The 57671-nt window shown below is 49.4% G+C and carries 52 protein-coding genes (1 of these 52 running past the window's edge); 40 read left to right on the forward strand and 12 right to left on the reverse strand.

All coding sequences use genetic code 11. From position 1 onward, the window contains the following. Positions 1-799 precede the first annotated feature (799 nt). Both cysC and ACRJJO_RS13575 read right to left on the reverse strand, forming a co-directional pair. Entirely contained in the window at positions 800-1411 is a 612-nt protein-coding gene (gene cysC, locus ACRJJO_RS13570; protein WP_341328279.1) for an adenylyl-sulfate kinase, read from the reverse strand. A 20-nt stretch (positions 1412-1431) separates the two neighbouring features. Continuing rightward, positions 1432-2397: a DHH family phosphoesterase gene (locus ACRJJO_RS13575; RefSeq protein WP_431066238.1), complete on the reverse strand. Its 966-nt coding sequence runs from the start codon at positions 2395-2397 to the stop codon at positions 1432-1434. A gap of 381 nt (positions 2398-2778) precedes the next feature. On the opposite strand from ACRJJO_RS13575, the gene ACRJJO_RS13580 reads away from it, so the two are divergent. Further along, positions 2779-4176 carry a mannose-1-phosphate guanylyltransferase/mannose-6-phosphate isomerase gene (locus ACRJJO_RS13580; RefSeq protein WP_431066239.1) on the forward strand — a complete coding sequence of 466 codons (1398 nt, stop codon included), beginning with the start codon at positions 2779-2781 and terminating at the stop codon, positions 4174-4176. 419 nt (positions 4177-4595) lie between these two features. Beyond that, positions 4596-5477 carry a UTP--glucose-1-phosphate uridylyltransferase GalU gene (galU, locus tag ACRJJO_RS13585; protein WP_431066240.1) on the forward strand — a complete coding sequence of 294 codons (882 nt, stop codon included), beginning with the start codon at positions 4596-4598 and terminating at the stop codon, positions 5475-5477. 533 nt (positions 5478-6010) lie between these two features. On the opposite strand, the gene ACRJJO_RS13590 is transcribed toward galU, so the two are convergent. Beyond that, positions 6011-6727, reverse strand: coding sequence for a DUF6901 family protein (locus ACRJJO_RS13590; RefSeq protein WP_431066241.1), 717 nt, complete (start codon positions 6725-6727; stop codon positions 6011-6013). Positions 6728-6923: 196 nt separating this feature from the next. Here ACRJJO_RS13590 and ACRJJO_RS13595 point away from each other — a divergent pair, with 196 nt between their 5' ends. Further along, positions 6924-7463: a response regulator gene (locus ACRJJO_RS13595; protein ID WP_431066242.1), complete on the forward strand. Its 540-nt coding sequence runs from the start codon at positions 6924-6926 to the stop codon at positions 7461-7463. A gap of 490 nt (positions 7464-7953) precedes the next feature. On the opposite strand, the gene ACRJJO_RS13600 is transcribed toward ACRJJO_RS13595, so the two are convergent. Continuing rightward, complete coding sequence (locus ACRJJO_RS13600; protein ID WP_431066243.1) at positions 7954-9258, reverse strand: HD domain-containing phosphohydrolase; 1305 nt, start codon at positions 9256-9258, stop codon at positions 7954-7956. Positions 9259-9663: 405 nt separating this feature from the next. Here ACRJJO_RS13600 and ACRJJO_RS13605 point away from each other — a divergent pair, with 405 nt between their 5' ends. Together ACRJJO_RS13605 and ACRJJO_RS13610 are read left to right on the forward strand one after the other, a co-directional pair. Further along, complete coding sequence (locus ACRJJO_RS13605; RefSeq protein ID WP_431066244.1) at positions 9664-10809, forward strand: exonuclease SbcCD subunit D; 1146 nt, start codon at positions 9664-9666, stop codon at positions 10807-10809. Further along, the gene (locus ACRJJO_RS13610) at positions 10806-13868 is read left to right on the forward strand and encodes an AAA family ATPase (RefSeq protein ID WP_431066245.1); all 3063 of its coding nucleotides are present in this window, start codon (positions 10806-10808) and stop codon (positions 13866-13868) included. Before ACRJJO_RS13605 ends, ACRJJO_RS13610 begins: the two co-directional genes overlap by 4 nt. Positions 13869-13925: 57 nt before the next feature. Here ACRJJO_RS13610 and ACRJJO_RS13615 read toward each other — a convergent pair whose 3' ends face one another. Continuing rightward, positions 13926-14429: a hydrogenase maturation protease gene (locus tag ACRJJO_RS13615; protein WP_431066246.1), complete on the reverse strand. Its 504-nt coding sequence runs from the start codon at positions 14427-14429 to the stop codon at positions 13926-13928. 400 nt (positions 14430-14829) lie between these two features. Between ACRJJO_RS13615 and cobO the strand changes: the two genes are divergently transcribed. Then, the gene (cobO, locus tag ACRJJO_RS13620) at positions 14830-15366 is read left to right on the forward strand and encodes a cob(I)yrinic acid a,c-diamide adenosyltransferase (RefSeq protein WP_404356090.1); all 537 of its coding nucleotides are present in this window, start codon (positions 14830-14832) and stop codon (positions 15364-15366) included. 116 nt (positions 15367-15482) lie between these two features. Then, positions 15483-15848, forward strand: coding sequence for a hypothetical protein (locus ACRJJO_RS13625; protein ID WP_431066247.1), 366 nt, complete (start codon positions 15483-15485; stop codon positions 15846-15848). Positions 15849-16175: 327 nt separating this feature from the next. Here ACRJJO_RS13625 and ACRJJO_RS13630 read toward each other — a convergent pair whose 3' ends face one another. Together ACRJJO_RS13630 and ACRJJO_RS13635 are read right to left on the reverse strand one after the other, a co-directional pair. Next, positions 16176-17399, reverse strand: coding sequence for an aminotransferase class I/II-fold pyridoxal phosphate-dependent enzyme (locus ACRJJO_RS13630; RefSeq protein WP_431066248.1), 1224 nt, complete (start codon positions 17397-17399; stop codon positions 16176-16178). Positions 17400-17515: 116 nt separating this feature from the next. Continuing rightward, positions 17516-18457, reverse strand: coding sequence for an NAD-dependent epimerase/dehydratase family protein (locus tag ACRJJO_RS13635; RefSeq protein ID WP_431066249.1), 942 nt, complete (start codon positions 18455-18457; stop codon positions 17516-17518). A 669-nt stretch (positions 18458-19126) separates the two neighbouring features. Between ACRJJO_RS13635 and ACRJJO_RS13640 the strand changes: the two genes are divergently transcribed. The 14 genes from ACRJJO_RS13640 (at position 19127) to ureG (ending at position 32838) form a co-directional block, all read left to right on the forward strand. Beyond that, positions 19127-20362, forward strand: a complete 1236-nt coding sequence (locus ACRJJO_RS13640; protein ID WP_431066250.1) for a hypothetical protein — start codon at positions 19127-19129, stop codon at positions 20360-20362. A gap of 24 nt (positions 20363-20386) precedes the next feature. Then, on the forward strand, positions 20387-21685 hold the full coding sequence (urtA, locus tag ACRJJO_RS13645) for an urea ABC transporter substrate-binding protein (protein ID WP_431066251.1): 1299 nt from the start codon (positions 20387-20389) through the stop codon (positions 21683-21685). A gap of 267 nt (positions 21686-21952) precedes the next feature. After that, entirely contained in the window at positions 21953-23647 is a 1695-nt protein-coding gene (gene urtB / locus ACRJJO_RS13650) for an urea ABC transporter permease subunit UrtB (RefSeq protein ID WP_431066252.1), read from the forward strand. A gap of 2 nt (positions 23648-23649) precedes the next feature. Then, positions 23650-24741, forward strand: a complete 1092-nt coding sequence (gene urtC / locus ACRJJO_RS13655) for an urea ABC transporter permease subunit UrtC (protein WP_431066253.1) — start codon at positions 23650-23652, stop codon at positions 24739-24741. Then, entirely contained in the window at positions 24738-25556 is an 819-nt protein-coding gene (gene urtD, locus ACRJJO_RS13660; RefSeq protein WP_431066254.1) for an urea ABC transporter ATP-binding protein UrtD, read from the forward strand. The genes urtC and urtD overlap by 4 nt, the downstream gene beginning before the upstream one ends. Continuing rightward, complete coding sequence (locus tag ACRJJO_RS13665; RefSeq protein WP_431066255.1) at positions 25556-26338, forward strand: ABC transporter ATP-binding protein; 783 nt, start codon at positions 25556-25558, stop codon at positions 26336-26338. Before urtD ends, ACRJJO_RS13665 begins: the two co-directional genes overlap by 1 nt. 367 nt (positions 26339-26705) lie before the next feature. Further along, entirely contained in the window at positions 26706-27290 is a 585-nt protein-coding gene (locus ACRJJO_RS13670; protein ID WP_431066256.1) for a HupE/UreJ family protein, read from the forward strand. A 4-nt stretch (positions 27291-27294) separates the two neighbouring features. Next, positions 27295-28143, forward strand: coding sequence for an urease accessory protein UreD (locus ACRJJO_RS13675; protein ID WP_431066257.1), 849 nt, complete (start codon positions 27295-27297; stop codon positions 28141-28143). A gap of 260 nt (positions 28144-28403) precedes the next feature. Next, positions 28404-28706: an urease subunit gamma gene (ureA, locus tag ACRJJO_RS13680; RefSeq protein ID WP_431066258.1), complete on the forward strand. Its 303-nt coding sequence runs from the start codon at positions 28404-28406 to the stop codon at positions 28704-28706. Positions 28707-28714: 8 nt separating this feature from the next. After that, positions 28715-29035: an urease subunit beta gene (locus tag ACRJJO_RS13685; RefSeq protein WP_341328537.1), complete on the forward strand. Its 321-nt coding sequence runs from the start codon at positions 28715-28717 to the stop codon at positions 29033-29035. Next, a complete protein-coding gene (gene ureC, locus ACRJJO_RS13690) occupies positions 29028-30731 on the forward strand; it encodes an urease subunit alpha (protein ID WP_431066259.1) in 1704 nt (567 codons plus the stop codon). The genes ACRJJO_RS13685 and ureC overlap by 8 nt, the downstream gene beginning before the upstream one ends. 4 nt (positions 30732-30735) lie before the next feature. Next, positions 30736-31167 (forward strand): urease accessory protein UreE, encoded by a 432-nt coding sequence (ureE, locus tag ACRJJO_RS13695; protein ID WP_431066260.1) that lies wholly within the window; start codon positions 30736-30738, stop codon positions 31165-31167. Further along, entirely contained in the window at positions 31157-31831 is a 675-nt protein-coding gene (locus tag ACRJJO_RS13700) for an urease accessory protein UreF (protein WP_431066261.1), read from the forward strand. The genes ureE and ACRJJO_RS13700 overlap by 11 nt, the downstream gene beginning before the upstream one ends. A gap of 386 nt (positions 31832-32217) precedes the next feature. Continuing rightward, positions 32218-32838, forward strand: coding sequence for an urease accessory protein UreG (ureG, locus tag ACRJJO_RS13705; protein WP_431066262.1), 621 nt, complete (start codon positions 32218-32220; stop codon positions 32836-32838). 530 nt (positions 32839-33368) lie between these two features. Here ureG and purB read toward each other — a convergent pair. The 3 genes from purB to ACRJJO_RS13720 form a co-directional block, all read right to left on the reverse strand. Further along, positions 33369-34733: an adenylosuccinate lyase gene (purB, locus tag ACRJJO_RS13710; protein ID WP_431066263.1), complete on the reverse strand. Its 1365-nt coding sequence runs from the start codon at positions 34731-34733 to the stop codon at positions 33369-33371. A 189-nt stretch (positions 34734-34922) separates the two neighbouring features. Continuing rightward, a complete protein-coding gene (gene mnmA / locus ACRJJO_RS13715) occupies positions 34923-36017 on the reverse strand; it encodes a tRNA 2-thiouridine(34) synthase MnmA (protein WP_431066264.1) in 1095 nt (364 codons plus the stop codon). Further along, the gene (locus tag ACRJJO_RS13720; RefSeq protein ID WP_431066265.1) at positions 36014-36472 is read right to left on the reverse strand and encodes an NUDIX hydrolase; all 459 of its coding nucleotides are present in this window, start codon (positions 36470-36472) and stop codon (positions 36014-36016) included. Before ACRJJO_RS13720 ends, mnmA begins: the two co-directional genes overlap by 4 nt. Before the next feature lie 134 nt (positions 36473-36606). Here ACRJJO_RS13720 and clpS point away from each other — a divergent pair, with 134 nt between their 5' ends. Then, a complete protein-coding gene (clpS, locus tag ACRJJO_RS13725) occupies positions 36607-36930 on the forward strand; it encodes an ATP-dependent Clp protease adapter ClpS (RefSeq protein ID WP_014149040.1) in 324 nt (107 codons plus the stop codon). Positions 36931-36942: 12 nt separating this feature from the next. Next, positions 36943-39213, forward strand: a complete 2271-nt coding sequence (clpA, locus tag ACRJJO_RS13730; RefSeq protein ID WP_431066266.1) for an ATP-dependent Clp protease ATP-binding subunit ClpA — start codon at positions 36943-36945, stop codon at positions 39211-39213. 35 nt (positions 39214-39248) lie between these two features. On the opposite strand, the gene infA is transcribed toward clpA, so the two are convergent. Then, positions 39249-39467, reverse strand: coding sequence for a translation initiation factor IF-1 (infA, locus tag ACRJJO_RS13735; protein WP_014149038.1), 219 nt, complete (start codon positions 39465-39467; stop codon positions 39249-39251). Positions 39468-40655: 1188 nt separating this feature from the next. Here infA and ccmA point away from each other — a divergent pair. From ccmA to hemN, 11 genes are all read left to right on the forward strand, one after another. After that, on the forward strand, positions 40656-41273 hold the full coding sequence (gene ccmA / locus ACRJJO_RS13740) for a cytochrome c biogenesis heme-transporting ATPase CcmA (protein ID WP_125219901.1): 618 nt from the start codon (positions 40656-40658) through the stop codon (positions 41271-41273). Beyond that, positions 41273-41950: a heme exporter protein CcmB gene (gene ccmB / locus ACRJJO_RS13745; RefSeq protein ID WP_341325573.1), complete on the forward strand. Its 678-nt coding sequence runs from the start codon at positions 41273-41275 to the stop codon at positions 41948-41950. Before ccmA ends, ccmB begins: the two co-directional genes overlap by 1 nt. A gap of 124 nt (positions 41951-42074) precedes the next feature. After that, on the forward strand, positions 42075-42827 hold the full coding sequence (locus ACRJJO_RS13750; RefSeq protein ID WP_014148964.1) for a heme ABC transporter permease: 753 nt from the start codon (positions 42075-42077) through the stop codon (positions 42825-42827). After that, positions 42824-42991: a heme exporter protein CcmD gene (ccmD, locus tag ACRJJO_RS13755; RefSeq protein ID WP_014148963.1), complete on the forward strand. Its 168-nt coding sequence runs from the start codon at positions 42824-42826 to the stop codon at positions 42989-42991. The genes ACRJJO_RS13750 and ccmD overlap by 4 nt, the downstream gene beginning before the upstream one ends. Beyond that, positions 42988-43437 carry a cytochrome c maturation protein CcmE gene (gene ccmE / locus ACRJJO_RS13760; protein ID WP_431066267.1) on the forward strand — a complete coding sequence of 150 codons (450 nt, stop codon included), beginning with the start codon at positions 42988-42990 and terminating at the stop codon, positions 43435-43437. Before ccmD ends, ccmE begins: the two co-directional genes overlap by 4 nt. Beyond that, positions 43434-45392 (forward strand): heme lyase CcmF/NrfE family subunit, encoded by a 1959-nt coding sequence (locus tag ACRJJO_RS13765; protein WP_431066268.1) that lies wholly within the window; start codon positions 43434-43436, stop codon positions 45390-45392. The genes ccmE and ACRJJO_RS13765 overlap by 4 nt, the downstream gene beginning before the upstream one ends. Continuing rightward, positions 45385-45912 (forward strand): DsbE family thiol:disulfide interchange protein, encoded by a 528-nt coding sequence (locus tag ACRJJO_RS13770; RefSeq protein ID WP_431066269.1) that lies wholly within the window; start codon positions 45385-45387, stop codon positions 45910-45912. The genes ACRJJO_RS13765 and ACRJJO_RS13770 overlap by 8 nt, the downstream gene beginning before the upstream one ends. Before the next feature lie 23 nt (positions 45913-45935). Beyond that, positions 45936-46772 (forward strand): hypothetical protein, encoded by an 837-nt coding sequence (locus ACRJJO_RS13775; protein WP_431066270.1) that lies wholly within the window; start codon positions 45936-45938, stop codon positions 46770-46772. A 98-nt stretch (positions 46773-46870) separates the two neighbouring features. Further along, positions 46871-47338, forward strand: coding sequence for a cytochrome c-type biogenesis protein (locus ACRJJO_RS13780; protein ID WP_431066271.1), 468 nt, complete (start codon positions 46871-46873; stop codon positions 47336-47338). Next, on the forward strand, positions 47335-48540 hold the full coding sequence (gene ccmI / locus ACRJJO_RS13785; RefSeq protein WP_431066272.1) for a c-type cytochrome biogenesis protein CcmI: 1206 nt from the start codon (positions 47335-47337) through the stop codon (positions 48538-48540). The genes ACRJJO_RS13780 and ccmI overlap by 4 nt, the downstream gene beginning before the upstream one ends. After that, positions 48540-49916, forward strand: a complete 1377-nt coding sequence (hemN, locus tag ACRJJO_RS13790) for an oxygen-independent coproporphyrinogen III oxidase (RefSeq protein ID WP_431066273.1) — start codon at positions 48540-48542, stop codon at positions 49914-49916. The genes ccmI and hemN overlap by 1 nt, the downstream gene beginning before the upstream one ends. A gap of 98 nt (positions 49917-50014) precedes the next feature. Here the strand turns inward: hemN and ACRJJO_RS13795 are convergent, their stop codons facing one another. Beyond that, on the reverse strand, positions 50015-50221 hold the full coding sequence (locus tag ACRJJO_RS13795; protein WP_341325566.1) for a hypothetical protein: 207 nt from the start codon (positions 50219-50221) through the stop codon (positions 50015-50017). A gap of 416 nt (positions 50222-50637) precedes the next feature. On the opposite strand from ACRJJO_RS13795, the gene gyrA reads away from it, so the two are divergent. From gyrA to aroA, 6 genes are all read left to right on the forward strand, one after another. Then, a complete protein-coding gene (gene gyrA / locus ACRJJO_RS13800) occupies positions 50638-53259 on the forward strand; it encodes a DNA gyrase subunit A (protein WP_431066274.1) in 2622 nt (873 codons plus the stop codon). Then, positions 53259-54341: a 3-phosphoserine/phosphohydroxythreonine transaminase gene (serC, locus tag ACRJJO_RS13805; protein ID WP_431066275.1), complete on the forward strand. Its 1083-nt coding sequence runs from the start codon at positions 53259-53261 to the stop codon at positions 54339-54341. The genes gyrA and serC overlap by 1 nt, the downstream gene beginning before the upstream one ends. Positions 54342-54351: 10 nt before the next feature. Beyond that, on the forward strand, positions 54352-55437 hold the full coding sequence (gene pheA / locus ACRJJO_RS13810) for a prephenate dehydratase (protein WP_431066276.1): 1086 nt from the start codon (positions 54352-54354) through the stop codon (positions 55435-55437). A 97-nt stretch (positions 55438-55534) separates the two neighbouring features. Further along, positions 55535-56647, forward strand: a complete 1113-nt coding sequence (gene hisC / locus ACRJJO_RS13815; protein ID WP_431066277.1) for a histidinol-phosphate transaminase — start codon at positions 55535-55537, stop codon at positions 56645-56647. Continuing rightward, complete coding sequence (locus ACRJJO_RS13820) at positions 56640-57515, forward strand: prephenate dehydrogenase (protein ID WP_431066278.1); 876 nt, start codon at positions 56640-56642, stop codon at positions 57513-57515. Before hisC ends, ACRJJO_RS13820 begins: the two co-directional genes overlap by 8 nt. A 1-nt stretch (position 57516) precedes the next feature. Further along, on the forward strand, positions 57517-57671 hold the 5' end (the start) of the coding sequence (gene aroA, locus ACRJJO_RS13825; protein ID WP_431066279.1) for a 3-phosphoshikimate 1-carboxyvinyltransferase. Its footprint extends 1165 nt past the window's final position; 155 of the gene's 1320 nt are visible here — the first part of the coding sequence; the start codon lies at positions 57517-57519; its stop codon lies beyond the right edge, outside the window.

Raw genomic sequence — 57671 nt, forward strand, 5'->3', positions numbered from 1 at the left:
GCCCTGAGCCCTTCGGCTGCGCTCAGGAGAGCCTTGTCGAAGGGGGAGCTTCCGGTGTGTCTTTCCCAAGCTGGAGCTTGGGAAAGAGCGTGATGTGGGTTGGCCGTTTTTAGCTTGACGCGCATGGCTTGCGAACCCCGTCCTGCTAAGGATATGCTGATCTTTGGGCTTTAGCTGAAGAAACTTGCTAATCAGGATTCGTTTTGTAAGGCCTTTTGAATTTACTTTCAACTATACCCTCCTGCGGGACGGGTTATTGAACCCGTCCCCAACGTTTCTGCTTGCTTCGGCCATGGTTGAAACGTTTCGGACTGGGTTGTAAACAAACCCAGTTCAGCCGTAACAATTCAGTCCCCCCGGCAATTATCGTTCCCATGCTCTGCGCTCATCGTTATACATAAGTCAAAAATTACCCTTTTGCAACCTTAACCAATGAGACCTCGATACCATTTATTGTCACTTAACATTAGCGGATCACCTAACGCTAAACGAACCGCGTAGGGTACGCTGTGCGTACCATGGTAACCCCGCAATGTTCATGTGCCAACCGAGCCGTCAGGGCACGGCTTTGGTACGCGCAGCGTACCCTACAATTTATGTATAACGATGAGTGCTCTGCGTGGGAATGCCTGAGTACCGCTCCAGCGGTACGAGACGCTAGAGCGTCTCGGGCTGCATTCCCACGCTGGAGCGTGGGAACGATAAGGGGGAGCTGAATAATTATGTCCTGCCAAAGAGTTGCCAAACCTTCAACAAAGCTCATAGATCCAGGATGTTATTTATCATGAAATCCTAAACGTTAGCCGGGCCTTACTATGCTGCGTTGCAACAACAGTTTCATCACGGCTTGAACGCTTTCGTCCAGCGAGAGTGCATGCGTATTGACTATTAGCTCGGGTTTTTCGGGTTCCTCGTAAGGCGAGTCGATACCGGTAAAAAAAGGAATCTTGCCGGCACGCGCTTTTTTATACAAGCCTTTCACGTCTCTTTGTTCGCAGGTTTCCAAGGGACATTGACAATAGATTTCGATGAAATCGCCGTGAGGGACCAATTTCCGCGCTGAACTTCGGTCTGCGCGGAATGGCGAAATAAAAGCCGTCAATGTAATCACACCGGCTTCAATCATTAACTTGGCGATTTCGCCGATTCTTCTGATGTTTTCTACTCTATCCTCATCGCTGAAGCCCAAGTCGCTGCAAAGGCCGTGTCTCACATTATCGCCGTCCAAAACGAAGGTCGAACAACCATAACGGTGCAAATAGTCTTCGACGGCATGGGCCAATGTCGACTTTCCCGAACCGGACAAGCCGGTAAACCACAGTATCACGCTTTTATGTTTATGTAGTTTTTCTCTGTCGTTACGGGTGATAGTGGCGTTATGCCAAACGGTATCAGTGCTTTTTTGAGTCATATTGATTTGATGTGAATGAATTAACGAAAGGATGAATAATGTGTTTCGAAGCGATCGATAAATTGCGGGAGAGATTCTATCGGCAGATGATTGATGCCGGCTGCGGCTTTGCGTCCGCCTCCGCTAGGAAACATCGCGCAAAGTTCGTCGGCGCCGGTTTTATTGGTATGCGGAGCTCTAACGCTGACCAAATAGCCGCCCGAGCGGTTATGGCTCAGTATCGCATGTGCCCGGTCGGGATGATCATTAGCTAGCTCGTTGGCGAAAACGCCGCTGATGCGTCTGGCCCAAGCTTCGTCCGGCAGGATATAAACTGCCACTGAGGCCGTGCTATATTCCGACGCAATACTTTTGGCGTGCGCCAGATCATTGTTATAACCATCTAAAAGACGATTGTAAATCACGGCTTTGTCATTGATAAAATCGAACGGAGACGAGTAACCGGCCATTTCTAAATACAGTTCGGCGGGCGGAAAATGTAGATCCTCAATGCAACTGCCGTAACCGTTGTAATTGATACACACGCCAAGTTGTTTGAGCTGTTCGGTTTGGGCTTCGGACAATGATAGTTCGTTGGCCAGTTGCATGGCCGCTTGATCCAAGTTATCACCGAAGGCGGCTGTGATGGCCCATTCTCGGTAGCGCCCATGTAAATAACGGTCGACGAGTAAACTGGTGCAGACATTGGCATCGGTATCGATCAGAGCGGTTAATGCGGTATGATCGGGTATGTCCCCGGGCCGGTGATGATCGACATAGAATACTTCGGCGCCTTGATCCAGAATGCGCTGGAGCGAGGGCAGATTCTTTTCCAATGAAATGTCCAGCACCACGACTTTGTCGCCGGCTCGACCGTCGACGCGCTCGAGCAAATTGATGTCGCGCTTAATTCCGGTCACCAATAGCGCGTCTGCGGGCTCTGCAAGCCGAAGCTGAATTAAGGCGCAAATGCCGTCGGCATCGCCATTGAAAACATCGAAGCGCATGCGTTTTTCCTTAAATAATAAACAATGGAAGGCAAAGTATAGGCAAAAGCCGGCGCGATACCAACTGCCTAAGAGAAAAGGTTAGATAAACCCGCTATAATCTTTATCGTTGTCTGTAAAAATTGTAATTATTCAGCATAAGTCATGTATGAGAAGGTGTCAGGCATTGATTTATAAGGCTGTCTGCAACAGGTCGTTGCAGTCAGCGCTTACAGGGATGTATTCACCCAGCACCTAAATAAGCCATGATTTTGAATCATTGCCAAAGACCTATGGAATTTAGGTGCTGGGTTCACGCGTCCTTAGAAATCAATGCCTGACACCAACCTACCGCATGCGCTGAATAGTTACTAAAAATTTATCATTACCAAGGATTTTCCTATGATACCTGTTATTTTATCCGGCGGTTCGGGCACCCGGTTGTGGCCGTTGTCTCGCGGACAATATCCTAAGCAATTTCTACCGCTGGTTTCCGAGCAAACGATGATTCAGGAAACCGTGCTGAGGCTCAATGGACTCAAACATATCAAACCTCCAATCGCCGTTTGTAATGAAGATCATCGCTTCATGCTGGCCGAGCAAATGTGGGAAATCGGCGTCAAACCGGCCTCCATCATTTTGGAACCGGTCGGCAAGAACACCGCGCCTGCTGTCGCGATGGCGGCTTTATCGGTTGCGTCCGGCGACGTGCTTTTGATCTTGCCGGCCGATCACGTCATTGCCGATTGCGCCGCGTTTCATCAAGCCGTTATTGCCGCCGATACGTTGGCCCGGCAAGGGCAATTGGTGACTTTCGGTATTGTGCCGACAAAGCCTGAAACCGGTTATGGCTACATTCAACGTTCGCAGTCGCAACAGGGCGAGGCATTCAAGGTCGCGGCCTTCGTCGAGAAACCGGATGCGGAAACTGCGCAGCGTTATATCGAAAGCGGCGATTTTTATTGGAACAGCGGCATGTTCGCTTTCAAAGCCGGCGTTTATCTCGACGAATTGGCGAAATTCAACCCCGAGATGTTGCAGGTTTGTCGAGAAGCGCTGCAATCGGCGCAGCAGGATTTGGACTTTACCCGTATCGGTAAGGAGATTTTTTCGACCTGTCCGGCCGATTCGATCGACTATGCTGTGATGGAAAAAACCGCCAATGCCGTTGTTATACCGCTCGATGCCGGTTGGAACGATGTCGGTTCATGGACCGCACTTTGGGACGTGACGCCGAAAGATGACGCGGGCAATGCGGTGTTCGGCGATGTTTTGGCGGTCGATACCGAAAATTCTTATTTGTATTCCAAAGATAAATTGGTTGCCGCCATCGGCGTTCAGGATTTGGTCATTGTCGAAACCGACGACGCCTTATTGGTCGCGTCCAAGGACAAAGTGCAAGAAGTCAAAGCGATCGTCGATTTTTTGAAAAGCCAAAAACGCAGTGAAGCCGATTTACATCGCAAAGTTTATCGTCCGTGGGGACATTACGATTCGGTCGATAATGGGGAGCGTCATCAAACCAAACGGATTTTGGTCAAACCCGGCGCTAAATTATCCTTGCAAAAACATCATCACCGGGCCGAACATTGGATTATTGTCAAAGGCACCGCTTTGGTTACCAAGGGAGATCAACAGATTCTATTGGCCGAAAACGAGTCGATTTATATCCCGCTAGGGACCGTTCATTGTTTGGAAAATCCCGGCGTAATTCCGCTGGAAATGGTCGAGGTACAATCGGGTAGCTATCTAGGCGAGGACGATATTGTGCGTTTTCAAGATCAATATGGTAGGGTTTGATTAAAGGGCGACCAACTTGTTAGGCTGTCGAAATTTACCGATTTTCAGGTTAGAAAAATAACTGGTTTATGGATTTTGAGATTATAAATAGGCGCTTTATAAATAACATAGTAATCATTAACAATTTCCAAGATATTTTGATCGCCGTAGGGTGCGCATCGCGCACCTTTTCACGGCGCAGAACCCATTAGTTCCCGACCCAGGTACGCGATGCGCACCCTACCCCTAGCGCTTTATAGCTATGATCACAAACAATTTCCAAAATATTTTTGGATTAAAAAAGCGGGAACACAGAAATTAGCTAAAATGGCTTTTTTTTCGACAGCCTAGCGACTTGCCGACTTGCCGGTTGTGGATGTTATAGGCTAAAGCCAGCCATTCAAAATTTCAGATTGTAATTTCATTAACAGGAGATATCGATGAAACAAATTATCACGAAAGCCGTGTTTCCGGTCGCGGGTTTAGGCACCCGGTTTTTGCCGGCCACCAAGGCCAGTCCGAAAGAAATGTTGCCGGTCGTCGATAAACCGTTGATTCAATATGCAGTCGACGAGGCGGTCGCCGCAGGTATCGATACGATGATTTTTGTAATTGGCCGTAATAAAACATCGATTGTCGATCATTTCGACAAAGCCTACGAGCTTGAAACCGAGTTGGAAGCGAAAGGCAAGATTCAAACTTTACGGATGATACAAAATATCGTACCGCCGCATGTGTCATGCGTGTATATTCGACAGTCCGAAGCGTTAGGCTTGGGGCATGCGGTTTACTGCGCAAGGCCTATCGTTGGCGATGAACCGTTTGCGGTTATTTTGGCCGACGATTTGATCGAAGACAAAGACCGTGGATGTGTGCGGCAAATGGTTAGCGTATTCAATCAGGAACGCAGTAGCGTTTTGGGAGTCGAGCGAGTCGATCCGTCGGAAACCGGTAGTTACGGCATCGTTAAGACCGAACCGGTCTCGGAGAAATTAAGCGATGTGAAATTGATTGTCGAAAAACCCAAGCCGGAGCAAGCGCCGTCGAATTTAGCGGTGGTTGGCCGCTATATTTTGACGCCGGCGATTTTCGATAAAATCAAACGGACCAAAAAAGGCGCTGGCGGAGAAATACAGCTCACCGATGCGATTGCCGCATTGATGGCCGACGAACAAGTTTTGGCGTATGAGTTTGAAGGGCAGCGCTACGATTGCGGTTCCAAACTCGGCTTTTTAATCGCGACGGTCGAGCATGGTTTATTGCATGAAGAGTTGAAAAACGATTTTGCTGATTATTTGAAAAATCTGGCGGCCCGAATTTAGGAACGGGCATGAAATAAGTTAGGCAACTGACGCAGGACTTTCCTCGTTCCCACCGTACCAGCGTGGGAACGCATACCGATTTTGCCTTCGGCTGCTAAGTTATGAGTTCCCAAGGAGGACCGCTCATCGTTATACATAAAATGTAGGGTACGCTGCGCGTACCAAAGCCGTGCCCTGGCGGCTCGGTTGGCACATGAACATTGCGGGGTTACCATGGTACGCACAGCGTACCCTACGCGGATCGCCTAGCGCTAGGTGACACTGCCATTAAGTTAAGCCGTTCGTGGTGAGCCTGTCGAACCATGGACGGCTTAACTTATCGACCCAGGATTTTTCCATTCACCCTTCGACAGGCTCAGGGCGAACGGAAAAATCCTTAACTTAATGGCAGTGAGCACTAGGTGAGGGATAGCCGAGAGTGCCAAGTGACAATAAAGGGTATCGAGGTCTCATTAGCTGAGATTGCAAAAGGGTATTTTTTGACTTATGTATAACGATGATCGGATGACCGGAGAAACCGAAAAAGCTTTGATTTACTCCGTTTCGGTGTCGATCCCGTAGCCTTGAAACAAAGAGCGAATTTCTTCGAGTCCATCTTCGATAGACCAGCTAACCGAACGTGACAGCAGATCGAGCAGGATGATGGCATTAACGGTAGCATCCTCGGTGCTTGCCGCTCTAAAACGGTTGGCAAGGGCTTTGTTGATGATTTGCAGGTTTTGATAACGCTGCATCAGTTCATCCAATTCGAAGGTATGTTCAAGACCTTGCTTATACTTGAAATATTGACCCAGCAAATACATTGATGTACTTCGGTAAATCGTTTCGTCGTCGCTAGCCAAGGGGAGATGAAAGCGTGCCATCGGTTTTAAATGTTCGGTATGAGGGCAGGGGCTAGTGGCCATGATTAAACCTAGCAACGAGCTTAATGCCCGCTGCATCGTGGTTTTTCCGCTGATCGTTCGTTCCGGTGTGATAACTTCTAGTGCCACTGACTCATAAGAAACCAGCATGCCGCATAATTCCATAAGCGGTTGCAAATTGACCGCAACGGGACATTGCGGTGAATCCTTCTTTGCCAAGGTGCAATTGCTGCATTGATGGTATTCGAGCTCGGTCCAGAATGGCGGTTCCGTCAGCTGGGGACGGGTAAAGGTCATCGTTGTTTGATCGATTTCAATTGCGAATTCAATAACTTTATTGTCGGCGAACGAAAAACGATAGAGAAAATGTAAGTTTTGATCGGTCATGCGATTTTCCAATATGAAGCCGTCTTGTCGTTGATATTCAGTCGGTCTTCGGTTTCTATACCCATCGCAGATCAAAATTCGGCACCGGGGTACTGCCGAATTTTGAAGTACGAAAGATATAAGTTTACTTTATCGATTAGACTTTATATAAGTTTGGCTAAATTTTTTGGCAAAGGATGATTTAAGCGGGTGGATTATGAACGAGGATGCGGCAAAAATTTTATTGGTGGATGACGAACAAAATGTTCTCAAGGCTTTGTCCAGGATTTTGCGAGACTATTATTTAGTGACTGCGCAGAGTGGTGAAGAATCATTAATACTAGCCAAAGAAATCGAATTCGATTTAGTGATTTCGGATTATCGAATGCCGGGCATGGACGGTGTTGAGTTTCTAAAGAAGTTCATTAAGTTGCAACCGAATGCCATGCGAATGATTTTGACCGGTTTCGCAGACCTTGAAAGCGCTCAGCATGCGATCAATGAAGCAGGCGTATTCCGGTTTCTGAATAAACCTTGGAACAATCTTGAAATAAGCAATGCGGTTACAGTTGCGCTAGAGCATAAACGAATATTGCAAGAAAATAAGGACTTAGCCGATCAGGTCCGAAGGCAGCAAGCGCTTTTGAAAGATCAAGATACTATTCTCAGAGCATTGGAAGCCGAAGAGCCCGGTATTACGAAGGTCAATTGGGCCGCGGACGGTTCGATCATCATCAATGAAGATGAATATGAATAACGGAGTTAAAAAACTTAAAGCGAATCCTAGGGTATGTTGTGCGTACCTAATGTCGGCGCAAGGCAGCAATGATTCTAAATTCGGCAGTTTAACCCTAAAGCACATGAAGTTCATGAAGTATTTCAAGAGAATGCCTAAATATTTCTGCTAACGTCTTGGGTGAGCGAAAGCTTTATGCAAACGAATAACAAGTTATTGAATTAACTTCTTATTCTTCATGGTGAAATGCTTTTTCTAGGATGATGGTACGCACAGCGTCCCCTTATGTTTCGAAATTGGCCGTCGTATTAATTTCAGCTATTACTCCCTTTATGCTCAAAAATTAGCTAACTTTTTGAAGGTATGGGGTGTGGCTAGCGAGGATGTCGGCAGCAGGGATTGCTGCCGTCAAGCCCCCACGGATGGGTTCACGGCGGTCCTCGATAGACACATCCCATACCTTTTATTCTTAAACGGTTTTTCAATCAAAAGGGAGGAACGCGAAGAAATCTTATTTATTGCCTAATCGAACTTTTATTGAAAGCTGCCCCCCATTTTCTCGTAAATTGAAAATATCGTTCACGTTTTTTTCGGTTAGTATCCGGTCTTTTAAATACAGTAGATCGTTGCATAACACTTCCTCGACTTCCATTCCTGCTTGCAATTGAGTCCAGGACATTTCGATTACCGGCCTATCGTCCTCTTCCGATTCAGGCAGGTATTGCAGAAAGATATCGCTGACATCGGGGTCATAGAGACTCCCTTTTTTCAGTTCAATATGCTTTTTGACTTGAACGATCGGTAACGATTCGCCGGTTAGCGTGCCGTCGAGATAGGAAATGTAGTCCCGGATTACCGCGAGGATACGCGAGCCGATCGGTATTTCCGTGCCGATCAAGCCTTTCGGCATGCCTGAACCGTCGTAATGTTCATATTGGTGATAAATGATCGAAGCGGCTTCTTGGAGTTGCCGGATGTCTTTTAGCATCATTTGCCCTTCCTCGGCATGTTTGTAATAGCGCTTTTTATCGTGCCAAGAAAGTGAAAACAGCGGCTGTTTCAATAGCTCGTCGGGTAAGCTCATTTTGCCGATTTGCAAGAGCAGTCCGGCATACATCACGTTGTTGATGTCTTCATCGCTCAATTGCATGAGCCGCGCTATGTTTCGGCCATTTTCCGCAATAAATTTGGCATGACCGCTTTTGATGCCGGGCCGCATTTCGATAATTCGGGCAAAGGTTTTAATCGAGTCGGCATATTGTTTTTTTAAGGCTTTGTTGGCTTTGTCGATTTGTGCCAACGATTTTTTCAATTGCCCGGTTCTTTGTTCAACCTTCTCTTCGAGGTGAGCATTGAGTTCCTTGAGTTGTTCGTTTTGATTCTGAACAATGGCGAATAAGCGGTTACGTTCATCGCGAATGAATTTTTGCTCCAACGCATTATGCACCAGTATCTTGAGCTCGTTATCGTCCCAAGGCTTACTGCAGTAGCTGTATATCTTGCCTTTATTGACAGCTGCGATCGTCGATTCGATGTCGGCATAACCGGTCAACAAAATACGCACCGTTTCCGGCCATTGCTCGGCCGCCTTGGCTAGAAATTCTGCGCCGTCCATTTTCGGCATGCGCATGTCGGACAGGATCAAGTCGACTGGATCTTGGTTTAATAGCGCCAAGCCTTCCGAACCGTTTTCAGCGGTATGAATCGTATAGTTGCAGGAACGGAACAAGCGCTTTAACGCCTTGAGTATATTCTGCTCATCGTCGACGAGCAGTAATACGGGCTGGATTTTTGCGTCCGCTGACGGGTCGTTCATAGAATGAATCCTGGGCAAATTGACTGTCGTTGGTTAAGGCATCTTTTGTTAGGTTAATATAGCTTACACCCTTTTGATTGAAAAACCGTCTAAGAATAAAAGGCATGGGATGTGTCTATCGAGGACCGCCGTGAACCCGTCCATGGGGCTTGACGGCAGCTCCCTGCTGCCGACATCCTCGCTAGCCACACCCCATACCTTTATAAAGTTAACCACTTTTTGAGTATAAAGGGAGTCGCATCGGCGATAGCGTTAAGGGTAAGTTGTGAGCCTCTAAGGTAGAATAGCCAAAAAGTTCGGCTTATCATTTCACTGCTAACTGCTAACTGCTAACTGCTAACTGCTAACTGCTAACTGCTAACTGCTAACTAATTTTAGCCCGAGAGAAATAACTCAGGAGTTTTTTTGAAATTCATACACACATCGGATTGGCATGTCGGCCGGCAGTTTCACAATGTTTCGTTGCTCGATGATCAACGTTATGTTCTCGAACAACTGATCGATTATATTAGGCGCGAGTCGGTCGATGCGCTAATCATTGCCGGCGATATCTATGACCGCTCGGTTCCCCCGGCATCGGCCGTGCAATTGCTTGATGAGGTGCTCAATACCATCTGTAACGATCTGGAGGTTCCGGTCATCATGATTCCGGGTAATCATGATGGAGCCGAACGGCTGCGATTCGGTTCCAGGCAACTGAGCCGAGCGGGTCTTCATATCATCGGCGAATTGACGCAAATCACTGAGCCTGTGATCTTGCAAGGCAAAGCCGGCCCGGTTTGCTTCTATGGAATCCCTTATAACGATCCCGAGTCGGTGCGCAATCACTTCGGCGTCGACGTATCCACTCATGACCAAGCGCACGCTTTTCTGGTCGAACAAATCAAGGCGGCAGCATCGGATCAAACTCCAAATGTATTAATAAGCCATTGCTTCATCGACGGCGCCGAAGCGTCCGAATCCGAAAGGCCTTTGTCGATCGGCGGCGCGGACCGGGTCAATTACGAGCCGTTTGCAGATTTCGATTATGTCGCGCTCGGGCATCTGCACAGCCCGCAGTATAAAGGCAAGGAGCATATTCGTTATTCCGGATCGATTCTCAAATATAGCTTTTCGGAACAAAGGCAACAGAAAGGGGTAACCTTGATCGAGTTGGATGTTGACGGTCTAAAATCGACCGCGCATCTAGATTTACAGCCGCAACGCGATATGCGGACGATTGAAGGCGAATTGAAAACGATTTTGGCACAAGGCGAGACCGACCCGAACAATGACGACTATTTACTGATTAGACTGACAGACCGGCACGCGATTCTCGATCCTATCGGGAAATTGCGAGAAGTTTACCCGAATGTCTTGCATTTGGAAAAACCGGGCATGCTGGAAACCGGCGAGCGACAAGTCAATCGCGATAAACTCAAACGGGGCGAGTTGGAAATGTTTCGGGACTTCTTCGAGCAAGTCTTCGGTAGCACATTAACGCCCGTACAAGATGAGGCGATTCGTCATACGATTTCGCTTATTCATAAACAAGACGGTGATCGTGCATGAAGCCAGTAAAACTGACGATTCAGGCATTCGGACCGTTTGCCGGAAACGAAAGCATCGACTTTCGTTTGCTTGGGTCCAGCCCTTTGTTTTTGATCAACGGCCCGACCGGTTCCGGCAAAAGCTCGATCTTGGATGCGATTTGTTTTGCGTTGTATGGTCAAACTACTGGCGCGGAGCGAGAGCCGTCGCAGATGCGTTGCGATCATGCCGATATTAACATGCTGACCGAAGCGATATTGGATTTCAATCTGGGGACTGAAAACTACCGTATTCGCCGCATTCCTGTTCAAGAGCGGCCTAAGAGCAAGGGCGAAGGTACCACGACGCAACAGGCCGAAGCCCAGTTGTGGCAACTCGACGGCACCGACGAAGGCAAGCTCATCGTTGCCAAAAGCGTGACCGATGCGACGAACGAAGTCAAACGATTGATCGGTTTGGATGTTGAACAATTTCGTCAAGTCATGGTATTGCCGCAAGGAAAATTCCGCGAATTGCTAATGGCCGATTCGAAAGAGCGGGAACAAATTTTCGGGCAGCTATTTCGAACCGGAATTTACAAACGCATCGAAGAAGCGTTAAAAAATCAAGCGGCTGGTATTCGCCAAGAAGTCGAACGGCATCGAAACCAGATCAAAGGGATTTTGCACGGCGCCGAAATGGCATCCGAAGCAGAAGTCGATGAAGCGCTCGAGGCTCTGCAACCCGAACTTGCTGCCGCTTCGGAGGAGAAGCAACAAGCCAATCAGAAAATGCTTCAGGCCGCGCGCGTCAGAGAGCAAGCGCAAGCATTGAAACAAAGTTTCGATAATCTCGACACCAAGCAAAAAGCGCTGTCCGACAAGGCCGCACAAAAACCGGAAATCGATAAGCAACAGCATCGGCTCGACAGCGCGTTGCAAGCTGAAAAAATTCGGTATTTCTACGATAATTATCGGGCCAAGACAAAAGAGAAGGCAAAATTACTCGAGCAGATTCAAACCAGCCAAACAGCGCTCCAATTAGCCGCTGCAATCGAGCTAGAAGCCAAACAAAACGTCGATGCCGCTAAACAGGCTTACTCCGAGGTCGAGGCGTTGAAGCATAAGCGCATTGAACTTCAGCAATATCGAGACCGGATTGCGGAGCTGGCCGAGGCCAGGGTGACGCTTCAAAATCGCCAAAAAGAGTTAACCGCCGCGAGAAAAGCATTCGATGCTCGAAAACTCGAACAACAAGCGTTGATTAACGAATTGGCGGACAAAGACAAGGCTTTTGTCGAAATCAGTCGCGAATTGGAATCGCTCGCGACGATGCGGATCGAATGGGAGGCGCAACGCCGCAATCTCCAGCAGCGTCAACAGTTGGAAGATCTGCGTAACGAGCAAACGCGCTTACGGCACAACGAGAGCAAGCTTGCCGCGGCCTTCGAAACGCAAAAAGCCGCCTACGACGCGCTTGAAAAAGAAGCCCGTCAAATCGAGATGCATTGGCATCTCGGACAGGCCGCGTTATTGGCCGAAGCACTGCAAGGCGGGCAGCCTTGCCCGGTTTGCGGCAGTATAGAACATCCGAAGCCGGCGGTAGCGGCAAATGACGAGGCGCTCGTGACCAAGCTGCAAGTCGATCAGGCGCGCGCCGATGAAAATCAAGCGCGTAACCAGATGCAAAACGCCAAGGAAAAATGGGATGCCGCGTTGAATGAGTTGGCTGTCAATCGAAAAGATATCGAACAATTGGCGCGGCAATTAGAACAACTGGCCGAACAACCCTTGCAAGCGCTTGTCGATACGTTCGCTAACGTAAGCGAGACTGTCGATCGACTCGTTGAGCGGCAAGCGCAACAAAAGACCTTAGGCGCGCGAATCGATACGATCAAAGGATTGCTCTCAAGCATGACCGAAACGCTTGCCGAGCTTGAAGCAAGTGCCGCTAGCGTCAACGAACAGTTCATACAAGCCCGATCTAACTCGGAACAGTTGGAAAAATTAATACCTGAAGACTATCGGGAGCCGAAAGCGCTTGAACAAGCTTTGTCTCAGTTGAATCGGCGTATCACGGCATTGAGCGATGCATTGACTCAAGCGGAAGCCGACTATGCCGCAAAACACTCGGAACTAGACAAGGCAAGCAGCAAACTGGAGTCCTTACAACAGCAGCGCGAGACGCTTGAAAGCCAGTATAGCGAGGCCGAAGCGCAATGGCGCGATGCGCTCGCACGCAGCGCTTTTGCCGATGCTGACGCATTTCATTCAGCGTTGATGGCCGACCCCGAACAGCATAGCCTCAAAGCCGAAATCGAAGCCTATCGAGACGAACTGGTCGGCTTGCAAGAAGTCGTTAAGCAACTCCAAGCCGATTTGGCAGGACATGCCCCACCCGACATGGAAGCGATCGAAGGGCAACTGACCGAACAGACCGCATGGTACCGAAAAGTCGAGGAAAGCTGGCGTAAACTCGAAGAGCGCGTTAATCAGTTGGTCCGCGTCAAAGGCAAATTAACCCAGGCCCGCGTCACGCAAGCCGAGCTCGAGGCGCGTTACGAAGTGTACGGCACGCTTAGCGATGTCGCCAATGGTCAGACCGGCGATAAGATCAGCCTACAGCGTTTCGTATTGAGCGTGTTGCTCGACGATGTGCTGATTCAGGCGTCCGAACGCTTGACTCTGATGAGCAAAGGCCGTTACCGAATGGTGCGTAAGGAAGACCGAGCCAAAGGCAACAAAGCGTCAGGCTTGGAGATGGAAGTCGAAGATGCCTATACCGGTAAAAACCGTCCGGTCGCGACCTTGTCGGGCGGCGAATCGTTCATGGCGGCCCTAGCGTTGGCGCTGGGCTTGTCGGATGTCGTGCAGTCCTATGCCGGCGGCATCAAGCTCGATACCTTATTTATCGACGAGGGTTTCGGCAGTCTCGATCCCGAGTCGCTGGATTTGGCGATTAGAACGCTGATCGATTTGCAGGCCTCAGGCAGAATGATCGGTATCATCTCGCATGTGACCGAATTGAAGGAGCAAATGGCGCTAAGGCTCGATGTCATCGGCTCCAGAACCGGCAGCAGCGTGCGCACGATTGGGGCTTAATACGGGAATCATCGTCAAGAAGCTCCGAAATTTAGATGCTGGATGCGTACCTATCTCTTATGTTTCATGGTCAAACGCTTTTTCGGCTAACTCGCGCCAAATTTCGACATCCGGCTGTTTTAATAATTGTTCGGCATAATGCCCGGCCCGTTTTAAATTTTCCCGCGCTTTCGGACTTAAAGCGCTACCTAATTCAAATTGTTCGCCTTGAATGCTCAACAAGAAGCACGGCGGAGGGTTTTGGTGTTTGATGGTTTGATAAACTTGCAGCACGGCGGCCGGGCTCATCGCATGCGTAGTGTAGCTCTTGTCATGGGCGGGCTTGAGCTCCCTGAAATCGAATGCGCCTTTGCAGGCGACTGATGCATCGATAAACAACACCAGATTCCGGTCTTCAAGATCGAGAGCATGTTCGACCTGTAATTGAAAGTCGTTCAAAATTTCGACGGAACCCGGTTCTATTCGATTCTGAATTATTTCCAGCAGTAATGGGCCGAGTGCATCGTCGCCCCGGCTGAGGTTGCCGTAGCCGAAAATCAGAATGGGTATGGTTTTGTTCATCATGTAATCCTATCGATAAAAAAATTTATCTCGACCCGCGTGGTATTGCATTTATTATATTACTCCCTTTTGATTGAAAAACCGTCTAAGAATAACAGGTAAGAGATGTGTCTATCGAGGACCGCCATAGGGGTTTGACAGCAGCGCTCGAACGCCAAGGATGGCTTGAATGCAGATTTTGCAGGAGCAAAAATCTGCCCTGCTGCCGACATCCTCGCTAGCCACACCCCATACCTTCATGAAGTTAGCCATTTTTTGAGTATAAAGGGAGGAATTCAATACAGTTAAAGCCCTTTATGAATCGAGATAATAGTTTTGATGTGGAAGGACTAATTATACTTGCGTTCACGAATGAAGGTGCTAATCTGCCCGACATTTGATAACTTGTTAAGGAGATTGGATGAAAGCGAGAGATAAGCGCCGTGGTTTGGTGTTGGTCAATACCGGCGAAGGGAAGGGTAAGTCTTCGAGCGCCTTGGGTATGGTGTTTCGCGCAGCCGGCTGGGGCATGAAGGTCTGCGTGATTCAATATATTAAAGGACAATGGCAAACGGGCGAACACAAAGCCGCGGAGCGTTTCGACAATATCGAATGGCATGCTTTGGGCGACGGCTTTACTTGGGATACGAAAAATCCTGAGCAGGATATTAAAACCAGCCGCTCGATTTGGGAGTTCAGCAAGGAAAAAATTAAGTCTGAAGCCTATGATTTCGTATTGCTCGATGAAATTAATTATTGCTGCGGTTATCAATGGATCACCGGACAAGAAATTGCCGAGTTCATTAAAAATGAGAAGCCGTCCTGGATGCATTTAGTGCTGACTGGGCGCAATGCCGCGCCGGAGGTCATTGAAGTTGCCGATACTGTGACCCATATGACGCTGGTTAAACATGCGTATACCCAGGGTATCAAGGCAGAGCAGGGAGTTGAGTTTTAAACGACTCTAAGCGTTGCCGAGATCAGCGTATTAGCATAGAATTCACAGGGTATTACCGAATGTTTTGAAATGTTTTCGGTATCATACTTATAAAAATAAACAACCTAGAGGGCGCTATGTCTGAAACAACTAAAATTGTATTTGCGGTTATCGGTGTTTTTGTCGCCGGATTTATTGTCGTGGGAGTCAGCAAACAAGAATCCGTCGAGGACAAAGAGTCGGCAGCGATGATTAGGTCTTATGTCGCGATGCAGGAAATGGCATCTAAAAAATGTCCGGCCGCGATCATGAAGGAAACCGGCGAGCAAGTATTTTTTCCATCCGAGACGAAAAGCGACAAGGAGTCTTACGTAACTTATAACTATCAAGGTGAAACCGATGCATTCAAAAACGCTTCTTGCACGTTGCGGATCGAGATCGGCGGTATTTCTGATTTGATCATCGACGATAAAGTCATCATAAAAAAACAGAAAAAAAATTAGAACCTCGTAAAAGTCAAGATCAGGTACATGGAAGTACCTACTTAGGATTATTTCAAAAATAACTTCCCTATTTTGGAAGGGCCCGATTGATCGATTGAAAGGCCCCGCACCTAAATAAGCCATGATTTTGAATCATTGCCAATAACCTATGGAATTTAGGTGGTGGGTTCACGGCTGTTCTCGATAAACACATCCCATACCTTTTTTCTTAGACGGTTTTTCAATCAAAAAGGAGTGGGAGAGCAAAAATGATTTACATAGAAATAATAAGTCATTGAATTAACTTCTTATTCGTCATGAAATTCATTCTGAAATGCTTTTTCTAGGTTAATGCTTAAACTGGCTTAGAACATCCAAAAAATAATAGATGTCTTTTTCTGTGTGGGTCGCGGAAATTTGTAGCCGGATTTCTTGTTCGCCTTTTGCGACAACTGGGTAATTCAAGCCGGTAACCAAAATGTCGTGCTCGAAGCAATGTTCTACCAAGGCCGTGGTTTTGTCGGTATTTCTAACTAGGATCGGTACTATCGGGTGTGCTCCGGGTAAGGTTTCGAATCCCAAACCGGTCAATCCGTTCCTTAGCCTTAAAGCTAGCGTTTTTATATGGTTAAGCAAGTCCTTGCCTTCGGTGCTGTCCAGTATATTCAATGCGGCTAAAGCTGCCGCCGCTTCCGGAGGAGTAATCGGATTGGAATAAATATAGCTCGCCGATGTTTCCCTTAAATAGTCGATTACGGTCCGGCTGGACACCGCATAGCCGCCGTTGACGCCGAGCGCTTTGCCCAGTGTTGCAATCAAGATGTCCGCTTGGCTTGCAGTGATTTCCTCGGTGCCGCGCCCGGACGATCCGAGCGCGCCGATGCCGTGCGAATCGTCGACTACCGTCAAAATTCCTTGTTTGTAATCGGTTTCGTGTTTTCGGCGTATCGCGTCGATTTTATCCAGCTGTGCATGGTCGCCGCGCATACTGAAGACGCCGTCGGTGACGATGATTACTCGTTCCGCTTGGCCTTTGTTATCGATCAGTATGCGTTCAAGCTCGGCTAAGTCCAAATGCGGATAAACCGCTTTTCGCGCCGTTTTTGCCAAACGAATCGCATTGATGATGCAGTTATGATTGAGTGCATCGCTGACAACTAGCGTGTCTTCATCGATCAGCGCCGGTAAGATGCCGATCATAGCCGCATAGGCCGCGCTGAATAGCATGGCCGAGTGACGATCGTGAAATTCGGCCAGGCGATTTTCCAAGTCGATATGAGGTTGATAGGTGCCGGAGATAAACCTCACCGCGCCGGGACCCGCTCCGAAGGTTTCGGCGGCTTTCGATTCGGCGGCAATGACAGCGGGATGGTTCGATAGACCCAGGTAGGCATTGGCATTCATTCTCAAGAAAGTCCGATCCGGGTAATTCTGAAGCAATACCCTGGGGCCGAGGCTGTTTTCGGCAGGTTTGAAGCCGGTGATGATTTTTTCCTTGCCTTTTGAGATACCTTTGGCTTGCATCGCGGAGAGTCGGTCCCTTAACTGTGTGTCGAGTTTGGCAAGTGTCATGATGACCTCTTTTAGCGGGTAGTGATTGGGGAATAGTAAGCAGTTAGTGGTAAGCGGTAAGCAGTAAGTAGTGAATGGTGAATAGGTGTTTGGTTTATTGAAACGGCATTATCGGTTTATTCGGTTATATGCTCAAGCATGTCCTTGACCATTGTTGCTAGGTCGTATCGCGCTTGCCAACCCCATTCTTGCCGGGCGGCGCTATCATCCATGTGGCGTGGCCAAGAGTCCGCTATGACTTGTCTAAGCGGGTCGATTTTATAGCTCATTTTGAAATCGGGAATATGCCGGCGAATTTCTGCTGCCAGTTGCTCAGGCGTGAAACTCATCGCGGTCACATTGTAGGCATTGCGGTGGATTAAGCGTTTGGGATCGGCTGTCATTAACTGCCAAATCGCATCAATCGCATCCGGCATGTACATCATATCCAATTGCGTATCAGGTTTTAGATAGCATGTGTAGTGTTGCCATCGAACGGCAGCGTTGAATATTTCGACTGCGTAATCGGTCGTGCCGCCGCCGGGCGGCGTTTTATAGGAAATCAATCCCGGAAATCTAAGTCCCCGAGTGTCAAGGTTATAGCGCTTGTGATAATAATCGCACAGTAACTCGCCGGTTACCTTGCCGATACCGTACAACGTATTTGGTCGTTGTATCGTATCCTGAGGCGTATCGAAAGTCGGTGTGTTAGGGCCGAAGGCGCCTATCGAGCTGGGAAAAAATACCGAGCAAGCGTTTTGACGGGCGATTTCCAAAATATTGAACAAGCCATCGATATTGACCGACCATGCTCTTTGCGGGTCCGTTTCGGCAACTGCGGACAATAACGAAGCGAGGTGAATAATCGTATCGATGCGATAGTCCTCGACAATTCGAGCCAACGCCGCGATGTCTTCAATGTTCAACCGGCAATAGGGGCCTGCGTTCGTTAAATCGGCATCGGGTTGCTTACGGTGACCGGCGGCAATGATGGAGTCATTTCCGTATCGCTGTCTGAGAGCTGGCGTCAATTCCGACCCGATTTGTCCGGTGGCGCCGGTCACGAGGATGGTTTTCATCGGTTATTAAACCTGGTTGTTATAGGCGATAAACTCGAGAAGTCGAATGGATTATAAACGGCATCGGTTGGAATTGTCTCGTTCAGCCAAAGTTTGTACAGGACAAACGCATTAAAATCACTTCTTGGATGTCATAACTGCAATTGTATACTCATCGTAGATGAAAATTCGGCGTCGGGGTGCCCGTCAAAGGACGCCATAAACCCAGCACCTAGATTCCATAGGTCTTTGGCAATGATTCAAAATCATAGCTTATTTAGGTGCTGGATGAATTATCCAAGACAATTAACCATGGCCAATGGGTTATGGAATTTAGGTGCTGGATGAATACGTCCATATAGACTCTATGCCAGTCCCTCACCTAGCAATAGGTGAGGGGCCGAGCACCCCGACTCCTCCTCCGGCACTGCCGAAATTTGAAGTGCGAAAGTTATAGTAGTCATGTAGCTTTTCTAGATTAATGATTTCTATAAAAATAATAAATTTTATCAATGGATTATATTCCTAAAGCGACAAGGAATAATTTGGTTTTCACCCCTATACGTCATTTAACTAATGAGTCATTTGACTGATTGTTCAAATGTTTCCGCCAAAGAATAATCGATTACAGCCATATTCGGCTGCGCCGGTATAAACCGGTGCATTTTTTGACTCTTTGGGGGAATGATCATGAAGACTGTTTACAAGCTAGCCAGTCACAAGCGAAAACACGGTTTTTTGACGTATCTGCTATTTGCGGCGTTATCGTTAAGTCATGTGCAGGAATCGCAAGCAGGAGCGACTTTTAAAATCGACGAAACTAAATGGTTGAGTCTCGGCGCCGGTTTAAGGACAAGCTTTACCTCGGTCGAGTCAGTTGCGGACGGCAATTGGTCGAACGACTTTTTCGTCGACAACATGCGACTGTATCTGAATGCGCAGATTCACGAGTATATCAAGCTGGAAATCAACTCGGAATGTCAAACTTGTAACAATGGCGGTGAACTTCGATTGTTAGATGCCATCGGTAAATTCGAATTTCATCCGATGGCGAATTTGTGGGTCGGGCGCATGCTCGTACCGGCCGAACGCCGCGAAATGAATGGACCGTTTTATAGTGCCGTGCATAGTATTTATGTCACCGGCGACCGGATCAGCGGTACTCCGTTCGAGCCGGCCGATTTCAACACGACGATACGTAACGACGGGACATCTGCGGGTTCTTTCGGCCGTGACGACGGTGTGACGTTTTGGGGTTCGGTTTGGGACGGCCGCATTCAATACGCGTTAGGTATTTTTCAAGGGCTAAGAGGCGGCGCGAACAAGGATGACAATCTGCTCTATGCACAACGATTGGCTTTCAATTTCTGGGAAGTCGAAAAAAATCCCGGTTATTACACATCGGGTACTTATTACGGCAAGGGTGGAGACATTCTGACCTTGGCGGTATCCAATCAATATCAGGAAGACGGCGTCGGTGTAGTTGGCGATGCCGGTAATTTCAGGGGCACGGCAATCGATTTATTGCTCGAAAAAGTATTGGGGAACGGCGGTGTCGTTACTCTGAACGGCGAATACAAGAACTACGGAATCAATGGTTACAGCATGGCCAGCCGAAAAACAGGGGGCGGGTTTGCAATGTTCGAAGGCAATGCTTACGACGTGAGCGGCATGTATTTATTTCCGCAAACAATCGGTATCGGCCAATTTCAACCCTTCGTTCGTTATGTCAACGTCATGCCGAAAAGTAGCCCGGACCGGAATATGTTCGAGGCCGGTGTGAATTATGTCATTGACGGACATAACGCACGGATCGGTTTAAGTTGGCAATACGGCGATTTGATGACTAAGGGGCTCAATTATAGGGACGATGCGACAGGCGACCAAACCAATGCCTTCCTTCTTGGTTTCCAATACCAAATCTAATTTCAATTACCTCGGGAACAGACTATGAAGAAACTATCGAAAAATCTTAAATTATTGAGCATTGCGGCCGTTGCATCGTTTTTTTCGGTTACGGCTCCGACCGCTTCCGCCGAGGAAACGATCAAAGTCGGCGTCTTGCATTCATTGTCGGGCACGATGGCGATTAGCGAAACGACCCTCAAGGATACGATGCTGATGTTGATCGAGGAACAGAACAAAAAAGGCGGCTTGCTCGGCAAGAAACTCGAACCGGTCGTCGTCGACCCGGCCTCGAACTGGCCGCTGTTCGCCGAAAAAGCACGTGAACTCTTGACCAAGGACAAGGTCGCGGCGATCTTCGGTTGCTGGACGTCGGTGTCGCGCAAATCTGTGCTGCCGGTCGTCGAGGAATTGAATGGCCTGTTGTTCTATCCGGTGCAGTACGAAGGCGAGGAATCATCGAAAAACGTGTTCTACACCGGCGCCGCGCCGAATCAACAGGCGATTCCGGCGGTCGATTATCTGATGAACGATTTCGGCGCCGAACGCTGGGTGTTGGCGGGTACCGATTATGTTTATCCGCGCACGACCAATAAAATTCTCGAAGCCTATCTGAAATCTAAAGGCGTCGACGAAAAGGACATTATGATCAATTACACACCGTTCGGTCATTCTGATTGGCAAAGTATCGTTTCGGATATTAAGAAATTCGGTTCAGCGGGTAAGAAAACGGCGGTTGTATCGACAATCAATGGCGATGCCAACATTCCTTTCTATAAAGAATTGGGCAACCAGGGTATTTCCGCCGAGGATATTCCTGTCGTGGCGTTCTCGGTCGGCGAAGAGGAGTTGTCCGGCATCGATACCAAACCGTTGGTCGGCCATCTGGCGGCCTGGAATTATTTCATGAGTGTCGATACAACCAAGAACGCTGCCTTTATCAAGCAATGGCACGAGTTTATCAAGAACCCGAAACGCGTGACCAACGATCCGATGGAAGCGCACTATATCGGTTTCAATATGTGGGTCAAAGCGGTCGAAAAGGCCGGAACGATCGACCCGGATGCCGTGCAAAAGGCGATCATCGGCGTCGAGGCTCCGAACTTGACCGGCGGTATTTCAAAAATGCTACCGAACCATCACATCACCAAGCCGGTATTGATCGGGGAGATACAAGACAACGGCCAGTTTTTGACCGTTTGGCAAACCAATAAATTGGTTCCGGGCGATGCCTGGTCGGATTTTCTGCCGGAGAGCAAGCCGATCATTGCCGATTGGACTCCACCGATCCTATGCGGCAACTTCAATACCGAAACCAAAAAGTGTTCCGGGCAAAATTATTGACCAGTCAGTGCTTAAGTAGAGAGTAGGGTACGAATTTAAGCGCACTGGGCACTGCGTACCGTTTGCAGGGGCGTGCGATGTGCCCCCTCCGATGTAATTTTCACCCCTATCGTTCCCACGTTCCAGCGTGGGAACGAAGACTGAGACGCTCTAGCGTCTCGAACCTCTTGAGCGGTAATCAGGTATTCCCACGCAGAGCATGGGAACGAGAATTGCCGAGAGACTGAATAGTTACCCTATGATCGATTAGTCATTTTAGGAACCCTTATGAAAGCGAATTCATTCACATGGCGTATGTCGTTATTGGCCTTTTTGGTGCTATGCGTCCGGCCCGCTATTGCGTTGGATGAGTCGACCGCTGAAACGGCTGACAGTCAAGAAGTTTCAGAACAACAAGCCGAAACCGTTCTCGATCCATTTGCCGATGCGCTATCGCGCTTGCTTATCGGCAGCATGAAAGATCGCGAGCAGGCGATTGAACATCTGAGCGTGACCGGACATCCCAGGTCTTTACCGATTTTGGAAGCCTTGTTGGATGGCCGCTTATATGCTTTGCGCGATAAGAAAACGGCGGTCGTCGCTACCGAAAGCGGCCAAGACTACCGGATCGCCGATGCATCGACCGAAGCCGATTTAGGTCTTGTCGAGCGCTCGGAGTTGTCGAAAGTCAACATCACCAACAGCTTGCGCACCAAGCTACGCAAGAAAATATCTATTCTTCAATTGCAATCGGATGATGCTTCGGTGAGGCTCTTTGCGGTCAATGCGATGGTCAAGACTGCCGATGCAAAAACGCTGGAATTGTTGAAGGAGTACGAGTCGACCGAAACAGACGAAGACGTGCTCTCGTCGATGCGCCTGATTTTTGCACTAAACGATCTGCAAAATAGCGATAAATCGGTCCGCCTGAACGCGATGGACACTTTGAAGGAATACAACAGCCTCGAGGCCTATAACCGGCTGAGTGTGCTAATCGAAAAGGATAACGCCGGCAATTTCATCGAAGCGGATAACGAAGTTAGGAAAATAGCCCAGGCTGCGCTGAAAAAAATCGACGCCCGGCTGCAGTTTTACAACAGCGTCGAAACAGTATTCTTCGGATTGAGTCTCGGCGCTGTGCTGGTGCTGGCTGCGATCGGTTTGGCGATTACCTTCGGCGTGATGGGTGTGATCAACATGGCGCACGGCGAGTTGATGATGCTCGGCGCTTATACGACCTATGTGATGCAACAGATCATGCCAAATCATATCGGTCTGTCGGTGATTCTGGCGATTCCTGCGGCGTTTATGATTTCGGCTTTGGTCGGCGTCGCGATCGAACGCGGTATCATCCGGTTTTTATATGGGCGTCCGCTCGAAACCTTGCTGGCGACTTTCGGCATCAGTCTGTTTTTACAGCAAACGGTGCGTTCGATTTTTTCGCCGCTAAACCGTAGCGTCACGACGCCGGAATGGATGAGCGGTTCGTGGCAGATTAACGATTTTCTGTCCCTGACTTGGAATCGTTTTTACATCGTGCTGTTTTGTTTACTGGTGTTCGCGGCGCTATTGCAAATTCTTAAGAAGACACGGCTCGGCCTCGAAGTCAGAGCCGTTGCGCAAAACCGTAACATGGCCAAAGCGATGGGTATACCGACCGCGCGGGTTGATGCAATGACCTTCGGTTTGGGCTCGGGCATCGCCGGTGTCGCGGGCGTCGCGTTGAGTCAGATCACCAATGTCGGACCGAATTTGGGTCAGAGCTATATCGTCGATTCGTTCATGGTCGTCGTCTTCGGCGGTGTCGGCAATCTTTGGGGAACTTTGGTCGCCGGGTTCTCGCTCGGTATTGCCAACAAGATGCTCGAACCGCATGCCGGCGCGGTGCTCGCGAAGATTTTGGTTTTGGTGTTCATCATTCTGTTTATTCAAAAACGCCCGCGCGGATTGTTTCCGCAGAAAGGCCGAGCGGCGGAGGCATGAGCATGAAGAGCCTGTTTTTAAGTAACGACAAGACGGCGAATGTCGTGCTGTTTTTGTTGATCGCGCTGATCGTGCTGGTTCCGCTCTGCAACGCGATTTTGCCAAGTGCTTCGGCGCTGCATTTTTCCGCTTATACCGTTTCTTTGCTCGGTAAGTATTTGACCTTTGCGTTGCTGGGCTTGTCGCTCGACTTGGTTTGGGGGTATTGCGGTATTCTTGCGCTCGGTCATGGCGCCTTTTTTGCCTTGGGCGGTTATGCGATGGGGATGTATTTGATGCACCAAATTGGTGAGCGAGGCGTCTACGGCGATCCGGTTTTGCCAGATTTCATGGTGTTTTTAGACTGGAAAGAACTGCCGTGGTACTGGTACGGTTTCGATCAATTCTGGTTCGCGCTGCCGATGGTGCTTTTGGCGCCGGGTGTGTTGGCGTTCGTGTTCGGCTGGCTCGCATTCCGTTCGAGAGTGACCGGCGTTTATTTGTCGATTATTACGCAGGCTTTGACTTATGCATTGATGTTGGCGTTTTTTCGCAATGAAATGGGCTTCGGCGGCAACAACGGCTTGACCGACTTCAAGGACATCCTGGGTTTCAACATACAATCCGAAGCTGTCAGGGTCGCACTATTCATGATTTCCGGACTTGCCTTAATTGGTGCATTTTTGCTGTCAAGATGGATCTCTTGCACCAAACTAGGTCGTGTCGTGACTGCGGTGCGCGATCACGAGGCGCGCGTGCGTTTTTTGGGCTACCGGGTCGAAATGTTCAAGCTATGGATATTTGTGTTCGCGGCGATGCTGGCCGGAATTGCCGGTGCATTGTACGTGCCGCAAGTCGGCATCATCAATCCGAGCGAATTTTCGCCGTTGAACTCGTTGGAGATCGTCGTTTGGGTTGCAATCGGGGGGCGAGGAACGCTGTACGGCGCGATCATCGGCGCGATGCTGGTCAATTACGGTAAAACGGTGTTGACCGGCTTGCTTCCGGAAATTTGGTTATTCACATTGGGCGCGACTTTCGTTCTCGTTACGGTATTCATGCCAAATGGCTTGGCAGGTTTGTTGCTTAAGAAAGGTCGGGAGACGCAGACATGACCAAGCCTTTGATCGATCGTTATAAAACCTTCGATATTGTCAGGAGACCGGTTAGGCCCGGTGAACTCGACGTGTCGCACAAAACGATACTTTATCTTGAGGATGTCAGCGTTAGTTTCGACGGCTTCAAGGCCTTGAACAATTTGTCTTTATACATAGATAACGGTGAATTGCGTTGCCTGATCGGACCGAATGGAGCCGGCAAGACGACACTGATGGATGTGATTACCGGCAAAACGAAACCCGATAGCGGTTCGGTATTTTTCGGTCAAACCATCGATTTGCTCGAAATGGACGAGCCGGCAATCGCGCAGGCCGGCATTTGCCGCAAGTTTCAAAAGCCGAGCGTGTTCGAAAATTTGAGCGTATTCGAAAATTTGGAATTGGCGATGAAGGCGGACAAGGGCGCCTGGCCCGCGCTTTTCGCAAAGCTTAACGGCGAGCAGCGCGACCGTATCGAAGAGGTGTTGACGTCAATCGGGCTGACCGAACATCGCAAACAACAAGCCGGGATCTTGTCGCATGGACAAAAGCAATGGCTTGAGATCGGCATGTTGTTGATGCAGGAGCCGAAAGTGATGTTGGTCGACGAACCGGTTGCCGGCATGACTCATCAGGAAATCGACCGCACTGCCGAATTGCTGCTGTCGTTGCAAGGCAAGCATTCGATCGTCGTGGTCGAGCACGACATGGAATTCGTGCGGTCGATCGCACGCAAGGTCACAGTATTGCATGAAGGTTCGGTATTGACCGAGGGCACGATGGACGAAGTACAAAATGACCCTCGCGTGATTCAAGTGTATCTGGGGGACTAATGCTGAACATCAATTCATTGAATCAATATTACCGCGATAGCCACACGTTGTGGGATTTACAGCTGTCGGTGCCGGAAGGCGGCTGCGTCTGCCTGATGGGGCGCAACGGCGTCGGTAAAACGACCTTGCTGAAATGCATCATGGGTTTGATTCCGGTGCGCAGCGGCGAAATGTTATTCGACGGCGTCGATCTCGCGCCGCTAAAACCCGAGCAACGCGCCGAACTCGGCATCGGTTTTGTGCCGCAAGGCCGTGAAATTTTTCCGCTACTGACGGTCGAGGAAAATCTGAAAATCGGTTTGCGCGCGGCGCGTAGACAGGGTATTAAAAAAATTCCGGAGCATATTTTCGAGATATTCCCGGTGCTCAAGCAGATGTTAGGGCGGCGCGGCGGCGATCTGTCCGGCGGCCAACAGCAGCAATTGGCAATCGGGCGGGCCTTGGTGCTCAATCCGAGATTGCTGATTCTGGACGAGCCGACCGAAGGTATACAGCCGAACATTGTCAGCGAAATCGGCGACGTGATCATTCGTCTTAATAAGGCAAAAGGTATTAAAACGTCGTTAGTCAAGGAGACTGCCGAGGTTAAAAATGAGGTGCGTGAAGCGATCAAAATAATTAACCGCGAAATGGGCGTCACGGTGCTGCTTGTCGAACAAAAACTGCCGTTCGCGTGCAAGGTCGCCGATCGTTTCTGCATCCTGGAACGCGGACGCAGCGTCGCGTCGGGCGGGATGGACGAATTGGACGAAACGAAGGTCAAGCGTTATTTGACGGTGTGACGATGGTAAAAGCACATCGGCACGTATTGTGGGAGCGAAGTCCCAGATCGCGATTTCGGAGCCGTGAAGGTTGCTCTCGTTCTCACGCTCCGGTGTGGGAATGCAGACCTGGGGCGAGTAAATATGCCCCGATATGGATTCCCACGGAGGACCGTGGGAACCAGAAAAAACTCTGCGCCCCAATGCCTCTGCGCGAGATAAAACAACCATGTTGCTCTCCGTTCCCATGCTACGGCTTGGTAATACAGACCTGGGGCGAGTAAATATGCCCCGATATGGGTTCCCACGGAGGACCGTGGGAACCAGAAAAAACTCTGCTCCCCAGCGCCTCTGCGCGAGATAAAACAACTATCTTAAGGTGAAAATGATGATAAACAACAAACACACTGTCACGCTATTCGCTTCGATATTTCTATTACCGATACCGGTATTCGCGCATCTCGGCATCGGTGCGGATCATGGGTTCGACGAAGGATTTATTCATCCGTTGCTCGGCCCGGATCACTTGCTCGTGATGATTGCGGTCGGTCTCTGGGCTTTCGGTTTGGGAGGGCGGGCGCGTTGGTTGTTGCCCTTGAGTTTCTTGTCGGCCATGGCTATCGGTGCGGGTTTGGCATTCGCCGGTATTTCGGTGGCTTATCCGGAATTTTGGGTGGCGTTGTCGGTACTGGTCTCGGGAATTATCGTGCTGCGCGAATGGCGCCTTGCGTTGACGCAGGCTTGCTTCGTGGCGGCCCTGTTCGCATTGAGCCACGGCTTTGTGCATGCATTGGAAATCGGTCTCGATGCGGACCGGACTCATTATGCCTTGGGCTTTTTGCTTTCAACCGCCTCGTTGCATGGCATAGGCTTGGCGGCAGGTTTACTGAGCCCCGTAATTTTGAAATGGACACGAGCCGCTGTTGCTATATCGTGTGCAGCGGTAGGTTTGACCTTGTTGCTCGGTGCTTGAGCCGGTGTACAGCGACAGATGCGCGGTAAACGAAGCCGGAATCGATTCGCGTCAGGGTTGGCAGGCCGAGTTGTCGCTGGGCTTTACGAAGACCGAAAGCAGAACGGTATTACGGCGCAGGGCTCATCGCGGCCCGTTGACCGTGCAGCGGCCGTTTTATCCCGAAGGCGATGTGTGTCATCTGTATTTGCTGCATCCGCCGGGTGGCGTCGTTGCCGGAGACCGGTTGACGATAGGAGTCAAAGCCGAACACGGCAGTCACGCCTTGATCACGACGCCGGCCGCCGGTAAGTTTTACCGAAGTGAAGGCAGCAGCGCGTCTCAGTCGGTCGCGATGACGATCGAAGAAAATGCGGTCTTGGAATGGCTGCCGCAAGAAACGATCGTCTTCGAAGGCGCGCGGCTGACGTCTGCCACGACGATCAATATCGATGCCGGCGCGCATTTCATCGCATGGGAAATCATCGTATTGGGTCGTCCCGCATCCGGCGAAGGTTTTGAGCTGGGTGAAGCCTTGTTGAATTGGCGCATACTGCTGGAAGACGAGCCGGTTTATTTGGAGCGTTTGCGCCTCGACGCGCAAGCCTTCGCGGCACGTTGGGGTATGAATCGTCATTCGACTTGCGGAACCTTGTTTGCTTATCCTGCTTCGGCAGAAGTTTTGGAGATCGTGCGAAACGTGATCGGCGACGCACCAGGGCGCGGCGTCACGCGCATCGATGATTTGTTGATTTGCCGCGCATTGGATCACAGAGCCGATAAATTGCGCGACTTTTTCAACGAAGTCTGGACTGCGATTCGCGAGGCGACGGTAGGCCGCAAAGCTTGTATGCCGCGCATCTGGGCGACGTGAATACAAATCCGAAACCTAACGTTCATGAAGGCCCGGACATTGCCCAGCAAATAAAAGTACGAGGGGCAAAGGTGAGGGTGCGATTACTCGCCCGACAGGACGCCGTAAATACGTCCATATAGGCTCGACGGCGGCTCGAACGCCAAGGATGGTGTGAATGCAGATTTTGCATGGAGCAAAAATCTGCATTCACACCGACGCCTGTCAGTCGAGCAACCGCACTCTCTTCGGTTCGCGTACTTTCACAGTAAGGATAAATTATGCAATTGACACCACGCGAAAAAGACAAATTACTGCTTTTTACGGCCGCATTGTTGGCCGAAAGGCGTAAGGATAGGGGCTTGCAGCTCAATTATCCGGAAGCGGTCGCCTATATTTCGGCCGCGATCATGGAAGGCGCTAGGGATGGGCGCACCGTCGCCGAATTGATGGAATACGGCAGAACGCTGTTGAACAAAGAAGACGTGATGGACGGTATTTGCGAAATGCTGCCCGAAGTGCAGGTCGAAGCGACTTTTCCGGATGGGACCAAACTGGTCACGGTCCATAATCCGATCGAATAGGAGATAGCATGATTCCTGGTGAAATCATTACAGTCGACGGCGATCTTGAAATAAATGCCGGACGCAAGGCGATACGCTTGACGATCGCGAACAGCGGCGACCGTCCGATTCAGGTCGGCTCGCATTATCATTTTTATGAAACCAATCCGGCCTTGAAATTCGATCGCGATAAGGCTCGCGGCTATCGGCTCGATATTCCGGCCGGCACCGCGGTGCGCTTCGAACCCGGCCAGCAACGAGAAGTGCAATTGGTGCCTTTTGCCGGGTTGCGCAGAATTTACGGATTTCGCGGGCAAATCATGGGCGCGTTGGAGGACAATCATGAGTAAATTGAGCCGACAGGCTTATGTCGATATGTTCGGTCCGACCACCGGCGACCGCGTGCGTTTGGCCGATAGCGAATTGTTTCTCGAAGTCGAGAAAGACCTGACGATCTTCGGCGACGAGGTCAAATTCGGCGGCGGCAAGGTGATTCGCGACGGCATGGGACAAAGCCAAGCCGGCTCACAAACCGCGATGGATCTGGTCATTACGAATGCATTGATCGTCGATCATTGGGGCATCGTCAAGGCCGATGTCGGTATCAAATACGGCCGTATCGCCGCAATCGGTAAGGCAGGCAATCCCGACGTCCAGGATGGCGTCGATATCATCATCGGTCCCGGCACAGAGATTATCGCCGGAGAAGGGCAGATACTAACCGCCGGCGGCATCGATGCGCACATTCATTTTATTTGTCCGCAGCAGGTCGACGAAGCGCTGATGTCCGGCGTCACGACGATGCTCGGCGGCGGCACGGGTCCTGCGACCGGCACCAATGCGACGACCTGTACGCCGGGGCCGTGGAATATTCAACGCATGCTACAGGCCTTGGACGGTTTACCGATGAATTTCGGACTGCTCGGCAAAGGCAATGCGAGTCTTCCCGAAGCACTCGAAGAACAAATCCGCGCCGGCGCGATGGGTATGAAACTGCATGAGGACTGGGGCACGACCCCGGTCGCGATCGATTGTTGTTTGTCGGTGGCCGAGCGTTTCGACGTGCAGGTCGCGATCCATACCGATACGTTGAATGAATCAGGTTTCGTCGAAGATACAATCGCCGCATTCAAGGGCCGGACGATTCATACTTACCATACCGAAGGCGCCGGCGGCGGCCACGCGCCCGATATCATCAAGGCCTGCGGTCAGTCCAATGTTCTGCCGTCGTCAACCAATCCGACCCGTCCCTATACGATCAATACCGTCGACGAGCATCTGGACATGCTGATGGTTTGCCATCATCTCGATCCGGCTATACCGGAGGATGTGGCATTCGCCGAATCGCGCATCCGCCGCGAAACGATCGCGGCCGAGGACATTCTGCACGATCTCGGCGCGTTTTCGATGATTTCTTCCGATTCACAGGCGATGGGCCGCGTTGGCGAAGTGATCACGCGGACCTGGCAGACCGCGCACAAAATGAAGGTGCAGCGTGGCAGTCTTCCGGGAGACAATGCGCGCCATGATAATTTCCGTATAAAGCGCTATATCGCGAAATACACGATCAATCCGGCGATCAGCCATGGTATCTCGCATGAGGTCGGTTCGGTCGAAGTTGGTAAATTAGCCGATCTGGTGCTCTGGCAACCAGCTTTTTTTGGAGTCAAGCCCAGTTTGATAGTGAAAGGCGGTTTTATCGCTGCCGCGCCGATGGGCGATCCGAATGCGTCGATTCCGACGCCGCAGCCGGTTCATTACCGGCCGATGTTCGGTTCGTTCGGACAAGCTGCAGCATCGACATCGATGATGTTTTTGTCGCAAGCGTCTGTCGACGCTGGGCTGGCCGATACATTGCGGCTCGGTAAGCGCATCGGCGTTACTCGAGGGACTCGTTCGATCGGCAAGCATTCGATGATACATAATCATTATCAACCGGTCATCGAAGTCGACCCGCAAACCTACGTAGTTCGCGCCGACGGGATGTTACTCACCTGCGAGCCTGCGGACGTGTTGCCTTTCGCCCAACGTTATTTTCTATTTTAAGATTATGCTGAAACTTACCGAACTTGCTAGTTCCGATATGACTCCCGTCGATGTCCTAACACTCCCTTTCGAAACGAGGCAAAAATGCCGTTTCCATGCCGTGACCGAAGGCGGCGTCGAAGTCGGCTTGTTCTTGCCACGCAGCCATTTGCTGCGGTCGGGGTTGGTGCTGACCGGCCCCGACCGATTCAATGTCTTGGTCGACGCTGCGCCCGAACCTTTGTCGGTCGTGCGCAGCAACGAACCATTGCAGTTTGCGCGCACCTGTTATCACTTAGGCAACCGCCATGTCTCGCTGCAAATTTTGCCGGGCGAATTGCGTTATTTGAGCGATCATGTACTCGATCACATGATCGAAGGCTTGGGATTGACCGTGATCCACGCGGAATTGCCGTTCGAGCCGGAAGCCGGTGCTTATCACGGCCATGATCACTGATCTGGCTTTGCTGAGACTGATGCAATTAGTGAGTCCGGGCTTGCCGATCGGTATGTACAGTTATTCTCAGGGTTTCGAAGGCGCGGTCGAGGACGGTTTGATCAAAAACGACGCAGATGCCGAAGAATGGCTTTCCGGTTTGTTGGAAAACGGTTTGGCGCGTATCGATTTGCCTATTTTGGTGCGATTGCATGCTGCTTGGCAGAGCCAAGATATCGACGATGTTCATCGCTGGAGCCGGACTTTGACGGCTTATCGCGAGACCGCCGAACTTCGATCCGAGGATAGACAAACCGGGCAAGCGCTTGCGCGATTGCTGACCGACTTGAATATCGACGAAGCGCGAGATTGGCGACGTCGACCCGACGCCACGCTCGCGGCGCTGTTCGCATTGACAGCCGTGCAGTGGCAAATACCAATGCGTGATACGTTATTAGGTTATGTTTGGAGTTGGCTAGAAAACCAGGTTTTATGTGCAGTTAAATTGGTGCCGTTGGGTCAAGTAGCTGGCCAGCGCTTGTTGGGCGACCTGGCTCGAATGCTCCCTGATTTAGTCGATCGAGCTTTATTGATTGCCGATGACGATATCGGCGGTAGTGCGTTCGGTCTCGCGCTGGCCAGCAGTCGTCATGAGATGCAGTATTCACGCTTGTTTCGTTCTTGAGCCGGTAATGGTGTTCTGTTCGGAAAGGCATTCACGAATGAATTTTAGGGAAGAGTCAGCATAGGAATTTGAAAAATTTCTAAATCCGATTGATCGGAGTCATCCGTGTTCCATCAATAATGGCTATGTATGCGCTAATAGTTGAAAACACCCGCTACTATCGGAAGCACTTCTAAATCCAAAGTGAGTTGTAGGGTACGCTGCGCGTACCTAATGTCGGCATAAGGCAACACATGAGGGCGCGTTAAACTACGGATGGTACTGCTGTGGTAAGTGCAGCGTACCCTATAATCTTCAAGTTTCGTGATTGGTGTAGTATTCACTTCAACTATTAACTCGAACATAGCCTTAATAATCCAGTTAACTTTTTAGCGTGGTAAATAACAATGAGCGATAGACATGTTTTAAGAGTCGGTATCGGCGGTCCGGTCGGTTCCGGAAAAACCGCATTGGTCGATGCGCTGTGCAAACGCATGCGCGACGATTTCGAAATCGGGGTCGTCACGAACGACATTTATACCCGTGAGGATCAGCAGTTTTTGATTCGTAGTCAGGCATTACCGGAAGAGCGGATTCTTGGAGTCGAGACCGGCGGTTGTCCGCATACCGCGATACGCGAGGATGCGTCGATGAATCTGGCCGCGGTCGAAGATTTATGCGAACGCTGGGACAATCTCGATTTCGTGTTGGTCGAAAGCGGAGGAGATAATTTGAGCGCGACGTTCAGCCCGGAACTGGCCGATTTGACTATTTATGTCATCGACGTGTCGGCGGGCGACAAGATTCCGCGCAAGGGCGGTCCGGGCATCACACGTTCGGATCTACTCGTGATTAACAAAATCGATTTGGCACCCTATGTTGGCGCGTCGTTGGAAGTGATGGATCGCGATGCGAAAAAAATGCGTGGCGATCGGCCTTTCGTGTTTACCAATTTGAAAACCGGTGAAGGATTGGATTTAATTGATGCGTTTATTATTCGAGCTGGAATGCTTTATTCCAGTCACTGAAGAATTTGGATTGCTGATATCGATTACGCTTTGAATTTTGGCAACGTCTACAGAAACAATACCTAAATTCGAATGTGAAAGGTATAGAGGTTTTTCACTCAGATGGAGCATGTGCATTGACTTGCTATGAAATCGAATTAAAAAAAAGGGCTGATTTTCATCAGCCCTCAAGTGAAAATCACTTTTAAAATAAAGGAGTTTTCTGAAGTTAAAAAACAAGTATGTCTTCTAACTTCGGATAAATTCTCTCAAAAGATGTGATTTTGAACTGTGCGTTTGTCCGCATAATATTAAATTTTTTTATGAACAAGTTTGCATTAACGAATTTTTATTCCTACTTTACAATTCTTTCCTCATTCCCTCGCTCCTGAGACTATAAAAGTATTGGCGAATACATCATAAGAAATTCATTCATCATGAAAAACATGAGGTCAAATCAAAAGTCTAATTTTTCGTGTGTCTTCATGGTTATTTTCGCAATAATTAGTTACTTTCTTGGATAACCGCTCGTTTGACTTAGGACCTGAATTTTAAATTTTTCGAGCCAATCGTTCGGCGTAACCGGTATAAGTTCGCGGTGTCAATTCAAGCAGTGCGTTTTTTGCGTCCTGCGGTATATCTAGTCCTTCGACGAACGTGCGCATTTGTTCCGGCGTGATGCGTTGACCGCGCGTCAATTCCTTCAGTTTTTCATAGGGTTTTTCGATGCCGTAACGGCGCATTACGGTTTGAATCGGTTCGGCCAACACTTCCCAATTCGCGTTCAGATCGGCTTCGAGCGCATCGCTATTGAGTTCTAGCTTCGAAATACCTTTCAGCGTCGATTGAATCGCGATGCTGGTATGCGCGATGCCGACGCCGATGTTGCGTAGTACTGTCGAGTCGGTTAGGTCACGTTGCCAGCGGGAAATAGGGAGTTTTTCGGCAAGAAAGCTAAATACAGCGTTCGCGATGCCGAGATTGCCTTCGGAGTTTTCGAAATCGATCGGATTAACCTTGTGCGGCATCGTCGACGAGCCGACTTCGCCTGCAATGGTTTTTTGCTTGAAGTAGCCCAGCGAGATATAACCCCAAACGTCCCGGTCGAAGTCGAGTAAGATCGTGTTGAAACGCGACAGCGCATGGAAGAATTCAGCGATGTAGTCGTGCGGCTCGATTTGTATCGTGAACGGATTGAAGCTTAGGCCCAGCGATTCGACGAAGTTTTTCGAAAATTCGTTCCAATCGACGTCGGGGTAGGCGACCGAATGCGCATTGTAATTGCCGACCGCGCCGTTGATCTTGCCGAGCAGTTCGACCGCTTCCAGTTGTTTTTTCTGGCGCAGCATTCTCGCAACGACATTCGCGAATTCCTTGCCGACTGTGGTTGGAGTGGCTGATTGTCCGTGCGTCCGCGATAGCATCGGTTGTGCGCCAGTGTCATATGCAACCTTGCGGATCGCCTCGATGCATTGGTCGATTTGGTCGATGATCAATTGACGCCCTTCGCTAAGCATCAAGGCGTAGGATAGGTTGTTGATATCTTCCGATGTGCATGCGAAATGAATGAATTCACTGACTTTTTCAAGCTCGGCGTTGCCGGCAATCTTTTCTTTGAGCAAATATTCGATTGCCTTGACGTCATGGTTGGTCGTTTTTTCGATGTCTTTGACGCGCTGTGCATCCGCTTCGGAAAAGTGTTCGACTAAGTCGTTCAGTAATCTGTTGGCGTTCTCGCTAAAAGCGGGAACTTCCGAAATTTGAGGGTGCTTTGCCATGGCTTGCAGCCAGCGAACTTCGACTTGTACGCGAAAACGGATCAGGCCGTATTCACTGAAGATGGGGCGCAAGGCTTCGACTTTGCCGGCATAACGGCCGTCGATCGGGGAAATGGCGGTAAGGGCGGAATTTCTCATGTCAGTCAACCAAGTTGTAAAAAATGTTAGGTTTTCTGGTTCCCACGGTCCTCCGTGGGAATCCATATCGGGGCATATTTACTCGACCATGTCTGCATTTACCCTGCCTCCGGCGGGCACAAGCCCGCCGGAGGCAGGGAACGAGAGTAACGCGCAGATTGTCGATCGGAAACGAGGATTTGGGTTGATTCATTCGTTCGATCTAGATTCGATGATGCCGCCCCCTAGACAGACTTCGCCGTCGTAAAACACGACCGACTGGCCCGGCGTAATCGCGCGCTGCGGCTGATCGAAACGGACTGTGACGCGGTTTCCGCCATCTAGCGGTTCGACGACGCAGTCCTGATCTGGCTGTCGATAACGGGTCTTCGCGGCGCAGCGTAGCGTCTCGGTCAGTCCCGTGTTGCCGCACCAGTCGAGTTGTCCTGCTTCGAGCGTATTGTGCATCATCAGCGGGTGTTCGTGTCCTTGGCCGACGATCAACACGTTGTTGTCGATATCTTTGTCCAGTACGAACCAAGGTTCGTCCGGCGCGTTTTTGACGCCGCCGATGCCGAGTCCCTGACGTTGGCCCATCGTGTAATACATCAGGCCATGGTGTCGCCCGATGTATTTGCCTTCCGGCGTGCGAATTTCGCCAGGTTGGGCCGGCAGATAGCGCTGCAGGAAGTCTTTGAATTTACGTTCGCCGATGAAACAAATGCCGGTGCTGTCTTTCTTGCGGCTGTTCGCGAATCCAGCCTTTTCAGCGATGGCGCGGATTTCCGGTTTGTGCAGATGGCCGATTGGAAACAGCGTTTTCGACAAGGCTTTCTGGCCCATGGCGTATAGGAAGTAGCTTTGTTCCTTGTTAGGGTCCAAGCCTTTCAATAACTGGAACTCGCCGTCTTGTTCGCGGACGCGCGCGTAATGGCCGGTCGCAATGTATTCGGCGCCGAGGTCTTCGAGCGCATAATCCAAAAAGGCCTTGAATTTGACATGCTTGTTGCACAGTATGTCAGGGTTTGGTGTGCGTCCGGCCTTGAATTCGGACAAAAAGACTTCGAACACTTCGTCCCAGTATTCGGCGGCAAAATTGACGGTTTTCAATTCGATGCCGAGTTTATCGCTGACTTGTTGCGCATCGGCCAAATCAGCCATTGCAGTGCAATATTCGGTGCCGTCGTCTTCTTCCCAGTTTTTCATGAACAGGCCGGTGACTCGATGGCCTTCTTCAAGCAGTTTCAAAGCGGTGACGGAAGAGTCGACACCGCCTGACATGCCTACGATAATGTGTTTACTCATGCATCCAGATCGAGAAAGGATTCTAATAAAGTTAATGGATGGCGTTTCCCCGAGAGGAATTCATCGATGCCGATCATGACCAGCGGACTGCGTAATCGATCGTGTTTGGCGGCGATTTCAGCGCGGGATAGCCAGTGTGTCGCTATGATGCCTTCATCCAACGGTTGATTGGGGTCGAAAGAATGGCAGTGGCCGGCAAAACAAACCCTCAGAAAACTGGGGCTTTCCGGGTTTCTTCGCCATAATTGAACTGAAACGATGTATTCAGGTTCAAACTGCCAGGCGGTTTCTTCGGTAACCTCACGTTTAACCGCGTTGATTAAGTCCTCGCCTTTTTCCAAATGTCCCGCAGGTTGGTTGAGTGCGAGTCCGTTGGATGTTTCTTCCTCGACTAGCAGAAAACGCCGGTCGTTTTCAATGATCGCTGCAACGGTGACATGGGGTTTCCAGACCATCGGCAAACTCGTTTATAAAAAGCAGCACATTTTACTTTATTTGGTGAATTTATGTTGTGAAAGATTGAAATTTACAGGCGCGCTCACTATGGTAAACTCTAAGTCGTTTTGATTCTTTTAGAATTGTTAAAAGTATGTCTGATTTTGACCCGTTAAAAGACAATGATGGCGAACTGGCTCTTCAAGAGACTAAGCCTCAATTGCAAAAGCCGCCTCTTTATAAGGTTATTTTATTAAATGACGACTTCACGCCGATGGACTTTGTCGTTGAAGTGTTAATGGAGTTTTTTAATATGTCCGAGGAGAAAGCGACACAAGTTATGTTACAGGTGCATACTCAGGGAGTCGGTGTGTGTGGAACCTATTCTAAGGATGTCGCGGAAACAAAAGTATGCATGGTCAACGAATATTCTCGGGAACATCACCATCCCTTAATGTGTTCGATGGAAATCGCGTAGGTCGGAGGAAATATGTTAAGCAAAGAGTTGGAGATTACTTTAAATCTCGCCTTTAAGAATGCTCACGAAAAGCGGCATGAATTTATTACTGTCGAGCATTTACTGTTGGCCTTGTTGGATAATGCCAGTGCCGTCGCGGTGCTGCGGGCCTGTGGATGCGATTTCAAAAAGCTGCACGATGAACTGACGCAGTTTATTGATGATACGATTTCGCTGATTCCCGAAGGCGTGCAGCGCGAAACGCAGCCGACACTCGGTTTTCAGCGGGTTTTGCAGAGGGCGGTGTTCCATGTCCAGGCGACCGATAAGAAAGAAGTTTCCGGCGCCAATTTATTTGTTGCATTATTTAGCGAGCAGGACTCACAGGCGGTTTATTTGTTGAATAAACAGAATATAACCCGTCTCGATGTCGTCAATTATCTGGCCCATGGTGTTTCGAAAATAGAGACGGAGCGAGAGCGCGATATGGAAAGAGATCCGGAAACGAGCGGTGCGACCGGCGATACATCCGAAAGTCCGTTGGAAAAATATGCGACCAACCTGAATGAGGAAGCGAGGCTCGGTAAGATCGATCCGCTGATTGGGCGCGAACTCGAGGTTGAAAGAACCATACAGGTGCTATGTCGCCGGCGTAAAAACAATCCCTTATTGGTCGGGGAGGCCGGCGTCGGAAAAACCGCGATTGCCGAGGGTTTGGCAAAACGAATCGTCGAGGAAGATGTTCCTGATGTGCTCATGGGCAATGTGATTTATTCGCTGGACTTAGGCGCATTGGTGGCCGGCACCAAATATCGAGGCGACTTCGAAAAACGTTTGAAAGCATTGGTTAGCCAGCTAAAAAGGCAGCCGGAAGCGATATTATTTATCGACGAAATCCACACGATCATCGGCGCGGGTTCCGCTTCCGGCGGGGTTATGGATGCGTCGAATTTGATTAAACCGGTATTAGCATCCGGTCAGTTGCGTTGTATCGGCTCGACAACCTATCAGGAATACCGCGGAATTTTCGAAAAAGATCATGCATTGGCGCGCCGTTTCCAGAAAATCGATATTGTCGAGTCTTCGGTCGAAGATACCATCCTGATTCTGAAAGGTTTGAAATCGCGCTTCGAGGAGCATCACGATATCAAGTATACTGCGGACGCTTTACGGTTGGCCGCCGAATTATCGGACCGCTATATCACCGACCGGCATTTGCCGGACAAAGCCATCGATGTGATCGATGAAGCTGGAGCACGTCAACGCTTACTTTCGACCGATCAGCGTAAACCGATTATCGATTCGCTGGAAATAGAAGAGATTGTTTCGAAAATGGCCCGAGTACCGGCAAAATCGGTTTCATCCAATGACGTAGAAAAGCTTGAAGCGTTGGAAAAGAATCTTAAAATGCTGGTTTTCGGTCAAGACGAGGCAATTTCGGCACTCGCTTCAGCCATCAAGCTGTCACGCGCCGGTCTTAGGGATGCGCAAAAAACCATCGGTTCGTTCCTGTTCGCGGGACCGACCGGGGTCGGTAAAACCGAAGTTACTCGTCAATTAGCCAAAGTACTGGGCGTTGAGTTGATTCGCTTCGATATGTCCGAATATATGGAGCGCCATACCGTATCAAGATTGATCGGTGCTCCTCCGGGTTATGTCGGTTTCGATCAGGGCGGTCTGCTAACCGAGCAAGTGACCAAGCATCCTCATGCCGTGCTTTTATTGGACGAGTTAGAGAAAGCGCATCCTGATGTTTTCAATCTGCTGTTGCAAGTGATGGATCATGGCACGCTAACCGACAATAACGGTCGCAAAGCCGATTTTCGTAACATAATATTGGTTATGACCACAAACGCCGGTGCTGAAGAGGGGAGTCGCGCATCAATCGGGTTTACCTCGCAGGATCATGCTTCGGATAGCATGAAGGTGATTGAAAAAAGTTTCTCTCCGGAATTCCGTAATCGATTGGATGCAGTGATTCAGTTCAAGCCGCTGGATATTTCGATTGTCGGTCATGTCGTCGATAAATTTATCTTCGAACTGGAGGCTTTGTTGGCCGAGAAGCATGTCACGCTGATGTTGGAGTCTGAAGCGAGATTATGGCTTGCCGAAAACGGTTGCGATCCGAAAATGGGTGCAAGGCCGATGGCGCGTTTGATTCAGGAGAAAATCAAGAAACCGCTGGCTAATGATTTATTGTTTGGTAAATTGGTGCGGGGCGGGAATGTCCGAATCTATGTCGAAAACAATGAGCTGGCTTTTGCAATAGAAAGTAAGGAATTGACTGTTTCTGAAAAAAGTTAGCGGTTATCGTTCGCTAATCCCGCACTTGCGCGGGATTAGCGCATACGGAAGGTGATTCTTCCTTTGCTTAAATCGTAAGGCGTCATTTCTACCTTGACTTTATCGCCGGTCAGAATACGGATGTAATGTTTACGCATTTTTCCGGAAATGTGTGCGGTGACGATATGCCCATTCTCGAGTTCAACCCTGAACATCGTATTCGGTAGGGTTTCGACAACCTTGCCTTCCATTTCGATTTGATCTTCTTTTGCCATGTACTTAGTCCTAACGTTTAAAAAACGCGAATAATAGCATAGTCGGTCTTTTTAGAACAGGATTCTGTAGTCGGACGGGCCGTTCTTGGGATAAAGCTGTCTTTTGCGTGCTCGATTTTTGATTGGGCGAGGCTCGAAATGGTCTGATTTTATCAAAAGGGTTTCTAAGTATTTACGATATGATTGTTTTATGTGTATTGTTGCAAACAAATTCATATCGATTCAATACTTGATTTGTTCTCGAGTTTTCCCTACTCTAGTCCGTTTGTTCTAAGGATTTCGTGAAAAATAACTTCCTGGAGCTATGGGTTTTGTAGGGCGTTACCGAACCCTCCATAAAATTAAGGAAGTTATTGCGACCAAATTCTTAGGATTAAGCATCGCCCAAATTTGAAGCGCGAAAGGTATAATTTTAATGAACCTGTTTGGGTGCGGATTATCGTTCCCACGCTCCCGCGTGGGAATGAAGACCGAGACGCTCTAGCGTCTCGTACCGCTGGAGCGGTACTTAGGCGTTCCCACGCAGAGCGTCAATGCCATTAAGTTAAGCCGTTCGTGGTGAGCCTGTCGAACCATGGACGGCTTAACTTATCGACTCGGACTTCTCCATTCACCCTTCGACAAGCTCAGGGCGAACGGAAAAGTCCTTAACTTAATGGCAGTGACGCAGAGCGTGGGAACGATAATTGCCGAGGGACTGAATAGTTACGGCTAGTTTGGTAGATTTTTGCTCTAATTAAATCTACATGCCCGCAATCCTTGTTTTAGGATCTTATGATCAAGGGTTTAGATGAAAGTCTAAGCTCTTTTTTATTGTTTGAGGCTTACTTGAGTGGGTGGATTTTGGGTATAACGGGCTTGGTTTTATCCGGCTCAAGTTTTTTCCTGATTAGCAAGATGCTTCAGCTTGTCGGAGCCAAGTGCCCGAGCGGGCTAGTCGTAACCGCAGCGACTTCTGCAGGACGGGTTATTTAACCCGTCCCCAACTTTTCAGTTTGCCCTAAACATTTCGGCTGACTTCGGCCAAAGTCGAAACGTTTAGGACGGGGTTGCAAACCCCGTCCTGCCAGGGATATCCTGGTTTTTGGGCTTTAGCTGAAGAAACTTGCTAATCAGGAGTTTTTTTGATTGTCGCGAAATGCGACACGATGAGAAGGTATTTCGATATCATTACTTTTTAAATTTAGGATGGAACGTTTGTTATCTCTGGAAGTTAAAAACTTATGTTGCATACGCGACGATAGAGTGTTGTTCGATAATTTATCGTTTAATGTCTTTTCCGGGCAAGCGTTGTTGCTGGAAGGGCAAAACGGTTCGGGCAAAAGCTCTTTATTGAAGATTTTATGCGGTTTTCGGGAGCCGGATGCCGGAGAGGTTTTGTGGTGCGGTGTAGAAATTAATAACGGTACTTTCTTTGAACAGATGGCTTATGTCGGTCATTTGGACGGTGTCAAAAAGGAATTGACCGTTCTGGAAAATCTCAAGATTGCCACGGCTCTGGGTAAGCCCGGCCATTATTCGATCGAGGAAACACTGGAGAAGGTCTATTTATCCGGTTACGACGATGTGCTGGTGCAATCTTTGTCGGCCGGGCAAAAACGCCGTTTGTCGCTAGCTCGTTTATTGATTACCGACAATAAATTATGGATTCTCGACGAGCCTTTCACCTCTTTGGATAAAGAGGGTATAGCCATTTTCGAGGCGCTGATGGTCGACCATATTGCCAGAGAAGGCATGGTCGTTTTGACCTCGCATCACGATATCACGCTGCACGGCATCGACGTGCAAACAATCAGGTTAGCTTAATGACATTGTCGAACGCATTTATCGCCATCATTCGACGCGATTTGGTTCTGGCTTATCGGCGGCGTGCCGAAGTCGCCAATCCGCTGTTGTTTTTTGTCTTGGTCATTACTTTGTTTCCGTTGGGATTAGGCGCTCAAACCAAGTTATTGCAAGCGATGGCTCCGGGAATCATTTGGATTGCCGCGCTATTGGCCGCGATGCTATCGCTGGATTCATTGTTTCGATCGGATTTCGACGATGGCTCGCTGGAACAGTTTATCTTGAGCCCGCATCCGCTTTCGGTGCTGATTTTGGCCAAGATCGTCGCGCATTGGTTGGTGACTGGCTTGCCTTTATTGTTGATCTCACCTTTATTGGCAATATTTTTGGGCATGCCCGAACAGTCCGTGCCTGTGCTGCTTTGGACCTTGTTGCTTGGCACGCCGGTATTGAGTTTGATCGGTTCGATCGGTGTCGCGCTGACGGTGGGTTTACGACGAGGCGGGATGATCTTGGCGTTGTTGGTTTTGCCGTTGTATATCCCGGTGTTGATCTTTGCCGGCAATGCCGTCGAAATGGCGGGTAGCGGTTTGCCGGTCGGCGCGCAACTCAATATTCTGGCGGCGATTTTATTCGCGGCCTTGGTGCTGGCGCCATTACCGGCCGCCGCCGCATTAAAAATGAGTATGAATGGATAATTTTTCGTAAAATAGCGTCCTATTCATCCATGCGGGCATATTCGAATGCCCGGTCTTCTAAATTTACTATTCGATATTGAATCAATTTTGCTCATTATCGTAGATCACTTTATAAGCTTATCGCATGTTTTTGATTCCTGATTCCGTAGGCCGTTTTTTCCATCGCATGGCCTCACCACCGCATTTTTACGCGTTTACCGGCCGATTATTGCCTTGGTTGACGGCGATTTTTATTATTTTGACCGCCGTAGGTCTATATGGCGGCTTGTTTTTGGCGCCCGCCGATTATCAGCAGGGCGATAGCTACCGGATCATTTATATCCATGTGCCGAGCGCCTGGATGTCATTGTTCATCTATGTCGTGATGGCGGTTGCCGGCGCCATCGGACTGGTTTGGCGTATCAAATTGGCCGAAATCGTCATGATCAGCAGCGCCTCGGTCGGCGCCGGTTTTACTTTTATCGCCCTATTAACGGGCTCTCTATGGGGTAAGCCGATGTGGGGAACCTGGTGGGTTTGGGACGCGCGCTTGACTTCGGAATTGATTCTGCTGTTTCTGTATCTGGGTGTCATCGCACTGTACGGAGCGATCGACGACAAACGCACAGCGTCGAGAGCGGTGGCAATTTTGGCGATTGTCGGCGTAGTCAATATTCCGATCATTCATTATTCGGTCGAATGGTGGAATACCTTGCATCAAGGCCCGACCGTGTCGAAGATCGATAAACCGTCGATTCATGTCAGCATGTTGATTCCATTGTTGACGATGGCGGTCGCCTTCAAATTTTATTATCTAGTTGCGATGTTGCAGCGCGCTCGGACCGAATTGATTCAGCGCGAACGAAACAGTCAATGGGTTAAAGGCTTAATAGAATGAATTGGCAAGAATTTTTTGCAATGGGCGGTTACGCCTTTTATGTTTGGACTTCTTATGGGGTAACTTTACTCGTGTTGCTTGCGATTGCGGTTTTACCCGTTATTCAACGCAAACTTTTTTTAAAAGAGTTGGCTCATAAAATGAAACGGATGAAAAAATCATGAAACCGATTCGTAGACAACGACTTATTTTAATTGGATTGATGCTGGCCGGTATGGGTCTTGCCGTCGCCTTTGCACTGAAATCGTTCAATGAAAATTTGATGTATTTTTTCTCGACGACCGAAGTGGTCGAAGGCAAGGCGCCGGAAAACGCTTTGTTTCGAATTGGCGGTATGGTCGTCGACGGCAGCGTCGATCGCCCTGCGGAGAGTTTGCTTGTGCGCTTTAAGTTGACCGATTTCAATAAAGAAGTGACCGTGGAATATACCGGTATTTTGCCGGATTTGTTTAGGGAAGGGCAAGGCATCGTCGCAAAAGGCCGTTTGTCCAAGAACGGTGTGTTCGTCGCCGAGGAAGTCTTGGCCAAACATGACGAGAATTATATGCCGCCCGAAGTCGCAGGTAGCCTGAAAAAACAACCGGAGCTTTCCGCAGAGGGTGGTATATGATTCCCGAGATAGGGCATTTTTCCTTAATACTGGCTTTGTGCATGGCCGTGATGTTGGGTATTGTCCCGATCGTCGGTAGTTTTCGCGCGATTCCTGGATGGATTGCCGTCGCGCGTCCAGCCGCGTTCGGGCAATTGTTCTTTGTCGGCTTGTCCTATTTGTGCCTGACGTATGCATTTTTGACGCACGATTTCTCGGTCGCCTATGTCGCGAACAATTCGAATACTCATTTGCCGGTACTGTATTTAATCTCCGGCGTATGGGGCGCGCATGAAGGCTCGTTATTGCTTTGGGCCTTGAGTTTGACGGTCTGGACCGGTTTAGTTGCGCAGTTTAGCCGCAGTATTCCGGACGCGACCATTGCCCGGGTTCTCGGTGTAATGGGCTTGGTCAGCATCGGTTTTTTACTGTTCTTGTTGCTGACCTCAAATCCGTTCGAGCGCATGATTCCGGCGCCGCCTGAAGGCCGCGATTTGAATCCTCTGTTGCAAGACCCTGGGCTCGCGATTCATCCGCCGATGCTATACATGGGTTATGTCGGCTTTTCGGTCGCGTTTGCGTTCTCGATCGCGGCCTTGCTCGAAGGCCGTTTGGACAGCGCCTGGGCGCGTTGGTCCAGACCTTGGACCAATATCGCCTGGATGTTTCTGACTTTGGGCATTACGCTGGGCAGTTGGTGGGCTTATTACGAATTAGGCTGGGGCGGTTGGTGGTTTTGGGATCCGGTCGAGAACGCCTCTTTTATGCCTTGGCTGGTCGGCACGGCGTTGATTCATTCATTGGCAGCCAGTGAAAAACGAGGTGTGTTCAAGACTTGGACCGTGCTGTTGGCGATTTTCGCGTTTTCGTTGAGTCTGTTAGGTACTTTTTTGGTGCGTTCCGGCGTATTGACCTCGGTGCATGCCTTTGCCAGCGATCCGGCCCGCGGCTTGTTCATTCTCATTTTTCTGGCTATTGTCGTCGGCGGATCTTTATTGCTCTATGCGATTAGAGCGCCGGCGGTTAAAAGCAGCGCCAGTTTCGAAATGATTTCGAAAGAATCCGCATTATTGTTGAATAACGTGCTGTTGGTCGTGACTGCGGCCAGCATTTTGGTCGGCACCTTGTATCCTTTGTTTATCGATGCCTTGGGCATGGGCAAGATTTCGGTCGGGCCGCCTTATTTCAATGCGATTTTTGTTCCTTTGATGGCGCCGCTTGCCGTTGTCTCGGGTATCGGCGTTTTGCTACGTTGGAAAAAAGACCAGTTCAACGCGCTCGCGCTACGAATCCGTTGGCTGATGCTGGGCTGCCTGTTGCTCGGTGCGGCATTGCCGTTGTTGATGCCCTATTATTCGTGGGCTGCCGCAATCGGCTTGACGTTGGCGCTGTGGACGACGGCGCTGACCGGACTGGCCTTTTCGGAGCGTCTAGGGCATAAAATGCCTGATTTTACCGCCTTGCTGAAAGTGCCGAGAGCCTTTTACGGCATGACCCTGGCGCATTTGGGTATTGCGGTCTTTATCGTCGGGATTACCTTGACATCGGTTTATAGCATCGAAAAAGACGTTAGAATGGCCCCCGGCGACAAGCTGGAAATGTCCGGTTATGTATTCGAATTTCATGGTATCGATGTGGTTGATGGACCGAATTATCGGGCGCAACAAGGCCACTTGACGGTCAGATATGATGATAAGACGGTGGCTAAACTCGAACCGCAAAAAAGAATTTATCGCGTGCAACAAATGCCGATGACCGAGGCCGCGATCGATGCCGGTTTGTTTCGCGATCTTTTTGTTGCGATCGGCGAACCCTTGGGCGATTCGGGCGCATGGAGCATGCGCGTTTATTATAAAGCCTTTATACGGTGGATATGGATCGGCGGTGTTTTCATGGCATTGGGCGGTCTCTGGGCTGTCTGCGACAGACGTTATCGAATGGGTAATAAAAAACAGCGAGTAAGCAAAAATGCTTAAATTTTTGACGCCACTTTTAATTTTTGCCGTACTGGCGATTTTTTTGGCGATCGGTTTGAATCTCAATCCGCGTGAAATTCCGTCGCCCTTCATCGATAAGCCGGCCCCGCCTTTTACGCTGCAAACTTTGGATGATCCGACTCGTACCTTGAGTACGGCGGATTTGAAGGGGCAAGTTTGGTTACTGAATGTTTGGGCTTCCTGGTGTGTATCTTGCCGTGCCGAACATCCGGTGCTTAATCGGTTGGCGGAGCAAAAATTGGCTGTTATTATTGGCCTCAACTATAAGGATGAACCGGAAGATGCGAAAAACTGGCTGGCTAGATTGGGTAATCCCTATGATGTCAGTGTCTTGGACATGGAAGGATTGACCGGAATCGATTGGGGAGTCTATGGCGTTCCCGAAACGTTTGTAATCGATAAGCAGGGCGTAGTTCGTTACAAACATACAGGGCCTGTGACTGATAAAGATATTGAAACGACATTCTTACCTTTGTTGAATACTTTGCAGGCTGAATAAATTTTTAGAAATGGTATGGCTATGTGACAAAGTTATTTCTACTTTTTTTGTTGAGCGCTTATAGCACTTTTAGTATCTACGCGACGGCGGCGAGCATTACGCTCAAAGTTCAGGGTGGCGCGGACAATATCGATACAATCGAATCCGAAAGTCGGCTTGATGATGGTGCAGAACTAAAAGAAAGGTCTCTGGTAGCCGGTGCTTTAAGGCAGGTACAAAAAAAATCTGACGCCTCTTCGAGTGAACTGGGCGCTGGGCAGCAATTGGCGACCCCAAAAAAACAAGGTGATTTTGGCGCTAACGCCTTTAATGGTAAAGCTGCCGAAACTGAAAATCTCCTGTATTCCGATCCGTTTGCCGAGACTGAAACTTCGCCGTATATTTTTAAACAAGCCTCGTCCGATCACCAGACCGGGTTTAATCCTTTGCTTGTATCGAAAGAGTTTATTATCAGTTTGGAAATCATCGATGATGAGCTTGTTATTGATGAAGCCTTAAGAGAAATGGTCGACGATACGGTCACTATGGCGCTTCATGTTAACGAGGCATGGAATACTTTGGATGAAAAGATCACACATAAAGTTTACCAAGGGGTTAGCTATCTTGGATTCGATAATCAGTTTTCCGAGGATAATTATCAAGCCAATAACCAGGCTGTCGAATTCAAAAAACTGGCCGCGCAATATGCCGACTCCGAGATCAAGAATCGTCGCTATGTCAACGAGCCGGAAGGTTTTTTTGCTTATTTGATCAATTTACCCAGATTATTGACCGTTTCCAATTTACTATTCATGCTGGGTTTTCTATTCGTCATGAACGGAATTTATCGAGTCATGCGTTTTTTTCTATTGCGGATATAGCCTAAAGTTTCAATGAATTGTATTTCTTTGATCTAAACCTCTCTCGAAGGGGGAGGCGTCAGCTTATTCATGCATATTACTAATTATTCATTGCCATTATGCGTATTATATTTTTAGCCTTCTTTTTATTGTGGGGCGTTGAGGCCATTGCTGCGGCCGTCGAGGTCAAGAATTTCGATACTCCTGAGCAGGAGCGCGTTTACAACTCGCTGATTTCCGAGTTACGTTGTCTAGTTTGTCAAAACCAGACTATTGCAGATTCGAACGCCGATTTGGCGAAGGATTTGCGTGCCCAAGTCTACAAAATGCTGCAACAAGGCAAGTCAAGGCAGGAGGTTGTCGATTTTATGACTCAGCGTTATGGCGATTTCGTATTGTACAATCCTCCGATGAAGGCTAAGACCAGTTTATTATGGTTGGCACCGTTATTGTTCTTAGTGATCGGTTTATTGGTTGCTTGGACTGTCGTGCGTAAAAAACGTTTGGCGACTCATTCCGAGTCTACGCATGATTCCGCACAATCGGAAGAAATTCGTCGCTTATTGGAACAAGGAGATGACCGGTGACAACAGAATTTTGGCTGACCGCAAGCGTTTTGATCGCGATAGCGTTTGCGTTTCTATTGCCGCCGCTATGGCGTCGACCGGGCTCAATAGACATCGAAACTGAGCGTTTCAATGTCGATATCGCTAAGCAGCGTCTGCTGGATTTAAAAGAACAGCGCTCGTCCGGAACGATTACGGCGGATGAATACGAAGACTTATATCAAGAATTACAATCGGTGCTGGTCGATGATTTGCAAACAGAGTCGGCTTCGCGGCAATCGGAATCTTCCGGTCGGTGGTTGATCGTTTTGGCATTGATCGTTATTCCGTTGGTTTCGGTGACTTTGTACCGCGCTTTAGGTAACGCTGATTCGTTGTTGCCGGAAGCGGACAGAACCGCGCAGCAGATCGATGAAATCAATGCGATGGTTTCTGGATTGGCTCAGCGTTTGCAAAGCCAACCGGATGATGCGGAAGGCTGGTTGATGCTTGGGCGTTCTTACAAATATATGAACCGCTATGCCGAATCGGCTCAAGCCTTTTCGGAGGCTTATCGACTATTGGGCGACAAGGCTGATGTGCTGCTTCAGTACGCCGATGCGTTGGCGATGACCAATGACGGTCGATTATCCGGGAAACCGACGGAATTGGTTGCGAAGGCGCTTGAATTGGCGCCGGATGACTCGACGGCATTGTGGTTGTCGGGCATGGCTAAAGCGGAAGCGGGTAAATATGACGAAGCCCTGCGGCATTGGCAAAAATTAGCTGCGCAATTACCGAAGGGTTCCGAACCACACCGAGAAGTGCAGGGTTTGATTGCACAAGTCATGGAGAGGCTAGGTACGGCGCCCCCAGAGCAGCAGCCGGCAGCCGTCGCTAAAGGTCTGAAAGTCAATGTAGCAATCTCCGACGAATTGCAAGGCGCTGTCTCCGCCACCGATACCCTATTTATTTATGCTCAGGCATTACAGGGTCCCCCGATGCCATTGGCGATCGTTAAGAAACAAGTGGCCGATTTACCGGTAACAGTTGTGTTGAGCGACGAGCAGGCGATGATGCCGGCGATGAAGTTATCTAACTTCGATCGCGTTAAAATTAGTGCCCGGATTTCGATATCGGGCCAGGCAGAATCTCGTCCAGGCGATTGGATCGGGATCGTGGAGAGCGTTGCACCGGCTGAAACAGAGGGCGTTACTATAACGATCGATCAAAAGGTTCAATAATGGACCAGTCCTTAACATTCGATCTCGATCTCATTCATCGTTACGATCAGGCCGGGCCTCGATATACGTCTTATCCGACCGCGTTGGAATTACACGAGAATTTCGGCGAAGCGGATTATTTACGCCATATCGAGCAATCGAATAGGCTTGGAGGGCCGTTATCCCTTTATTTCCACATTCCGTTTTGCGATACGGTCTGTTACTACTGCGCGTGCAATAAGATCGTGACCAAAAATCGCGCGCATGCCGAGCCGTATTTGAACGATCTTTGCCGCGAAATCGAAATGCAGGGCGCTTTGTTCGATCGAGGCCGTGTCGTCGATCAATTGCATTGGGGCGGCGGAACGCCGACTTTCTTAAGTGAGAGCCAAATGCGCCATTTGATGGTGTCGACTCGTCGGCATTTCAATCTGCGCGAGGATGACGAAGGGCAGTACTCTATCGAAGTCGATCCTAGGGAAACCGACGATCGGACAATAGCCGTACTGCGGGAATTGGGTTTTAACCGGATTAGCTTGGGTTTGCAGGATTTCGAACCCGATGTGCAAAAAGCGGTCAATCGCATTCAAACCGAACAGGAAACTTTTGCGGTATTGGAGGCGGCGCGCAACGAAGGTTTTCGTTCGACTAGTATCGATTTGATTTACGGGCTGCCGCTACAAACCGTCGAGTCGTTTTCGCGAACATTGGAAAAGATTCTTCAAGTCTCGCCCGAGCGGTTTTCGGTCTTTAATTACGCGCATTTGCCGCAACGTTTCAAAACTCAGCGCCAGATCGATGATGCCGACATACCGAATCCGGAGGTCAAGTTGGCGATTTTGCAAATGGTGATTCAGCGTTTGACCGAAGCAGGTTATGTTTATATCGGCATGGATCATTTCGCGAAACCGAATGATGAATTAGCGGTTGCTCAGCGTGAAGGAAAGCTGTACCGAAATTTTCAGGGCTATTCAACGCATTCCGAATGCGATTTGATTGGTTTGGGTGTTACTTCAATCGGCCGGGTGGGCGATGCCTACATTCAAAATGTAAAAGATCTTGACACTTATCGGCGAACGATAGAGCAGGGACGTTTGCCGGTTTTCAAAGGGTTTGAATTGAGCCGCGACGATAAGCTGAGGCGAGCGGTCATTAGCGGGTTAATCTGTCATTTCGAGCTTGAATTCATAGAGCTGGAACGCGAGTTCTCCATCGATTTCAAGACATACTTCGAGCAGGAATTGATTAAGTTGCAGAAAATGGCCGAAGATGGACTTTTGACGATCGATACCGACCAAATTTTAGTGCGACCTGCCGGACGTTTGCTTATTCGCAATATCTGTATGGTATTTGATCGCTATCTTACTGAAAAAAAACAGTTTTCCAAAGTTATTTAAAATCCGTTAGACATGGGATTTGCGTTATTTGCAAATCCATGTCTAAGAAATCCAGAAAACCGATTTTAGCGTTCTTCGTTTCCTGTTTTTGGTTGCAATTAAACCAAAACGGTTTTCACATATTGCTTTGTGAATGTCCTTAGCGGCTCTCTGTGTTGTAAATATTGTCTGAATAAGCTGTTGATCGCAAGCGGTGTCAGATAGGCATAAACGCCAACTCCGGTTTGCGCAATAAATTCAGCGCTTAGCATTTCGATGAATGCGGACTGTGCTTGGCTTGTGATTTCTATAGTTTGATTTTCCATTGTCTTCACCTCTGATCAATGTTGTTTCATAATAAATGAAGCAATATCAAGGCCTATCTAATCAAAATAAGTATTTTCAATGATTTAGTAATATGTTGTTAAAAGCATATTAAACTTTTGTAAAAAAAAGTGACATAGATGGCAGGTCTATGATGCTTTTGTGTCAAAAATGGCGTTTGTGTTGTTGGTCGAGGCTGCGTTTTGCAGCTCTTGCGCTAGCCCCATTTGAGAAGCTTTGATAAAGTCGTAAGCTCTTCGACTCTCGTTCGACATTTTGTTATAATCACCCGGTTTTGGTATCTCGCGTAATTCCATTGGATGTAAGGATTTTTTATAAGTCTTTTCGGAATTATCTCATTGAAGGAAACCGCTTGCCGATTTAGGTAACGGGCTTTATTTTTGTAAAAAACGGATCAATGTCGGACTTCGCTAAAGAAATTATTCCTGTCAATCTCGAAGACGAGATGAGGCAGTCCTATCTCGACTATGCAATGAGCGTGATAGTCGGTCGAGCACTACCCGATGTGCGGGACGGCTTGAAGCCGGTACATCGCCGCGTTCTCTATGCAATGAGCGAACTCGGCAATGATTGGAACAAAGCTTATAAAAAATCAGCGCGTGTAGTCGGTGACGTTATCGGTAAATATCACCCTCATGGCGATACCGCGGTTTACGACACGATCGTTAGGATGGCGCAGCCTTTTTCACTGCGTTACATGCTGATTGACGGGCAAGGCAATTTCGGGTCGGTCGACGGTGATTCTCCGGCGGCGATGAGGTACACCGAAGTTCGCATGGCCAAGATTGCGCATGAATTATTGGCCGATATCGATAAAGAAACCGTCGATTTCATAGCGAATTACGACGAATCCGAATCCGAACCCAAAGTCTTGCCAACTCGGGTGCCGACGCTTCTAATCAACGGGTCGTCCGGTATCGCGGTCGGCATGGCAACCAATATCCCCCCGCATAACCTAACCGAAGTCGTCAGTGCCTGTCTTGCACAAATCGAGAATCCCGAAATTACGATTAGCGAGTTGATGCAATTTATTCCGGGGCCCGATTTTCCGACGGCGGCAACGATCAATGGAGCGGCCGGGATTCGTAGCGCCTATGCCACGGGTCGAGGCAAGGTCTATTTACGCGCTCGCTGTCATTTCGAGGAAATCGGCGAGAGCGGCCGTTATGCGATCATTACGACCGAGTTGCCGTATCAGGTCAATAAGGCCAGGCTGTTGGAAAAAATTGCCGAAATGGTCAAGGAAGCCAAGCTGGAGGGGATCTCCGGTCTGCGCGACGAATCCGACAAGGATGGTATGCGTATGGTTATCGAGCTTCGGCGCGGCGAAGTTCCCGAAGTGATACTGAATAATCTGTACAAGCAAACGCAAATGCAGACGGTATTCGGTATCAATATGGTTGCGCTTTTAGGCGGCCGTCCTCATTGCATGAATCTAAAAGAGATTCTCACGGCCTTTATCGATCACCGCCGGGAAATCGTTACGCGCAGAACGGTTTATAATTTACGCAAGGCGCGGGATAGGGCTCATATATTGGAAGGCTTGGCGATCGCTTTGGCCAATATTGACGAAATGATCGCATTGATTAAATCGGCTAAAGATTCGGCGGAAGCGAAGGCCGGACTCTTGTCCAGGACTTGGGAAGCCGGCTTGGTCAATGCCTTGCTCGATCGTGCCGATGCCGACCGGTCTAGGCCCGAAGATTTAACGCCCGAATTCGGCTTGGTCGATGGGTACTACCGATTATCCGAAACGCAAGCAAGCGCGATTTTAGATTTGCGCTTGCATCGTCTGACCGGTCTCGAACAGGAAAAAATCGTCAATGAATATAGAGACTTGCTTAAACTCATCGACGAGTACCTGGAAATTCTAGGTAGCGATGTTCGGTTGATGGAGGTTATCAAGGAAGAGCTTGAAGCGATTAAAGCGGAATACGGCGACGAACGGCGTACCGAGATTTTGCAGGATCATCTTGATCTGACCGACGAGGATTTGATTACCGAGGAAGATATGGTCGTGACCGTATCGCACGAAGGTTATGTCAAAGCACAGCCGCTTGACGACTATAAGGCGCAACGGCGAGGCGGTCGCGGCAAATCGGCGACGGCAACGAAAGAAACCGACTTTATCGACAAATTGATCGTTGCGAATACGCACGATACGATTCTCTGTTTCTCGTCGCTAGGTAAGGTCTATTGGCTCAAGGTTTATCAATTGCCGGTCGCGAGTCGCGCCTCGCGAGGCAAGCCTTTCGTCAATTTACTGCCGCTGGAAGCCGGGGAAAATATTAACGCCTTGCTGCCGGTAAGAGAATTCAGTGCCGATAAGTTCATCTTTATGGCAACCGCGAACGGCACCGTTAAAAAAACGCCGCTCCCCGAATTCGAGCGTCAGCGCACCAACGGTAAAATCGCGATCGATTTGCGCGAAGAAGATGCTTTGGTCGGTGTGGCCGTGACCGACGGTCAGCAAAATATTTTACTATTCTCGACCGACGGCAAGGCGGTTTGTTTCAACGAAGAGGACGTCCGCTCAATGGGCCGGACTGCGGCGGGTGTGCGCGGCATTAGACTGCAGCCGGGACAAAAAGTCATTTCGCTGATCGTATCGGCTGAAGGCACCGTATTGACGATCACCGAAAACGGCTACGGTAAACGGACTCATTTGAAAGAATTCGTACGCAAAGGCCGAGGCGGGCAGGGCGTGATTTCGATACAAACATCCGAGCGTAACGGTAATGTCGTCGGGGCGGTATTGGTGTCCGAGCGCGATGAAATCATGCTGATTACGAACGGCGGTACCTTGGTTAGGACCCGCGTCGATGAAATATCGATCGTCGGCCGGAATACGCAAGGCGTTACGGTTATTCGTCTCGACAAAAACGAAAAAGTGGTTGGAGTCGATCGAATAGAAGGTTTGGCCGAAGACGAGGACGCAGTAATGGACGCGGAGTCCGAATTAGGTGGGGAAGTCGATAATGAAACAGAGATAGAACAGGACTCGGGAGAACAAGAATAATGGCCAGAATATATAATTTCAGCGCTGGACCATCGGCATTACCCGAGGCGGTGCTTCGGCAGGCGCGCGATGAAATGCTTGAATGGCAGTCTAGCGGCATGTCGGTGATGGAAATGAGTCATCGAGGCAAGCATTTTTCGAATATTGCCGAACAATTGGAAGTCGATTTGCGCGAATTGATGGCGATTCCCGATAATTATAAGGTCTTGTTTCTACAAGGCGGCGCGACCGGGCAATTTTCGTTCATTCCTCTGAATCTATTGCGCGGTAAGACCAAGGCTTGCTATATCAATACCGGGGCTTGGTCCGAGAAAGCGATCAAGGATGGCGGACGGTTCTGCGAGGTCGTCGTCTCGGCTAGTTCGGAGTCGGAAAAATTTACAACGGTTCCTGCTGTTGCCGAGTGGCAAATCGAACCTGATGCGGCGTATTTGCACTACACCTCCAACGAAACGATACATGGCGTTGAATTTCCGTTTATCCCGGATGCGCAAGGATTACCGTTGGTGGCTGATATGTCGTCGAATATTTTGTCGCGCAAAGTCGACGTAAGCCAATTCGGCTTGATCTATGCCGGAACCCAGAAAAATATGGGGCCTGCCGGAGTTACTGTCGTAATCGTGCGCGATGATTTGATCGGTGAGGCCGACTCCCGCTTGCCCGATGTATTCAATTACGCGGTACAGGCCAAGAATCAATCGATGCTGAATACGCCGGCGACTTACAATTGGTATTTGGTCGGTTTGGTGTTGAAATGGCTCAAATCGGCTGGTGGCGTCGAGGCGATAGAAGCCGTCAATATCAGAAAAGCGGCAAGTTTGTACGGCGCAATCGATCGTTCTTCGTTATATAGCAATCCGGTGCAAACCGAATTTCGCTCGCGAATGAACGTGCCTTTCATTTTATCCGATGCATCGCTCGATAAAGAGTTTTTAACCCAAGCCGAAGCCAATGGCTTCGCCGAATTAAAAGGGCATCGTTCCGTAGGCGGTATGCGTGCGAGCATTTATAATGCAATGCCTGAGGAAGGCGTAAAAGCTTTAATTGAATTCATGGCCGAATTCGAAAGAACCCGAGCCTGAGTATCGCAACATGACTTCAATTACTCCTCTTGCCGATTTAAGGGCGCGAATCGATGCGATCGACGAACAGATTCTGCAGTTGATCAATCAACGCGCGTCTTGTGCCATCGAAGTGGCTAAAACCAAGATGGCGGAAGGCGAGTCGGGATGTTTTTACCGGCCGGATAGGGAGTCATTGGTATTAAGACGGGTTAAGGCAATCAATCAAGGTCCGCTTGCCGATGAAACCGCGATGCGTTTTTTTAGAGAGTTGATGTCGGCTTGTTTGGCGCTTGAAAAGCCATTGGATGTCGCATTCTTGGGGCCGGAAGGCACTTTTACACAACAGGCAACGATTAAGCATTTCGGGCATGCGGTCAATGCGGTGCCTGCTACGACGATCGCGGAAATATTCAATGCGGTCGAAAACGAGCATTGTCAGTTCGGAGTAGTACCGGTCGAAAATTCGACAGAAGGAGTGGTCAATCATACCTTGGATCGATTCGTGAGTTCGCCGCTGAAGATTTGCGGCGAGGTTGAGTTACGGGTTCATCATAATCTCATTGGCAATACCGGGAGTCTTGCGGATATCGCGGAAGTTTTTTCGCACCAGCAATCCTTGGCGCAGTGCCGTCAATGGTTGGATCTGCACTTGCCCGATGCGAAACGCACCGCTGTCAACAGTAACGGCGAGGCGGCTCGCTTGGCTGCCGGTTCGAAAGATAAGGCGGCGATAGCCGGAAAATTTGCTGCCGAACTTTACGGGCTCTCGGTCATCGAATGCAACATTGAGGACGAGTCGAATAATACCACTCGATTCATCATTATCGGTCGCCAGATTTCAGGGCCGACCGGTAAGGATAAAACCTCGCTGTTGGTGTCGACCGGCAATCAGCCGGGGGCGCTTTATCGAGTCTTGGAGCCGTTCGCGCATCACGGTATCGGCATGATGCATATTGAGTCGAGGCCGTCGCGTCAAGGTCTGTGGGATTATGTGTTCTTTATTGACATCGAGGGTCATGCCGAGGACGAAAATGTCGCGGCGGCGTTAAAAATGCTGGGCGCCCGAGTCAGTATGTTGAATATATTAGGATCGTACCCGAAGGCGGTTCTATAGAAAATGAAACACGTAAACTGCCTGAACGCCGGAACGTCGAGGCTTCTTGATAATCAGCGTCATCCGTGTGCCGATAACGTTAAAATCATATTTATTAATGAACATCACAGATAATTTTTATTCCTTGGCCACGCCTGGCGTGCAGCGACTTGTACCTTATACGCCCGGTAAACCGATCGAAGAGCTCGAACGCGAATTAGGTCTGAGCGATATCGTTAAATTGGCATCGAATGAAAACCCGCTAGGGCCGAGTCCAATGGCTTTGGCGGCGATTCATGCGAGCTTGCCGGATTTGGCGCGTTACCCCGATGGTAACGGTTTCAAGTTGAAACGCGCGTTAGCCGAAAAATTTAGTGTCGAAATGTCGCAAATTACATTGGGTAACGGTTCAAATGAAATTCTGGAGTTACTGGCCAGAGCTTTTTTAACGCCGGCTCATGAAGTGATTTTTTCTCAGCACGCATTCGCGGTTTATCCGATTGTGACGCAGGCCGTCGGTGCTACCGGAGTCGTTATTCCGGCGCGCGCATACGGCCATGATCTCGATGCGATGTTGGCGGCTGTCAATGATAAAACCCGGCTTGTTTTTATTGCGAATCCGAATAATCCGACCGGCACCCTGTTGGCGTCCGATGAGCTGCGCCGATTTATTGCGGCATTGCCGAGTCATGTGCTTTGCGTCTTGGACGAAGCTTATTACGAATTCATCGACCCGAAAAGTCGTGCCGATTCAATCGCCTGGTTGGTTGACCATCCCAATTTGATCGTGACCCGGACATTTTCCAAGGCCTACGGATTGGCGGGCTTGCGTGTCGGATACAGTTTTTCCAATCCGGGGATTGCCGATTTTCTGAATCGAGTACGCCAGCCCTTCAATAATAATATGCTCGCATTGGCGGCGGCTGAAGCGGCTCTTGCAGATCATGAACATTTGCAACGTACGATAGCGATCAACAACGATGGCATGCAGCAGTTAATCGATGGATTCCGTCAGCTCGGACTGGAATGGATTCCGTCGGCCGGCAATTTTGTATCGGTCGATGTCAAACGCTCGGGAGAGGGTGTTTATCAGGCTTTGTTGCAAAAAGGCGTCATCGTAAGACCGGTCGCGAATTATGAAATGCCCGACTATTTGCGCATTAGTATCGGTACGCCCGCCGAAAATAGCCGTTGTCTCGAGGCGTTACAGGCTGCGCTTGCCGATGTTTAAAAAGCTATGTCTAATTGGCGTCGGGCTGATCGGCGGCTCGATAGCTCGCGCTGCACGCGATCGCGACTTATGTAAGGCCATCGTCGCGTACGGTCGTGAAATAGATATCGATAATCTGCAAGAAGCTCGACGACTGGGTGTCATCGATGAGTATTTTATAAACCTTGAAGCAGCCGTGAAGGATGCCGATTGCGTCATCATTGCGACGCCGGTTGGCGCGATCGAAAAGGTACTTTGCGAGTTGCAGCCTTATTGGTCCGAGCAAGCCGTTTATTCCGATGTCGGCAGTACCAAGGGCAATGTCGTCGATGCCGCTAGGCGAGTATTCGGTTACCTGCCGTGTAATTTTGTTCCGGCCCATCCGATTGCCGGAGCCGAACAAAGCGGTGTAACGGCTTCGGTGAACGGTTTATTCGACGATAAACGACTGATTATCACGCCGGTTGAGCAAACCGATCCCAAGGCTACGGCAACAATGCAGCAGTTTTGGCATCGCTTGGGTGCGATCGTGTCGATCATGGAAGTCGATCATCATGATGCGGTGCTAGCCGCGACTAGTCATTTGCCGCATTTACTGGCTTTTGTGCTGGTCGATCTACTCGGGCGTAAGGACGAGCAAGTCGAAATATTTAAATACGCAGCCGGTGGTTTTAAGGATTTTACGCGCATCGCTTCAAGCGATCCGACCATGTGGTTGGATATTTGTTTGGCCAATAAGCAAAAATTAATACCGCTGATTCAACAGCTAAAGCAAGAACTGGATAAGATGGAGCTGGCTCTCGAAAATGACGATAGTCAGAAGATTTTTCAAACCTTCACATACGCGGGTCAAGCCCGGCAGCGTTTTCTCGATCAATTGACAAATTAAAATGGCTAAAACGATAACTTTTACTGTACAGCCCGGCGGTTCATTAAATGGGCAGGCAAGGGTCCCTGGCGACAAGTCGATTTCTCACCGTTCTATCATGCTCGGTTCCCTGGCCGATGGTGTCACGCATGTCAAAGGCTTTCTCGAAGCCGAAGA

This window comes from Methylotuvimicrobium sp., from assembly GCF_050611805.1.
Taxonomy (GTDB): Bacteria; Pseudomonadota; Gammaproteobacteria; order Methylococcales; family Methylomonadaceae; genus Methylotuvimicrobium.

What these genes read in the sequence shown, in the direction of transcription:
- cysC (WP_341328279.1), bottom strand. Translation starts at nt 1,411, where the DNA reads ATGACTCAAAAAAGCACTGATACCGTTTGGCATAACGCCACTATCACC.
- ACRJJO_RS13575 (WP_431066238.1), bottom strand. Translation starts at nt 2,397, where the DNA reads ATGCGCTTCGATGTTTTCAATGGCGATGCCGACGGCATTTGCGCCTTA.
- ACRJJO_RS13580 (WP_431066239.1), top strand. Translation starts at nt 2,779, where the DNA reads ATGATACCTGTTATTTTATCCGGCGGTTCGGGCACCCGGTTGTGGCCG.
- galU (WP_431066240.1), top strand. Translation starts at nt 4,596, where the DNA reads ATGAAACAAATTATCACGAAAGCCGTGTTTCCGGTCGCGGGTTTAGGC.
- ACRJJO_RS13590 (WP_431066241.1), bottom strand. Translation starts at nt 6,727, where the DNA reads ATGACCGATCAAAACTTACATTTTCTCTATCGTTTTTCGTTCGCCGAC.
- ACRJJO_RS13595 (WP_431066242.1), top strand. Translation starts at nt 6,924, where the DNA reads ATGAACGAGGATGCGGCAAAAATTTTATTGGTGGATGACGAACAAAAT.
- ACRJJO_RS13600 (WP_431066243.1), bottom strand. Translation starts at nt 9,258, where the DNA reads ATGAACGACCCGTCAGCGGACGCAAAAATCCAGCCCGTATTACTGCTC.
- ACRJJO_RS13610 (WP_431066245.1), top strand. Translation starts at nt 10,806, where the DNA reads ATGAAGCCAGTAAAACTGACGATTCAGGCATTCGGACCGTTTGCCGGA.
- ACRJJO_RS13615 (WP_431066246.1), bottom strand. Translation starts at nt 14,429, where the DNA reads ATGAACAAAACCATACCCATTCTGATTTTCGGCTACGGCAACCTCAGC.
- cobO (WP_404356090.1), top strand. Translation starts at nt 14,830, where the DNA reads ATGAAAGCGAGAGATAAGCGCCGTGGTTTGGTGTTGGTCAATACCGGC.
- ACRJJO_RS13625 (WP_431066247.1), top strand. Translation starts at nt 15,483, where the DNA reads ATGTCTGAAACAACTAAAATTGTATTTGCGGTTATCGGTGTTTTTGTC.
- ACRJJO_RS13630 (WP_431066248.1), bottom strand. Translation starts at nt 17,399, where the DNA reads ATGACACTTGCCAAACTCGACACACAGTTAAGGGACCGACTCTCCGCG.
- ACRJJO_RS13635 (WP_431066249.1), bottom strand. Translation starts at nt 18,457, where the DNA reads ATGAAAACCATCCTCGTGACCGGCGCCACCGGACAAATCGGGTCGGAA.
- ACRJJO_RS13640 (WP_431066250.1), top strand. Translation starts at nt 19,127, where the DNA reads ATGAAGACTGTTTACAAGCTAGCCAGTCACAAGCGAAAACACGGTTTT.
- urtA (WP_431066251.1), top strand. Translation starts at nt 20,387, where the DNA reads ATGAAGAAACTATCGAAAAATCTTAAATTATTGAGCATTGCGGCCGTT.
- urtB (WP_431066252.1), top strand. Translation starts at nt 21,953, where the DNA reads ATGAAAGCGAATTCATTCACATGGCGTATGTCGTTATTGGCCTTTTTG.
- urtC (WP_431066253.1), top strand. Translation starts at nt 23,650, where the DNA reads ATGAAGAGCCTGTTTTTAAGTAACGACAAGACGGCGAATGTCGTGCTG.
- urtD (WP_431066254.1), top strand. Translation starts at nt 24,738, where the DNA reads ATGACCAAGCCTTTGATCGATCGTTATAAAACCTTCGATATTGTCAGG.
- ACRJJO_RS13665 (WP_431066255.1), top strand. Translation starts at nt 25,556, where the DNA reads ATGCTGAACATCAATTCATTGAATCAATATTACCGCGATAGCCACACG.
- ACRJJO_RS13670 (WP_431066256.1), top strand. Translation starts at nt 26,706, where the DNA reads ATGATAAACAACAAACACACTGTCACGCTATTCGCTTCGATATTTCTA.
- ureA (WP_431066258.1), top strand. Translation starts at nt 28,404, where the DNA reads ATGCAATTGACACCACGCGAAAAAGACAAATTACTGCTTTTTACGGCC.
- ACRJJO_RS13685 (WP_341328537.1), top strand. Translation starts at nt 28,715, where the DNA reads ATGATTCCTGGTGAAATCATTACAGTCGACGGCGATCTTGAAATAAAT.
- ureC (WP_431066259.1), top strand. Translation starts at nt 29,028, where the DNA reads ATGAGTAAATTGAGCCGACAGGCTTATGTCGATATGTTCGGTCCGACC.
- ureE (WP_431066260.1), top strand. Translation starts at nt 30,736, where the DNA reads ATGCTGAAACTTACCGAACTTGCTAGTTCCGATATGACTCCCGTCGAT.
- ACRJJO_RS13700 (WP_431066261.1), top strand. Translation starts at nt 31,157, where the DNA reads ATGATCACTGATCTGGCTTTGCTGAGACTGATGCAATTAGTGAGTCCG.
- ureG (WP_431066262.1), top strand. Translation starts at nt 32,218, where the DNA reads ATGAGCGATAGACATGTTTTAAGAGTCGGTATCGGCGGTCCGGTCGGT.
- purB (WP_431066263.1), bottom strand. Translation starts at nt 34,733, where the DNA reads ATGAGAAATTCCGCCCTTACCGCCATTTCCCCGATCGACGGCCGTTAT.
- mnmA (WP_431066264.1), bottom strand. Translation starts at nt 36,017, where the DNA reads ATGAGTAAACACATTATCGTAGGCATGTCAGGCGGTGTCGACTCTTCC.
- ACRJJO_RS13720 (WP_431066265.1), bottom strand. Translation starts at nt 36,472, where the DNA reads ATGGTCTGGAAACCCCATGTCACCGTTGCAGCGATCATTGAAAACGAC.
- clpS (WP_014149040.1), top strand. Translation starts at nt 36,607, where the DNA reads ATGTCTGATTTTGACCCGTTAAAAGACAATGATGGCGAACTGGCTCTT.
- clpA (WP_431066266.1), top strand. Translation starts at nt 36,943, where the DNA reads ATGTTAAGCAAAGAGTTGGAGATTACTTTAAATCTCGCCTTTAAGAAT.
- infA (WP_014149038.1), bottom strand. Translation starts at nt 39,467, where the DNA reads ATGGCAAAAGAAGATCAAATCGAAATGGAAGGCAAGGTTGTCGAAACC.
- ccmA (WP_125219901.1), top strand. Translation starts at nt 40,656, where the DNA reads ATGGAACGTTTGTTATCTCTGGAAGTTAAAAACTTATGTTGCATACGC.
- ccmB (WP_341325573.1), top strand. Translation starts at nt 41,273, where the DNA reads ATGACATTGTCGAACGCATTTATCGCCATCATTCGACGCGATTTGGTT.
- ACRJJO_RS13750 (WP_014148964.1), top strand. Translation starts at nt 42,075, where the DNA reads ATGTTTTTGATTCCTGATTCCGTAGGCCGTTTTTTCCATCGCATGGCC.
- ccmD (WP_014148963.1), top strand. Translation starts at nt 42,824, where the DNA reads ATGAATTGGCAAGAATTTTTTGCAATGGGCGGTTACGCCTTTTATGTT.
- ccmE (WP_431066267.1), top strand. Translation starts at nt 42,988, where the DNA reads ATGAAACCGATTCGTAGACAACGACTTATTTTAATTGGATTGATGCTG.
- ACRJJO_RS13765 (WP_431066268.1), top strand. Translation starts at nt 43,434, where the DNA reads ATGATTCCCGAGATAGGGCATTTTTCCTTAATACTGGCTTTGTGCATG.
- ACRJJO_RS13770 (WP_431066269.1), top strand. Translation starts at nt 45,385, where the DNA reads ATGCTTAAATTTTTGACGCCACTTTTAATTTTTGCCGTACTGGCGATT.
- ACRJJO_RS13780 (WP_431066271.1), top strand. Translation starts at nt 46,871, where the DNA reads ATGCGTATTATATTTTTAGCCTTCTTTTTATTGTGGGGCGTTGAGGCC.
- hemN (WP_431066273.1), top strand. Translation starts at nt 48,540, where the DNA reads ATGGACCAGTCCTTAACATTCGATCTCGATCTCATTCATCGTTACGAT.
- ACRJJO_RS13795 (WP_341325566.1), bottom strand. Translation starts at nt 50,221, where the DNA reads ATGGAAAATCAAACTATAGAAATCACAAGCCAAGCACAGTCCGCATTC.
- gyrA (WP_431066274.1), top strand. Translation starts at nt 50,638, where the DNA reads ATGTCGGACTTCGCTAAAGAAATTATTCCTGTCAATCTCGAAGACGAG.
- serC (WP_431066275.1), top strand. Translation starts at nt 53,259, where the DNA reads ATGGCCAGAATATATAATTTCAGCGCTGGACCATCGGCATTACCCGAG.
- pheA (WP_431066276.1), top strand. Translation starts at nt 54,352, where the DNA reads ATGACTTCAATTACTCCTCTTGCCGATTTAAGGGCGCGAATCGATGCG.
- hisC (WP_431066277.1), top strand. Translation starts at nt 55,535, where the DNA reads ATGAACATCACAGATAATTTTTATTCCTTGGCCACGCCTGGCGTGCAG.
- ACRJJO_RS13820 (WP_431066278.1), top strand. Translation starts at nt 56,640, where the DNA reads ATGTTTAAAAAGCTATGTCTAATTGGCGTCGGGCTGATCGGCGGCTCG.